Genomic DNA, 57,671 nt, shown 5'->3' with positions numbered 1-57,671 from the left:
GATGTAACGGTAGATTACAGCCTTTCACGAGACGGAAGATATATGCTTCGTGCTTACCGTAAAAATGATTACCAAGTTGCGTTGCAAGGTCAAATTGTAGAAACCGGGGTCGGATTTATCATCACGTTAGATTACAATCAATTCAGAGATATTTTCCGAAAATCGAGAAATAATCGAAACAAGGAAAACAGAGAGAACAAGAAAAAACAAGATAACCAAGTCGTAGAATTTAAGTAATGAAGATCAATTTAAATGCATATTGTAAATATTTTTTGGCATCGGGAATGACGGCGGCTGTGGTTTCCTGCAGCAATACCAAGTTTCTGAAAGATGGACAAATGCTCTATACCGGAGCCGAAGTGAAGATTGAAAATGACACCCTTCCAAAAAAGAAAAAGAACGAACTGAAAGCTGCTCTTGAAGAAAATTTAACACCAAAACCTAATTCATCTTTTCTTGGATTAAGACCAAAACTGTATGCTTACAACGCTACAAAAGAACCGAAGAAAGAAAAAGGTTTAAGATACTGGCTAAAATATAAATTTGGTGAAGAACCAGTTTTGTTGGGAGATGTTGACAGAGAGTTTAACAAAGATATCATCGTCAATTATTCTGAAAACAAAGGCTACTTCAATGCAAAAGCAAAATACGATACGGTTTCAAAAAATAAAAAAGCGCAGGTAATTTATACTTTAAATCCGGGAGCTCAGTATTTGATCAGCAATGTCAATTTTGTAGAAGATTCTACTTTAATTAATCGTGAAATTCAAAGTTTCAAAGACAAAACTTTATTAAAACCGGGAAATCCGTTTGATTTAGATGTCATTAAAGCTGAAAGACAGAGAATTGATGACGGTTTGAAAGATAAAGGTTTTTATTATTTCAATCCTGATAATATTATCGTTCAGGCCGACAGCACAGTCACTAAGAACCACAAAGTAGAGATGATTGTCAAGTTAAAAGACAATACTCCAAAATTGGCTAAGGAACAATTTACAATTGATAAAGTGGTGGTTTTCCCTAATTACAATCTTCGTGATGCAAAAAAAGGATTGTATAATATTCCAATGAATCCTGATTCATTGAAAGGTTATGAGTACAATGATATTTATGTAGTTGATCCTAAAAAGAAATTTAAACCAAGAATGTTCGACCGTGCATTATATTTTGACAAAGGAGACATTTACAATAGAAAAGATCACAATTTATCACTGAACCGATTGATCAGTTTGGGTGTTTTTAAATTCGTGAAAAATGAATTTGTAGTATCAGATTCTTTAAATCATAAGTTTGATACATATTACGTTTTAACTCCGAGAGAACTACAGTCACTACGTCTGGAAGCTTTAGGTAGAACCAATTCTGCCAATTACGCAGGAAGTGAACTGAATTTAAACTGGACACAGAGAAACTTTTTCCGTGGCGCAGAGCAGTTTAAAGCATCTGTTTATGGAGCTTTTGATGTTCAGATTGGTGGTCCTGCAGATGCCGAAAACATTTTCAGAGCAGGAGCAAATGCACAGCTATCCATTCCGAGAATTGTGGCGCCGTTCCGTTTTAATTCTTCGAGTGCATTTGTACCGAGAACCAATATTAAATTGGGTTATGAATTTCAAAACAGAACCACATTATATTCTTTAAATACTTTTAATGCTTCATTTGGCTACCAATGGAAAGAAAATGTAAGGAAGGAACATGAGCTCAATATCATTGATGTTTCTTTGATTCGTCCCGCTGATGTGACTGCAAAGTTTGATTCAATTTCACGAAATAATCCTTATCAGCAAAGAATTACTCAACAACAACTTATTTTCGGACCAACTTATTCTTACACTTACTCGACAACGATGCTTCCTCGAAAAAATACATTCTATTATAAAGGAATGCTTGATTTAGCAGGAAATATTACAGGGCTTGTTACCGGAGCTAATGCGAAAGAAGGAAAAGAAAAAACAATTTTCGGAGTTCCTTTTAGCCAATATGCAAAAATTGAAAATGATGTAAGATTCTATCACAAATTTACAGAGAAAACATCTTTTGCATCAAGATTTATTGCCGGAGTCGCCGTTCCTTATGGAAATTCGGAGCATATACCTTTTTCCAGACAGTTTTTTGTGGGTGGAAGCAACAGTATCAGAGCTTTTCGCGCTAGGACATTAGGACCAGGAAGTTTTGATCCAAGAACCCAGCAACAAAATGGTGGTTTTGCTTTTGATCAGGCAGGTGATGTAAAATTAGAACTGAATGCAGAATACAGAGCAAATCTTTATAAGTTCTTAAATGTTGCCGCATTTGTTGATGCCGGAAATATATGGTTAATTAATGATGAGATCGATAAAAATGGTATTAATACTAGACCTGGGGGAAAATTTTCTAAAGAATTCTTGAGCGAGATTGCAGTAGGTGCTGGTGTCGGTTTAAGACTTGATTTTTCTATTCTTGTACTAAGACTTGATTTGGCAATGCCTTTGCGAGTACCTTACTATGAAAAGGGTGAAAGATGGGCTTTTCACAGAATCAACTTTGGAGATTCAAGCTGGAGAAGAGATAATCTAATTTTGAATATTGCAATTGGTTATCCATTCTAAAAGGCGGATGGAAACTAGCGAATAGCTTTTGGCTTATGCAAGCATGTATAAAATAATACAATAAAATATCAATAGGAACGGGCTTTAGCCCGTTTTTAATTTAATACAATTCATGAGGCTTTAGCCAAAATTTATATGCGGAAGTTCTTTTAAAAAAATCGTAAAAACTTATTTAAAGGAATAGTCTTTGCGTTAATACAAGAAATTATCTTGTATTCTTTTAAGGATAAATATCAACGACCAAATCACATTTATTAATATTGAATTATGCTAAAGGAACTAAAATTTTTCTGGGAAACTGTCAAAGAAACATTTACGGAATGGAACAATTCTTCCGCATCCAATGATTCTGCGAGTTTGGCGTATTATGCCATTTTTTCGATTCCGGGTTTGCTGATTATCATCATTTGGATAGCCGGAAATGTGTTCGGTGAAGAGGCTATTCGAGGACAAATCAGTTCACAGATCAGCGGATTGATGGGACAGGATGTTGCCAAAAGTATTCAGGATATGATTGCCGGAGCTTTAATCGATAAAGAAAATATTTTTATGAAAGTCGTAGGAATCGGATCTTTGGTGTATGGTTCTACTACCCTATTTTTTCAGTTACAGAAGTCTTTGAACAACCTTTGGGATGTAGAAGCTGCGCCTAAAAAAGCTTTGGTTAAATTTCTTTTAGACCGAGCCAATTCATTGGGAATGATTCTGATTTTAGGATTTTTATTAATGATTACAATGGTTTTATCTTCATTAATTGGGTTATTTAATGATTTGATCACCAGATATTTTGGTTTGGAAACATATATCATTGTAGAGCTCATCAATTTCACCATCGGTTTCGGGATTGTGGTTGTACTTTTTGCGTTGATGTTTAAAGTACTTCCGGATGTTGAAATTAGCTGGAAATCGGTTTGGAAAGGCGCATTACTGACGGCAGGGCTATTTACTTTAGGTAAATTTTTATTAAGTCTTTACTTTGGACAATTTAAACCAACCTCAGCATTCGGAACCGCCGGAACAGTGATTTTGATTATGATGTGGATTAATTATTCCTGCATGCTGGTATTCTTTGGAGCCGAATTTACAAAAGTATATACCTTAAGAAAAGGTTACAGAATTGTTCCTTCAAAACATGCCAAATGGAGCAGTGCAAAATTATACAGGGAAAGTCAGATTAAAACCGAAAAGCCTCAAGTTTAAACATAAAAAAAGCCTCTTAGAAATTCTGAGAGGCTTTTGTTTTACATTCTGTTTACCGTTTGTATTCCGAGTAATTGTAATGATTTTTGTATTGTTTTTCCGGTTAAATCAGACAGATTTAAGCGATACTGTTTAATATTTTCATCCTCTTGAATCAAGATCGGATTATTCTGATAAAACGAATTATATGATTTAACCAAATCATATAGGTAATTAGCAACCAATGCCGGACTTAAACTTTCTGCCGCTCTAGCTACAACTGCTTTATAATTGGAAAGCTGCATGATTAATTCCTTTTCAGATTGGCTTAATTCTATAGCTTCTGTTTCCTTCACAGCAAAATTCGCCTTCTTCAACAAAGATTGAATACGGGCGAATGTATATTGAATGAATGGTCCTGTATTTCCATTAAAATCAATACTTTCTTCCGGATTAAAGAGCATTTTTTTCTTAGGATCAACTTTCAGCATAAAATATTTTAAAGCTCCAATCCCGATGCTTTCGTAATTGATATTCTTTTCTTCTTCTGTAAAGTTTTCCAGTTTTCCCAGCTCTTCAGATTTAGATTTAGCAATATCAAACATATCCTGCATCAATTCATCGGCATCAACTACAGTTCCTTCACGGGATTTCATTTTACCGTTCGGAAGTTCAACCATTCCATAAGATAAATGGAATAACTGATCTGCCCATTCGTAACCAAGTTTCTTTAAGACTTTAAATAAAACCTGGAAATGATAATCCTGTTCGTTTCCTACTGTATAGATTAATTTCTGAAGATTATTTTCTTTAAAACGCTGTACAGCCGTTCCCAAATCCTGCGTCATGTACACCGAAGTTCCGTCTGAACGAAGCAACAATTTCTGATCTAAACCTTCATCCGTCAAGTCACACCATACCGAACCATCTTCTTTCTGATACAGAACACCTTTATCTAAACCTTCCTGAATAAGATCTTTTCCTAAAATATAGGTATTGCTTTCGTACTGAACCTGATCGAAATTTACTCCAAGTCTCTTGTAAGTTTCACCGAAACCTTTATAAACCCATGAGTTCATTTCGTTCCAAAGATTTCGTACTCTTTCGTCTCCATTTTCCCAATCGAGAAGCATTTGCTGAGCTTCTTTCATCAAAGGTGCATCTTTTTTTGCCTGATCTTCGGAAACTCCTTTTTCAACTAATTCAGTGATTTCTTTTTTGTATTCCTGATCAAATTTGACATAATAGTTTCCTACAAACTTATCACCTTTCACATGATCAGTTTCCGGAGTTTCTCCTTTCCCAAATTTCTCCCAAGCCAACATGGATTTGCAAATATGAATTCCTCTGTCGTTGATAATCTGACTTTTGATCACATCATAACCAGCTTCCTTTAAAATCTGAGCAACAGAAAAACCTAATAAGTTGTTTCTTACATGTCCTAAGTGAAGTGGTTTATTGGTATTTGGTGAAGAATATTCCACCATTACGGTTTCATTTTTCTTTTCAATATTTGAAAATTGGTCAGCAACTGTTTTAAACTGATCTACAAAAAACTGATTTTTAACTTTTACATTTAAAAATCCTTTAATTACTTTGAAACTTTCAAGCAACTCAGTCTGTTCGGTCAAAGCCTGACCCAATTCTACCCCAATGCTTTCAGGGTTTTTCTTCAACTGCTTCACCAATGGAAAAGTAACAATAGTAAAATCGCCTTCAAACTCAGTTTTATTCTCCTGAATCTCCAGTTTTATATCTTTCAACTGATAGACATTAAGGATAACCTCTGCCAGTTTCTGTTCTATGATATCTTTAATATTCATTATTCTAATTTGAAGTACAAATATACGGAAATAAAAAAACCGCACTAAGGCGGTTTTGATATGAATGTTAAACGTGATTAAGTATTAATTGATGTCCCAAAAAAGTTTGGTTGTCAATTTATCCCCACCTATTGCAGAAGAAGCAACCGACCAATTAGCACCATTAACTGTTTGCTCATTGATTGGATATGTTAATCTGGTAGGAACTTTCCCGTCAGCGGCAGGAATTGCATCTGGTGCAGTTAAAACAGGATAATCTAATCTTCTATAAAAATTCCAAGATTCGAAACCTCTGTTGTACATAGCAATCCATGCTTGTTGACCAATTTTTTGTTTCCAATTGGCATTGGAATATGCTACAGCTGGGTTTGCTAAATAGCTCGCAATAGCAGATGCTGAAACACCCCATTGCTGCATAGATCTTTCAATAGCGTTTTGATAATATTGTTGTGCAGTTGCACCTACGGTGTAACCTCTTGCGGCAGCTTCTGCCAAATAGAAATTAACCTCAGCTGCATCAAACAATAATCCTGATTTATTTGCGGGCAGCAAAGCATCTCCGATGTGTGAATTGGCACTATAAGTATTTGTCTGTCCTACAGTTCCACCAACATATCCTCCTCCAGAAACTTCAGTGAAATAAGATGGTCTTCTAGGATCATTTAAGCCATTCATAACATCTACAATGCCTTGCTCAGCTACAAAATCATTTCTGTTACTTGCAATAACCTCTGCATACAAACGGTTAAAGTTCGGCGATGTAACATCATATTTAAACATTGAATTTTCCGCATTTACAAGCATAACACCACCTGTATAAGCAGATTCTACGGTCTGTTTTGCAAGAGTTGGATTAACATCGGCAAGATTGATTCCAACTTTAAGTTTTAAGCTATTTGCAAAAATAATCCAATCGTTTACGTCTCCATTATAAATGTTATCTCCGGTTTCAAAACTTGGATAGCCAGAATCTAATGTAGAGGTAATAGTATTTAATCTAGCAATCAGATTTTCATAAATTGTTTTAGCATCATCATATTTTGGTAGTACAATCGATTCTGGTTTTGCAGCTTCCGTATATGGAACATTCCCAAAACTATCAACTAAAACCTGATAAGTGTAAATTTCTAATAAATTAACAATCGCTAACTTATTTGCTTGTTGCTTATCCCATGCAATCTGCGATACATTTGCAGGCTTAATCTCTTTAGTAATTACTTTTTTAGATTCATTAAGGTTACCTAATACATCTGTATAGAGTGCTAACCACATATTATCAGGAACCTTTCTTGTCCCTGTAAAATTGAATCGCGCATCATTTCTATATATCGTTGTTGCTAAATAATGTTGGAAAAACCTAAAAACATTTAGATTGACACTTGGTGTTTCCATCTGATCCATAAGCTCTTTTTGAGCATTTGTAAATAATAGTTCAGATGGCACCTCATAGGGCTGGCTTTGATTATTGTTGAATTCTTCATCTCCATTGACGCATCCTGTGAGAACAGCCAGAGAACCTATAGTTAGTATTGAAAATATTTTTTTCATTTTAATTTGATTTAGAAGTCTAATTTAACATTGAATGAATAGATACGAGTTGTAGGCATTACCCCAGATTGAAATCCTTGAATATTCCCGGAAGAAGTTCCTGCTTCAGGATCTGCATCTGGCAGATTTTTATGAATAATCCACAAATTCTGACCTAGCAAACTTAAAGTCATTCCTTTAATAAATGTATTTCGCAATAAATCAGCAGGTAGACTATAAGAAAGTTTAGCTTCTCGTAGCTTTACGTACGAAGCATCATAAACGAATGCTTCTTGTGGTACACCAGCATCAGTTCCGAAAGCACCACCAGCAAAAGATGCGTCTATTCTAATATCATTAGGAGTTCCATCTTGCTTTACTCCGTTTAAAATAACTCCACCACCATCAGCAAGCGTATTTCTGATTGGATTTCCTAAATCATTTAACCCAGCACTGTATTCATAAATTCCTGTAAGGCCTCCGTAAGATTGATCAAGAGAATATACACTTCCTCCTTGTCTAACATCAATTAGGAAACCTAGTGAGATATTTTTATATCTAAATGTATTGTACACCCCACCAATCCAATCTGGTTGTATATTTCCTAAAACCTTGTCTGATGCTACCAAATAAAAACCATTATCATCAACTACCTTATTACCGTTTGAATCATAGACAAAACCTGTTCCTCTAAATGTACCGTAAGGTTGGCCAATTGTGGCATTTAAAGTGGTTTCTTGGAAACTTGCAAGCTGTAAATTTTCCCTTCCCTGGTTTAAAGATTTTACGACGTTTCTGTTTCTTGCCCAGTTAAGATTAATATCCCATTGAAAATCTGTGCTTTTTAATGGCACTAGTCCTAATGATACTTCAATACCCTTATTTTCTGTTTCACCTGCATTAATTAAAGAAAAACCGTATGCAGTTGACGGCGATTGAGGTACACTAAACAGTAAGTCGGATGTATTTGTTTTATAAAGTGATAAATCTAAAGTTACTCTTCTTTTAAACATAGATGTTTCTAGACCTACCTCCCAGCTTTTTTGTCTTTCAGGTTTTAAACTATTATAGTCTACATAAGTAGTACTAATGTCAGCCATAGGAGTTCCGCTTACTGTACCTCTGTTTGAGAAGAAGCCAGGTCTTCCGAATGCCATATCATTACCTACTTCTGCATAACTCAATCTTACTTTTCCAAAATTCAACCAACTGCTTTTAAACAATTCTGAGAAAACAAAACTTGAACCCAAAGAATAATAAGTGTAGTTGTTGTTTGCTTTTGGAAGTGCGCTAGACGTATCGTTACGAATAGTACCCTCTAAAAATAAAAATCGGTCAAAATCAAAAGATGCCTGTGCATAGACTCCTGCTTTTTGTCCTCTGATATTACTTTCTATAGGTGGAAAATATGCTCTTGAGTTACCAATAGTATAAAGATCAGGAATAATTAGCCCGCCTGTAGTCGAATTTTCCATACTTCTTTGACGTTGATCTAAAAATTGTGCTCCTCCTACAAATAAAGCATTGAATTTATCTGAAATATTCAAATTATACCTACCAATCACATCATAAGTCTGTCTCATTACATTATCATCAAAAACCCAATATCCTGAAGTTTCATCAGCTTGTGCCAACCCGAATTCTTCTGCATGGCTGCCAATTGCCTTTCTAATTTCTTGTTTACTATTAGTATAATCTATAGTAGCTCTCCCTAAAATATTAAATTTATCTGTAATATCATAAGATAATTCAGCACCTGCAATTAATCTTGTTTTATCATCAGAAGAATAATTTTTGTATCTATCCCAATAAGGGTTATTCCAAAATGCAGCAGAAAGATCTCCATCCAGGGGAGCGTTCATATTCCATGTATAATTTTGATTGGTTCTGAAAAACTCGTCTCTCAGTTCCAGGACATCCACATTTATTGGCCACCACTGTCTAAAACCAGTCATGATGTTATCACCGTATCCTACAGAATTTCGACCTATAGTTGTTTGATCATTGAATGTCAAAAAGGTACGTGCGCTAAACTTATCATTAAATTTTCTAGTATAATTACCACTCAACATATTTTTATTCAATCTACTATTCGGTAAAATCCCTGTTTCGTAGTTGTTTGTAAAAGTTAAGTTATATGTATTAGACTCATCACCCCCATTCAAATTGAAACTATTTACAAATGATAATGATTTATCAAAGAATTTACTCGGATCATTCTTAGCAGCAGTCCAAGGTGTAGCTTTTCCGAAATTTGGGTTTCCGGGAACAAAAGAATTCCATTGATAAACCATTAGATTTGGATTAAATGCGGCTCCATATGAAGCATCATCACCTGTGGGAGCCAAAATATCAACAATACCATCACCATTTACATCCTCATTAAAAAAACTATCTGCCCCTGAATATCCTGCACCATATAGTTTTTGATATTTAGGAAAAGTAGATCTGTCAATTTCTCCTACTGAAACGGTAGAATTCAATGTAAGACCTAAAGACTTTCCTTTTTTTCCTTTTTTTGTAGTGATTATGACAGCACCATTAGATGCCATACTACCATACAATGCAGTTGCAGCAGCTCCTTTAAGAACATTTATAGACTCTATGTTATTTGGGTCAATATCGGCTGTGGCATTACCAAAGTCGAAACCATCTCTACCTCTGGATGCATCGCTAGAATTCAAATTACCACTAATAATAGGTACCCCATCTAAAACGATTAAAGCTTGGTTGTCACCCGTTATACTTTTGGTACCCCTCAGAACTATATTACTTGAACCGCCGAAATTTCCATTATTTTTAATTTCCATACCGGCAACTTTTCCCGATAAGTTATTAATAAAATTGTTAGTTGGTACAGAATTTACTTTCTCTGCGTCTAGAGTTTGTGATGAGTATCCTAAAGATTTTTTCTCTCTTTTAATACCAAGTGCAGTAACAACCACACCTTCGATTTCTTGTGTTTTTAAAGTATCACTCGGTTTTGTTTGTTGAGCTTGTGCAACGACAAAAGACGAGGACAGTACTACAAGTAGTACACCTGATGTTAATTTCTTCATATTAATACATTAATTTTGCGTTAACAAAGTTGTGAAACTTTTTCTTAAGAAACTGTTAAAAAGAGAAAAAATTATTATGAATAGAATAACAAATCATATTTATTCCTATTTTTAAATATATAAATGTTAAAATTTTATGGAATTATTAAAAAAATGGTCAAATTTTTACATTGAGGCAGGATGTGATGAGGTTGGAAGGGGTTGCCTAAGCGGACCAGTGGTTGCAGCGGCGGTAATTTTGGATGAAAAATTTGAACAAAACTTAGTAAACGATTCAAAAAAATTAAATTTTAAAACCAGAATGGAACTTGACAGTTATATCAAAAATAATGTTAAAAGTTATGCAATTGCAGAACTGCCTCCAGCGTTTATTGATGAACATAATATACTGAATGCCAGCATCCATGCAATGCATCGTGCTTTAGATCAATTGGCAATACGTCCAGAGTTGATTTTGGTAGATGGAAATAAATTCCACCCTTACAACTTCATTCCGCATCAATGTATTATTAAAGGTGATTCAAAGGTTTTATCAATTGCAGCGGCTTCTATTTTAGCAAAAAATTATAGAGATAAATTGATGATTGAGCTCCACGAAGAGCACCCAGAGTATGGATGGAATACCAACTTTGGCTATGCCACAAAAAAGCATCAGGAAGCCCTGATAAAGCATGGTGTAACGAAATATCACCGGGAATCTTTCAGATTAAAATATGACTGATTAAAAATGCCTTGTGAATTATGAGTTAAAAAACATTAACATTTCAAATTTAAAATGATTCCAAATTAAAAAGAGAAGCAATAAATAGCTTCTCTTTTTTGTTATAGTACGCTAGGAATTTTTACCATTATCATTTTTTATAAATATCCTTCTTAACAGGAAATTTTCTAAAAAACACCTTGAAAAAAAAATCAGAATTTTACTATAATTTTTTTTATAATTATAAAAAAATAAGACTACCTAAGGGCAGCCTTATTTTAATAAAACTAGTTTATTGAATTAATTTTGATTCCAGAACGGAGTGTATTGGTTTTTAACAAATACCTGTGCGCTCGAAATATTTGGTACGTTAGCAGAATTTGCAGCATATTCAGAGTTTGGATATACTAATCTGTACGGTTTATTAGGAAATTGAGCTGTTGTAGCCATTGGAGTAAACGGATAACCTGTTCTGTTATATTCAATAAACATTTCAGTAGGGTTAATATTTGTCAATGCAATCCATTTTTGAGTCATGATTGCCTCTATTTTTTGAGTATCAGTTCCAGTCCAACCTAAACCTGGTCTTGTGGCAATTTGAGAAAGATAATTTGTAGTAGCAGCCGTAGGTACACCCAACCAATCACCATTTGCAGTTATAGCATTATTAAAATTCTCTGCAGGATCAAAGGTGAAAATTGTCGGCCATCTAAGAGCAGCTTCAGCCTGTAACAAATTACTTTCAGCTGCAGAAAAGAGAACACCACCTCTATCATTATTTTCAGTAATCACATCAGCCCAAGTACCAATAGAAGCTCCACCTGCAAAATTACCAATTCCTAGTTTCGAAGTATTCACATTATTTACAGGTACTCCTGGCTGACCCGGGACATTACCTTGCCTCACCCCTTTTAAACCTGTGAACGCAACACCATCTGAATCAACAGAAGCTACATTAGTAAACAACCTTGATTTTCTTGGATCTGTAATATTATTAAATTTAGAATAATTAGCATCATTTAAAATTCTATTCCTTTCAAGTGCATTAGCCATGTGCTCAGAAACAACAACTACAGCATAGTTAGAGGCTTGTTGATTAGCTGCATTTCGAGCCCAATTTAAAATATATGGATTCATTTGGTCATCACTAGATGCAGTATAACCTGGATTAACAACTACTTCTTCATTTATAAATGTTTGACCAGCTAAAGTTTGAAGCTTTGCATTTCTGTAAGTCGCCAACTCACCTGTGACTTTAGACATTCTAATTAACATTTTAAGTTTAATGGTATTAGAAAGCGCTTTCCACTTATCCATGTCACCATGAAATACAATATCAGAAACTGGCTTTTCAGCATGCTCATCAGCAGCAGCAATCAATGCATTGGCTTCTTCCAATTTAGTGATTAGACTTTTATAAATATCTGCGTCATTGTCATATTTGGGAGTTGTATTCTGCTGCCCCATAAATGCTTCGCTGTAAGGTACATCTCCATACAAATCTACAATATACTGCATATAATATGCCTTCATGATTTTGGCAATAGCAATATAGTAATCTTGCTTGTGATTTACATTGGAAAATTTTTCCATTTGGTCAAAATTGGCAATTCTTGGGTATAATCCTTCCCAAATTCCTCTATAGAAAGTATTATCAACACTAGATAAACTAAATTCTCTAGAGTATGGACCAGCAATTGTATATGAATTTCCTGCCCAGCTGTTCATCATAAGATTTCCAAATTGCATCATAGTTCCCGCCTGCGTTCTGTAGGCCTGGCTAATAGCACCAGGTAGTATAAGATCTGGTGTGATATTCTCTGCTTGTACCGCATTTGGATTATCGTTTACATCTAAAAATTCATTAGTACAAGATGTTGCACTGAAACTTAAAACGGCAGCTAGAATTGTTACTAAAAATTTATTATTTTTCATTTTGTTTAATTAAAAAGTTACATTAAGGTTAAACCCGAAAGTCCTCATACTTGGATACTGCCCAGTAACCGCAACACCACCAGCATTGCCTACAGTATTAGCCGTTTCAGGATCATTGAAATTTCTATTATCCTTTGCATAGATAAAGAATGGGTTTCTTGCATACACACCTACCGACATAGAGTTTACAAATGTGCTTTTAAGAATAGATTTTGGTAAATCATAGCTTAAAGCAATTTCTCTCACTTTTAAAGCAGTACCATCTACTACAAATTCCTCACCTATAGAAGAATAAGCAGCGGTCGTAAAGTAATTCATTACCCCGAAATAGCTATCATCATTTCCTACCGGTGTAGTATTGGCAACATATTGCCCATTCACGAACTGAACTGAATTAGGAACTACATAACCTTTAGATCTGTCAAACTCAGCGGTTTTTTCTGATGCTCCTGTAGATCCTAAACTTACTTTTGCTAACGATACAAAGCTATTTCCTGTTCTGTAATCTGCTGTCGCACTCAAAGTAATTCCTCTGAACTTGAATGAAGTACTAAATCCTAAAATATAATCCGGATTTACTTGTCCTAACACTTCAAAATTTGATGTTGATAAAGGATTACCGTTTGCATTTACAATAATATTTCCATTTGGATCTCTTTGATATTTTGTTCCTTTAATAACCGGAAAGTTTTCACCTTTGACAGCAAATATACCCACATTCGTAGTAGTAGAATTAAATAAAGCTACTTCATCAGCACCATCTGATAATGATAAAATTTCTGTATCATATGTTGAATAAGACCCTCTTATTTTCCATTCAAAATCTTTTGTTTTGATAGGTGTAAGACCTAAATCTATTTCATATCCTTTATTTCTGCTATTTCCAATATTATCTTGGAAATTGGTAATACCTGAAGCTGAAGAAGTAGAAATTGTAGTAATAAAGTTTTTATTATCATTTCTAAATATTGACCCATCGAAAGTAATTCTGTCTTTGAAGAATCCTAACTGTAATGAAGCCTCTTTTGACAAGTAGAATTCAGGCTCAATATCCTGAGCAAAGATTGTTGTTGTAGGTAAATAAGAGGAAAGTGATCCAAAAGGGTATCCTGTCGGAAAAGCACCAACTCTGTCCAATCCGTATAAACCAATAGTTGAGCTATTTCCTACTCTACTATAATTTAAGCTTACTTTTGCATAATTTAAGATATTTCCTTTAATACTTTCAAACGCCTTTGTAGGAATAAATGAAGCTCCGAAAGAATAATATGGATAACCTTTGTTACTAAATGGTAACTGAACCCCTTGTGGAGTTACAGGATTAACACTTGTAAGAGAACTTTTCTCATATCTGAACGTTGAGTTAAAATATAAGAAATCTTTATAACCTAAATCTAGATTAGCAAACCATGCAAAAGATCTCTGTCTTGTGTTAGTATTATCAAGTTTAGAAAATAAATCTGGTTGCAATACATTATTGATGTGATACCATCCGGGTATCTTAAGATTTTCACCACCTACTTGTGTTGTAGAGCTAGATGCATCTTGTATATTATGACCTATGTTAAATTTTAAATTTAGGTCATCAGTTAGATTATAATCAAAATTAGCCATCAAGTCGCCGTAATATCTAAAACTCGATACAACACTTTTATAATAATTTGAAACAATTGGATCAAGACCATACTCTACGGGTGATGTACCATCAATAGGAGTATCTGTTCCGTCATATACTCTATCAAAAGCAAAAGCATTTACATGGCTTTCTTGAACTGCTGAACCAGAAACCGCAGTTCCTGCATAAGTAAATGAGATATGATCATTTAACTTATATTCCATATTAACCAACCCTGTAAATGTTCGCTGCTTAGTATCTGCTCTATCGTTATCAATTGTCCAATAAGGATTAACAGTATATATACTATAACTAGCATCCGGAAGAGAATTTCTAAACTGTCTTACATCAACATTTGTAGGAGTTTGAAGCAACTGACCGTAAAGATTAGAGTTGGTAGTTGATGTTTTTCTATCTAAATAATTTACGTTTCCGTCAATTCTAAATTTACCTAACTGCTTTCCAGCTTTTAAAATAAAATTATTTCTTTTTAAATTATCTCTATCAACTACGAAATCATTTTCGGCTCTATTCACAGCCAAGAAGACGTAAGAATCTGAACCTCCCGCTGTTACTGATAATCCATTTTGAATTAAAACACCAGTTTTAAAGAAATTTGATATTCCATCTTTTTTATGACTGAAAGTTTCTCGTAACCAAGAATTATCAGCCTGCGGCATCCCTACTAAAAGTGATTGACCACCTAAAGATGATGAATATGCTGGTCCCCAGTTTGTATTTTCATACGGAGTCCAGTTTGCGCCTCCATAATCAGTAGTATCAAATGTATCACCAGGATATCCTTGTCCATATAATTTCTGAGTAAGAGGAAGTTTAAAAACATTTGAAAAATCAATTGAACTTGTTAGATTAAACTGTAGTTTTTCATTTTTTGTTCCTCTCTTTGTTGTTACCACTATCACACCATTACTACCTCTCTCCCCATATAAGGCTGCCCCTTGCATACCTTTGATAATATTCATATTATCAATAATTTCTGGTGGGATATTTTGCAAAATATCTAATGAAGATATAACTCCATCAATAACAACTAATGCTTGATTATCTCCTGAAATTGACCTTGGTCCTCTTAAAACAACTCTGACAGACGAATTAACAGAATTATTGGTTGTATTAATCTGTAAACCAGAAACCTTACCCGTTAATGCTTGAACTGCATTAGGGTTGTTAGCTTGAGTAATTTCAGCATTATTTACTACTTGATTAGTAGATGTTACAGCATCCTGTCTTTTTTTAAGACCTAATGCTCCTGTTACCACTACCTCACGAATATCCTGAGTTCTCAGAGTGTCGCCTTGTGTTTCTTGAGCATTTACAATCGCAAAGGAGGATGTAAGAACCAAAGCTAAAATACTTGCAGTTAATTTATTCATTTATACATTAATTTTGTGTTCGCAAAGTTGTGAAACTTTTTCTTAAGAAACGATTAAAATTTCAAAAAAAATAATATTTTTTAACAATTTAATTTTTCGCAATTATTAAGAATATTTATCGTTATTTTTTATCAAATCAATAAAAAACATTAAAACAAACACATATATAAATAAAAAAAATCCAAAAGAAGTAAACTGCTCTATGAGTTTAATTAATTATAAACTATAAAAATGCTGATAATTTAACATAAAAATACGCCAAAATCATAATTTACATTTAAAGTTAGAAACAATTTCACAGTTGATGGAAAAACAACCTACAATCAATCAATATTTCATGGTAAAATTGAACTTTTTGTGTAAGTAATTATTTAAAATAATACTAATGATTTTAACCAATCACAAAAAAAGAGAAGCAATAAATTGCTTCTCTTTTCTGTGATACTAAGTTATTTCTTTTTATTTCCTTGTTGACCTTGAGTTTTTTGCTGCTCCTGAGCCTTCTCCATCATTTCCCTCATTCGTTTCTGGAACTTGCCTTCTGCTTTTGGCTTTTCTTTGTTGGCTTGAATCTGTGCATGAATTTTCTTTTCATCCAAAATTACATACTTTATAACTAGGATAATCAAGATATTAATCGCATTCGACACAAAATAATACCAAGATAAACCAGATGCTGAAGTATTCAGGAAGAATAAGAATGTGATCGGAAAAATATACATAATCACTTTCATATTCGGCATTCCTTCTTGTTGTGGTTGCTGCATATTTCCAGAAGTCATTACGGTATAGATTAAGATAACAATCGTACAAGCAATTGCAAATACACTTAAATGTTCTCCTAAAAACGGCACGCTGAATGGCAATTTAATTAAATCATCATAAGCCGTAAGATCTTTTGCAAACCAAAAACCTTGTCCTCTCAAGTCTATAAAGTTCGGGAAGAATCGGAATAATGCATAGAAAATAGGAATCTGCACCAATGCCGGAAGACATCCTGCCATTTGATTAACTCCTGCTTTTCTGTAGATTTCCATTGTAGCCTGTTGTTTCTTCATCGGATCTGCATCCTTGAATTTTGCATTGGCTTCGTCAATTTCCGGACGAATCACTTTCATCATCGCACTCAATTTATGTTGCTTGTACATAATTGGAGACAAGATCAATTTCACGATAATCGTCATTAAGAAAATCACCCAACCTGCGGATATCCCCCAGCTTGCAATAATTCCGTATAGCCACATGAAGAAATAACGGTTCATCGCTCCTATGAATGACCAACCTAATGGTAAGATTTCGTCAAAATTTTTGTTTTCATAAGAACTTAAAAGTTTTAAGTCCAATGGCATAAAATACCAGGTAAAATCCTGATTCAGTTCACTTCCTGACATCTGAACCTCACCTTCGTAGTCTAGTTTTTTCAGATACTCACCTTCTTCGATAGACTCCTGGTTACCCTTGCTTTTTGTAAATCCGTTTTTCGCTTCGATTACAGATGCGAAAAACTGTTGCTTTACACCAATCCAGTTTATCGTTTCCTCCGGCTCGTCCATCGTGGTTCTACCGTCGTACTCATACTTCTTATAATTATCAAAAACATAAGAGAATTCTGAGTGAGTCTGCTCCTGTGCTCTACCTTTTTCGAGATTTCTCACACTGTAATTCCAAAGGAAATCTGCTTTCGTAGCTGAAGTTACTTTAGCAAGACCTTGTGTTCTTACTTTAAAATCTACCGTATATTTATCTAATAAAGTATAAACAAACTGAATCACAGCTCCGTTATAATTAGCAGTCAACGTTACAGCATTTCCTGCAACTGTTGGTGAGAAAACCAAATCTTTTGTATTGACCGTTTTCCCGGATTTATCTTTAAACTGAAAACCATAGCTCGAGTTGTTTTTAGTAATCAGATTAAGTGGAAGGTCTGCCTTATCGGTTTTTTGGTCATACGCTTTATATTCTAAAAGCTCAACTTTTGAAACCTGACCTCCTAAACTTGAAAACTCAAGTTTTAATTGCTTGTTTTCCAAATTTGAAACCTGAATTGCATTCGGAGTTACATTAGGATTGATATCTGCTGCCGGAGTTTGCTTTACGGGATTTTTTGCCTGTTCTGTTTTCTGTTGCTCAGCTTTCAGCTTTTCTGCTTCCTGATCATTTCTTTGGAAATAAAACATGAATCCGAAAAGGACCAAACATAAAACCGCAAAACTAATAATCTGACTTTTATCGAGTCCGTTGTTCTGTTGCATTTTATTTTAATTAAAATTTTTAAAATTTAATAAGCACAGCAATGCCATACTTTTTGAGTCGACAAAAATACTGTTTTTTTATCAAAACTCTATACTATAATATGTTACTATATAATAAACTCAGACTGACAAAAATCAACCTGAGTTTATTATATAACGTTTATAATTAAACAATTACTTTATCTCTTTTTCACAAGCCTTGATGAAAGCTCTGAACAAAGGATGCGGTGTTGCTACCGTGCTTTTGTATTCCGGGTGATACTGGACACCTACATAGAAAGGATGATCCTGCATTTCTAATGCTTCTACCAAACCTGTCTCCGGGTTTGTACCTGTTGCCATTAAACCGTTTTTCTCAAACTCTGCAATGTATTCGCTATTGAATTCATAACGGTGACGGTGTCTTTCAGAAATATGTTTGCTTCCATAAATTTCATGTAATTTCGAACCGTTTTTCAAAGAACATTTCCAAGCTCCAAGACGCATTGTACCTCCTTTATCCACTACATTTTTCTGTTCTTCCATCAAAGAAATCACAGGATGTTCTGTAGAAGTATCAAATTCCATTGAGTTGGCTTTTGTGTAACCTAAAACATTTCTGGCAAATTCAACGGTCATAATCTGCATTCCCAAACAAATTCCCAACATCGGAACTTTATTCTCTCTTGCATACTGAGCCGTAAGAATTTTACCTTCAATACCTCTGTCGCCAAAACCTGGAGCAATCAAGATACCACATACTCCATCTAAAGTTTCCTTGATATTTTCTTTGGTTAAATCACCACTGTAAACCCATCTGATTTTCACTTCCGTTTCAATATCTGCCCCGGCATGTTTGAATGCTTCAGCAATTGAAATATAAGAATCCTGAAGTGAAATATATTTTCCAACCAAAGCGATTTCAACGGTTCTTTTAGGATTTTGGAATTTCTTCACGAAAGTTTTCCAGTCTTTAAGATCTGCTTCTTTATCGCTTTTTAAATCTAATCCTTTCAGAACTACATCATCAAAGTTTTGTTTTTGAAGATACATCGGAACTTCGTAAATAGTTTCCAAATCTTTACATTCGATTACATTATCCAAAGAAACGTTACAGAATTGAGCCAGTTTTGCTCTCTGATCTTTCGGAATTTTGTGTTCTGTTCTACAAACTAAAACGTCTGCCATAATTCCGCTTTCCATCAACTGGCGAACAGAATGCTGAGAAGGTTTTGTTTTTAATTCTCCACTTGAAGCCAGATAAGGCAATAAAGTCAGGTGAATCACCATAGAATTTTTCTCTCCCAATTCCCACTTCAACTGACGTACAGTTTCGATGTAAGGTAAAGACTCAATATCCCCTACAGTTCCGCCGATTTCTGTAATAATGATATCGTAGTTCTGTTTAGATAAAATTTTAATTCTACGTTTGATTTCATTCGTAATATGAGGAATTACCTGCACTGTTTTTCCAAGGAAGTCCCCTTTTCTTTCTTTTTCGATTACAGTTTGGTAGATTTTTCCTGTGGTAACGTTGTTGTTTTGAGAAGTCGGCGAGTCAAGATAACGCTCGTAGTGTCCTAAATCCAGATCTGTCTCCGCACCATCTTCGGTTACATAGCATTCTCCGTGTTCATAAGGGTTTAATGTTCCTGGGTCGATATTAATATAAGGATCCAATTTCTGAATAGTTACATTAAAGCCGCGTGATTTTAGCAGAAGTCCCAGAGAAGCAGAAACGATTCCCTTTCCCAAAGATGAAGTTACACCTCCTGTCACAAAGATGTACTTTGTATTCTTTTTACTCATTAGATTAGGTTTGTGCAAAGTTAGGGCAAAAAGAAATGCAAAGCAATTTTGTTGCACTTTTAAATTCTGAAATTCAACTAAATTTATTTGAAAACTGGAAATTAAAAACAAAAAAGGTTTCCCAAAAAACTTTGAGAAACCTCCACCTAAACCAAATTATATATATGAAAATTATTATTGTTTTGCCAGCTCAAAAAACAAACTAACCTCGACATCTTTAGCAACACCAGCTCCTGTTGGGTCATATTTAATATTGTAATCTAAACGGTTAACAGTAAATTTTGTTTGAAGACCCAGTACCTCTTTTCCTTGTTGGTTTTTTGCAATACCACCAAATATTACCGGAATGCTTACTTCTTTTGTTACATCTTTTATGGTTAATTTACCTTTAACTGTATAAGTGTTATCTTTTCCTTTTGAAACTGCTACACCTACAAATTTCATTTCAGGGAATTTTTCTGTATCGAAAAAATCAGCACTTTTCAAATGCTTATCTCTCGGCTCAACGCCTGTATTAATAGATTCTACAGATACTGAAAAATTAAATTCAGCTTTATCTAGACTTGTACTTTCAGCTGATACTGTTCCGTCAAATTTATCAAATCGACCCTGCACGATGCTAATCCCCATGTGCTTGATGTTGAAATTAACAGATGAATGCATGTGATCTACTCTCCAAGTAGTCTGTGCAAATGTGAACATGCTTACCAATACAAACACAAAGCTTAAAAGTATTTTTTTCATTTTTAAAATTTATAAAGCAAATGTACACCAGAAAATTCAAAAAATTCATTGATGTATGATAAGATTAACAATTTTTACGAAAAAATTTAAGCTGGATTTTTCATAATTTTACAGCATGGCAAAACTCAAAACAGCTTATTTCTGTCAAAACTGTGGTTCGCAATATCCACAATGGACAGGGCAATGTAAAAATTGTCTTGAATGGAATACTTTGGTAGAAGAAATAGTAGAAAAAACATCTTCTAAAACCCCTCCTTTTTCAAAATCAAAACAAAACGTCATCAACATTATCGAAGTTGAAGCGGTAGAAGAACCAAGAATAAAAACCCCATCAGATGAACTTAACAGAGTTTTAGGAGGCGGAATTGTTTTAGGCTCTGTCACATTGATTGGCGGTGAACCCGGAATCGGAAAATCTACACTTCTTCTTCAGCTTGCCTTGAAAATGAAAAAGAAAGTTTTCTATGTTTCCGGTGAAGAAAGTGCTTCTCAGATTAAAATGAGAGCCGATCGTTTGGCAGATGTAAAAAATCCCAACTGCTTTCTTTATACAGAAACTTCATTAGAAAAAATACTTCACGAAGCTAAAAAGCTGGAACCCGATTTTGTAATCATTGATTCTATTCAGACTTTACAGTCTCAACTGATTGAAAGTTCGCCAGGAACCGTTTCTCAAATCCGCGAATGTTCTAATGAGATTATTAAATATGCTAAAGAAAACAATGTTCCAGTATTTTTAGTCGGTCACATCACAAAAGACGGACAAATTGCAGGCCCAAAAGTTTTGGAACATATGGTAGATGTTGTTTTAAATTTTGATGGCGACAGAAACCATCTTTTCAGATTATTGAGAGCTAATAAAAACCGTTTTGGATCGACTGCAGAAATAGGAATTTACGAAATGGTTTCTCAAGGTTTAAAGGAAATAAAAAATCCTTCAGAAATTTTAATTACTAAAAAGTTTGAGGAGCTTTCAGGAAATTCTGTTGCCGTAACTTTAGAAGGAAATCGTCCTATGCTTTTGGAAATTCAGGCTTTAGTGAGCACAGCCGTTTATGGAACTCCGCAGAGAAGCTGTACGGGTTTTGATTCTAAAAGACTGAACATGCTTTTGGCAGTTTTAGAAAAACGAGCAGGTTTTCAATTAGGAGCAAAAGATGTTTTTTTAAATATTACAGGGGGTATAAAAACCGACGATCCTGCTTTAGATTTAGCAGTTGTTGCATCAATTCTTTCATCCAATGAAGACATTGCCATTTCTGAACATTTCTGTTTTGCAGGAGAGATTGGTTTGAGCGGAGAAATTCGTCCGGTGGCGCAGGTCGAACAAAGAATTACAGAAGCTGAAAAACTGGGTTATGAGAAAATTTTTGTTTCAAATTTAAATAAAATTCCGAAGAGAAAATTTGGGATTAAGATCGAGGAAGTGAGTAAGGTTGAGGATTTTCACGAAAGACTATTTTAACGTTAAATAAATCTTAAAATTTCATTGGTTTTTATATATATTTGTTATCCAAAAACAATAATAAAGCCAAATATGAAAAACTTAAGTACATGTCTATTGCTATGTTGCGCTACAATTCTTTTTGCTCAGACCAAAATTTTTCAAAATCAAATCAACGAAAGTAATCTGAGTGAGGAACAAAAAGTGAGTAACAATCTTACTTCCACGTATATTTCAACAAAATACTATTCGCAGTCATCTTTTGATCTTACGTCAGATTTGGAGATTAAATTACCGAATGATAAAATAATCAAAGCCAAGCTTTCAAAAACATTTAATTACAGCAACAGAAGCACTTCATATACTTATTCTATTGAAAATGAACCACAAAGCGAATTGGTATTATCAAAATATGATCATATCTTAACAGGAATGTATGCTTCGAGCCATGGGGAAAAAATTATTTTCCACCAAACTGGTCAAAATATATTCGCCGTTTCTTTGGTAAGCGAATCAGAACTTATCAATAGGGATTCTAAAAATGACTTCATTCTCAATGAATCTGCGATTAATCAAAAAGTAAATGCAAATATCTGTTTAGAATCTACCCCCACCTGCCCGGCAACAACAATTGATGTTTTAGTTGTTTTCACGCCAGCAGCAAGAATTGCCTGGGGAGGCGTTGCACAGAGCAATTCTTTTGTGGCAACCGCTATTACAAACTTTAACACATCACTTATCAATTCTGGGATTCCAAATATTACTATTAATTTGGTGTATTCGGGTGAAATTCCATACACTGAATCTGGAGATATTTATGTTGATTTACCAAGATTCAGAGATAATAATGATGGATTTATGGATAGTGTTCATACTTTGAGAACAACCTATGGAGCAGATCTTTGCGGACTCATCACTTCTACCCCTACCAGTATATGCGGTTTGGGATATCTTAACACAAATCCCACAAATTATTCAAACACAGCCGCATTTTCTGTCTCACTATTAAATTGTGCGGTATCTAACTATACCTTATCCCACGAAATGGGACATAATATGGGACTAAGACATGATTGGTATGTAGATACAAGTACAACACCATGCAGTAATCAGCACGGATATGTCAATCAAACCGCAGTAAACTTGGGAACATCCAGTACGTCTTCTCAAAGATGGCGTACCATGATGGCATATAATAACCAATGTTCTAATGTTGGAATCAATTGTCCTAAAGCAAACCGATGGGCCAACCCAGTCGTAAATTACAATTCTGAACCTACCGGAATTGCAATTGGAAATCCTAATCCTTCGAATGAAGCATTTGGTTTTGCGCGTTTCGCTTGTGTAGTCTCACAGTTTATGCCGACTTCAAATTTGGGCACTTTTGAAATTAACAATAAAGGAGTAAAAGACTTTACTATTTACCCGAATCCTGCGAAAGAAGAAATCAATGTATGGATCATGAATGATGAGAAATATACTTTTAAAATCATCAATGTTTTAGGTCAGATTGTTTTAACGACTGATAAAAAGAGCATCAATCTTCAGGGGCTATCTTCCGGAGAATATTTCCTGAGCGTTTATACTGATAAAAATTCTTTGGTAGGAAGCAAGAAATTTATCATTAAATAGTTAACGCTTACTATTCTTAATCTTATTTAAATTTGAAAATACTTTTCCCACATTTAAAATCATTATCGAGTATAATCAAAGAAACTTATCATTTATTTAAATTAAAAATCAAAAAAAATCCCTTTCTAATGTTTTTAGAAAGGGATTTTTTTGTTAAACCATTATTAGAATCCTCCGGAATCACCAAATGTAAATGTTGCTGAAATACCAGCTCTGATGGTTGACAACGGAAACGCCGTTGATATCTTATATTTTGAGGTCATCTGCTCATAGAATAACCTTAAGTTTAAGTTCTCAGAAACGTTGTAATCAGCAGATAATTTAATGTTCATTAACTTCTGTCCACCTGTCACTTGAGAATCATCTAACAAGATATTCATGATGCTTGTGCGGCTGTCTCTAAGCGAGATATCGCCTCTGATGTTAAGGTCACTGCCTTTACCTCTTCCTCCTCTTGTGTTACCCATGTTTCCTAATCTGAAGTTTCTGACGATATACCCTAATCTTACAACATATTCTGTATTTGAATCTTCGGTTAAGGTATGGTTTACCAATCCTAACAATAAAGTTCTCATTCTGTTATACTGCAACCCGAACTGCATATTGTTTCTCATCGTAACATCAATTCCGATAAGCGGTGCAAATGCTTCCACATAGCCAATCTGAGAGAATGTATAAGGATTGATATAATCATCATTCACATCTCTTTGAGAACTGCTTACATCATTTTTGCTGTTGAAATAATCAATACTAGACTGTATTCCTGTTGCAGTATATGTTGCATTATAGCTGTGTAAAATATCAAACTTCGTAAACTGCCCGCTGATTATTGGTATGTTTTTTAAACCTGAATAGACAATTCTCCAGTTTGGTATTGGCATTCCTGCTTTCTTGGCATTGCCAATTCGTTCAGGACTTTTACCTTCCACCGCAGCACGGAATGCCGGGATTAAAACATAAGCATTAGAAATGCTGTGTCCATCTGTGAAACCATCATTTCCTACAACACCGCCCAATTGTTGCGAAATCACTCTCGCATTTTGTCTTATTGACTCGTACACCGCCTGACCTGTTGAGAATGAAGTGCTGGTAAGAATGACTGAGTTTGAGTAGCTCACCATATCACTTGCAAAGGTCAAATTCGGATTAGAGAAACCATCACTGTCGCGGAAGTTGAAACCGGTTTGTGAGAAGTTTCTGTTATACGTTTGCAATACATTAAAATCGATCCTGAAATCATTGACCGGCATCATCTGTAAGTTTGCCCGGAGTTCCCGTGTCGACATTTTCACATAAGGATCAATCATTAGTTCTGAATCACTCACCCATCCGTTTTCAATAACGGTACGTCTGATGTCTGCCTGAGATCCAAAAAGGAAACCAATCGTTGGACCACCAAGAGTCTGTCCGTAACCATATCCATTTGGCGCCGATAATAATCCTGGTAGAACGGTACCGTTATTCTCAGAATAATTAACATCTAACTGCTTGAATGAAGTTAAAACAAACGCCGCATTCTGTAAAATCGATAACTTGTTTTTAAACTTATAGCTTTTAAATTTATATCTCTTTTTATCCCACGCCTGAGTATAAGCATTATTCAATGAATCCATTTCCTGCTTACGTTTTTGAAGCGTAGTCGACATTTTTTTGAAGTAATTAAACTGACCAAAGAACTTCGGAATATCCGCCGTTGCCGTTGCCTGAATAATACTTGTATTTTGACCGATTGATCCTAAACTTCCGTCTGGGCTAGACAATAAAGCCGTCGATCTCGCATTCCAATTGTACTCGAAACCATATTGCAATTCTGCGTCAATGAAATCTAAGTACGGGAGTAGCTGGAATGGCAATTTGTAATTCAACTGAACCCTGTGGTTATACAACACTGGTCTTCCTGATCTGAACATGTTTCCAAAAATGGAAGAATTATCCATTGTGTTGACATCTACATTATCATTAAGCGTTCTTGTACGAGAATTGATTTCCAGTTTTAAAGATTTAGTAAAATTAAATCCTAAACCATACTGCCAGCCGAAATAGAAGTTTCTGTTTTTGATTGCAGCAAAGTCATCGCCCAAGTTTCCACTTAGAATAGCGTCAATGTTTCTAAATTCAAGCTCGTTATAATTTCTGTCTAATTCTGTTCTGAAAGATAATCTTGTAGGAATCGGATTAAAATTAAATTCTTTTACCCATCTCAAATACTTCGTCGACTTAGCGGTGTCGCTGATCATTTTATTGAACGGCTTGATCACCCAAGGTTTGAAAGTATAATTATAATCTAAGAACCCTCTGAAATACTGTCTGTAATTCTTTTTGGTATAAATATCTCTGTAATAATCGTCGTTATAGACCGCAGTAAGAGAAAGGTTTTCTACATCGTAGAATTTCGGCTTGCTGTTTTCTTTTACTCGTTCTTTATGCATATTCACAACACCCAAGCTTCTCTGTTGAGTATATGTTCTTGCAACTTTTTTGAGCTCTTCTTTGTTGGCAGCTTTGCTGAATTCTACATCGGTATCCAAAGGATTGTATTTCGGATCTTCGATGGTTTGAGAATAAGAATAGTTCACAGGAATTTTCACACCTGTTTTCTCTGGCAAGAATTTATCTACATTCACCTGAGTATTAATACTGAAAGCCGATTGTGTAGACTGATTTCTTTCTGCCGGCTTAGAATCTATGTTTCCAAAACCTACTGAGGTATATGATGCACTTGTGTTGACAACCGCAAAATCTCCAAGGTTGAAATTTAAGCTGGCATTTCCTGCATAACCTCCGTCATTTTCAATTTCTGATAGACGAATTTCGTTGACCCAGAGAATTCTATCTATGGATGCAGCATTAGGCTCGCCTCTCTCATATCCATTTCTAACCCCTAACATTATGGTTGTAATATTGCCTAAACTTGGTCGTCCTTTTATATATATTTTTTTGAAAGTATTTCCCCCTCCATATGTAGCATCTAACAATCTTTTTGCAACATCATTAGGATTATTTTTATCTCTTCTGATTTTTGCATCTACAAAATCTTGAATTTCCAAATCAACCTCATTTTCATAAGGCCATATTTCCATTGGTGCCGTCGCCGTCTTTGGTGTAATTTTTAATGATGCTTCATATTCATAATAATTGTCTGTAGCATCACTACCAATACGTATAAAAAACTTTGTGCTTTTATCTATACCTGTAGCTCTGTTACTTGGATCTTGTGCATGTACGAAAAGTTTTAATTTTTTGTATCTCCTCATATCCAAAGTGGTGTTTTTAAACACACCTTTAGCTTCACTCGCAGCAAGATCATCAGCCTTCATATATAAAGAGGCTTCGTTCTGTCTTTGCGCACCAGCATTTCCGCTCAATACCTGTCTGTCAATTCCCGGAGGCAGTACGTAAGGTGGCTGGTTTAATGCATTTTCTTCAATATTTACACTCCCTACTTCAAAATTATTAAGAGTTGTGTCAATAATAGAACCTTCGTCTGTTGCAGGATTTGTTCCTGTTATTGCAATATTTTTAGGATATCTTCTCCAGTCTGATCTTACTAAATCTATAGTTCCGAATCTTAACGTAGAAGTTTGTTCAAATCCTGTCATCAATAATCTCGCGAACCTTACATTATTAAGTACTGAAGCATCTTTATCACCTCCTACTCCAGCTTCTGCATATTTAGAAACAGGAATTCTGAATAAATACCATTTCACATCATCAGTCTGTCCATTCTGGAAAGTGGCATTGACTGTTTTTACATCTACAATATTATTCTGACCTAATGTTAAATTTGCCTGAGCAAGACTAACGACATATTCGTTGTAATTTTCACTTTGATCTAAGTTATAATCTCTGTTGATATCTTCCGCGTCCGGAGTTTGCGAAGCCACTTCTAAAGAGTTGCTTTGCGAGTTACCTTCCGGACCTCTGAAATATTTGTATCGCTGAGCAATTGAAGCCGCCTGACTTCCTGTAAACTTCTCAGACATATAAAATACAAAATCATCAACTGCAGGGTCAGAAAGATTAAGTACAGGATTCACAAACGTACTTGTAGGGAATTTCAAACCTTCCTGATTAGAATTTAACCCATCATATCCGGCATCCTGAATCGTACGATCATCACCTTCACTAGAGAAAGCGTATAAAATCGGCGGCTGCTTTGGCTGTGTTCCCCAATTTGAATTTGATATTGACGAAGTTTGAGCTGGTGTAGGCAATCCGTTTTCGTATTGCATCAATCCGTCTTTCAAAATATCTTCACTTACGTTTCCTAAATGAAGCAAAAGTTTAGGATCTGTACCTAAGTTATTTCCGTCAGCATAAGGGTCCATCATCCAGAATTCTACATATTCGATGTTTGAATTCACAAAGTTGGAAACCTGAATCGGTCTCATAATCCCTGCCCATCTTTGCTGAACCGTTTCCGAATTTGGATTAACGTTATAAGGACCTTTTTCTGAAGGATAATATGAAATATCAAAAGTATTGGTAAATGTCTGCTCACCCGCTACGAAATCCCTATTGTTAAAGATTTCTGAGAACTGCACCCTTCTCGAAGCGTGATTGGAAACTGACTGCGCCGTAATTCCTGCCGGAGCTCTACCTCCAACTCCCCAGAATCTCGGGTCAATATTATACCAAGATAGCAAACCTCTACCGTAACCGTTGGTAACATTATCATTAGCTCCTGCCCCACTGAAAATCGGATAATTTTGATTTTTTTCAGGTTTTGAAGCTAAACTCCATGCTGCAGGTTCTTTTAATGAAATTTTTGAAGTCGTTTGTTCAAAATCGTCAATGTATGACTGATCATTTGTTCCTTTATTGATTCCTGGAAGTAAATATGCTCCTTCCATTTTGAAATTCAAATTGGATGGTGCTTCCGTATTGATTCCAGGAATTTTATCTGTTAATCTTGTCAGGAAAGGAAGCTGATTGTTGTACATCATGTTGATGCCCGCCATCGTATTATTAACGGCTTCCTGACCGTAATTTACTTTTTGGGTAAGCGGAGATTCAGAATAATTAACAACCGTTCCACCGAAGATAAAGTTCTCACTGACTCTTCTTTCTAAATTTACCCCTAAAAATCTTTTTCTCTGAGTATTGAAAGTCAGCTGATTTTCTAATGAAATATTGATTGCCTGACCAGACTGTTTTACGTTTTCATTGATGATGGTTACTGTCCCAAGCATATAATCAACGGTAAAGTCGACACCTTCTGTCAATTGTACCCCGTTTGCAGCAACTTTTACAGAACCCTGAGGTACATTTACTGCACCTAAAGAAATACCCTGTCCCTGAGCACCTTTGTAACGACCTTCCATCGTGTATCGCTGAGCAAGGTTACTTGATGTTGCTACTTGTTTTTGCTGGGTGTATAAATCTGTAAAGACATATTGTGGATTATTCCCCACGAGACCGGCCATATAACTTCCGAAAGGTTCTACCTTGGTGTAAATTAGTTTTCCTAATTCCGGACGGATGGTGATTCCGTTGACAAAGTCAAAAACTCCGTCACCGAGAACTCCGTTACTATTCTGTAAATCGCCGTTGACATTCAGTCGATCCCAGTTTAATAATTTCAATAAATTGGTATCCTGCACAGAAGTGTTTGGGAGATAATTTACCTTGCCTCCGGTTTGTGCATCTCTATAATAAATATTTAAAATGAAACCATCCTGATCAACCTGACCCGCATCCAAAGCATAAATATTCTTCATCATCAATTTCCACATTGGTGATGTTGTTTTTACAGTGGTATTCGGTTTCAAAACTTTAGTTACCAAAACCGGACTTTCCTCAGAGAATTCTCCGACTTTATAAACCTGGTTGGTTCCGTTTACGGTGTAAGAATAAGAAACTGCCAAAAGCTGATTATCATTCAGCCTTTGATTTAATGAAATATACCCTAACTGTGGATGAAAGGTAAATTCTGTACTCGTTAATCTTCTTGCTTTTCTGTTAAATATAAATTGTTCGCCATCTGTGTAAGCTTCCGTTCCACCTGTTGAATTGGGAAGAACCTGTCCGGCGATTGTATTGTACGCAGAATTAGCATCACGCAAACCTGCTCCTAAACCGGTAACAGCAGAATAAATTCCATTTTGAGAGTTATCTGGCAAGCCAGAAGCTCCGTCTCCCAAATCTCGTACACCGACAATACTTTTCTGATAGGCTAAATTGGAATTCCCTTGATCTAAAACCCAGACTTCCATTCTGCTGATGCTGATTCTTGAGTTGATTTGCGGGTAATTCAGTAACGCATTATCATAATTGTTAAGGAAATAATGTCCAATGAAATAATGCTGATTATCTTCGTAATCAATAGCGTTTACTTTAAAAGTATTCATCACACCACCGCCCTGTACGACAATATTTCTGGCCTCACCTTGTTGTTGTGAAAGCACTACCGTTCCGTAAGTTTTTCCTAATTGAAATTCAGTTTTCACCCCGAAAAGTGATTCTGAACCACGAATTAAGCTTGTAGAAAGCGGCATATTTACGTTACCAAATTCAACTCTTTTGATGATTTTGTCTTCACCTCCGGCGCTTGGTTTGTTGACTTCTCCCAAACCTTTTGTCTGAAGATCTTTCCAGCTTCCTTTTGCCTGCCAAACCAAATTCATTCGGTTCTCAAAAGCAAAACCACTTTGTGTATCGTAGTTGGCTTTTAGCTGAAGATTTTCACCTACTTTTCCTATTAAACCCAACTGAATTCTTTGGTCGATATCGAAGGTAAAACTGGTTCTGTTTTGAGGTAAAATTAAAGGGTTATCGATTTTCTGATACAAACCTGCAAAATCAAAAGAGGCATATCCCGAAGGAATAATTTCAATTTTATTACTTCCAAAAATGGCTTCAAAAAGCCTGTTATTGATGGTCAAAGAAGGTATCAAACCTTTTCTCTGAGCCTCGGAAGTATCTTTTCTGAAAAGCAAACTGTATCTTTCAGATTTATCTTTATAATAAGCTCTTGCCTGCTGAGCCTCCATGAATTCTTTGTAATCTTCCGGCGACATTGCAGTGGGCTGACCCGTAATGGTATTTCCGATTTTAGGATATACATAGTACATCCCGGTTTTGATATCGTAGTAGCCTTCGTAATAGGTAGGATCACTTACTTTGTAATCTCTTTTTATCGAAAATGCGTCCGGATTTACCTGCCCAAATAGATTTATTGACAAGAATAAAAATGACAGTAACGAATATATCTTGAGAAACTTATTATTTTCCACCAAAAGTTAAATATTTTTTAAAATTTGTTTTACCAATTCTTCAACAGAAATCTCCGGATGCTGCTTGATGATACGATCAGCAATCTTCTCACTCATCCTCTTAGAAATCCCTAAAACTTCTAATGCAGATAACGCCTCATCCTTACTTTTATTATTTGCCAGAACAGAATTATTTTCTTCTGCACTGCCGAATTTCTGGACTTTATCTTTCAAATCGACGATGATTCTCTCCGCTGTTTTTGTCCCCAAACCTTTCGCTTTCTGAATAACGGCACTATTTTTGGAAAGTATAGCTGTAGCAATCTCAGAAAGGCTTAAGGTTGACAGTAAAATCAATGCTGATACAGCACCGACACCGTTAACACTTATTAAGAGATTAAACATTTCTTTTTCTAAACGAGTCTTAAAACCGAAAAGTAAATGTGCGTCTTCGCGTATAATTTGCTGAATAAAAAGCATGGTCTCCTGATTCAAAGTCAGGGTTTGTGAAGTCATCAGACTGATACCAACATAGTACCCAACGCCATTGACATTGATTACGGTGTAAGTTGGTGTAAGCTCCTGAACAATTCCTTGTAAAGAAAATATCATCATTAATTTTTATAACTTCCAAATATAGTAATTTAAACTAAGTAATAAATTCATTTAACACAAGAATGATATTTAACTTTTTTTGTCATTGCAAATACAATGATTTAACTAAAAAAAAACAAAAAACTCCAAAATAATTTGGAGTTTTTATATTTACAAAAAGTAAGTAATTTATTTTTTACTTTCTCTTCTCTGCGCATCCAGAACCGCAACCGTTGCAAGATTCACAATCTCATCAACACTTGAACGCATTTGTAAAACGTGAACAGGCTGTTTCAGTCCCATCAAAATCGGTCCGATTACCTGCGCAACCTTCATTCCTCTGATGATTTTGTACGATAAATTAGCAGATTCCAAATTCGGGAAGATGAATGTGTTTGCCGGAGTAGTTCCTAATTTCGAGAATGGATAGTCACTTAAATGATCTGCATTCATCGCAAAATCCGGCTGAATTTCTCCATCAACAATCATTTTCGGAAATTTCTCATGAAGAATCGTTACTGCCTTTGCAACCTTCTTCGAAGTTTCAGAAATCGCTGCAAAGTTTTCAAAACCTAACATCGCAATTCTTGGTTCGATCGCAAAAGATTTTACGGTGTGTTCTGCCATTTTAGCAATATTCACCAAATCTTCAGCTGTAGGATTTTGATTAATTGAAGTATCTGCGAAGAAAATTGGTTTCTTTTCAGACAAAATCATCATCATTGCTGCCACTTTCTCTACCCCTTTTTCTTTTTCGATTACTTCTAAAACAGGTCTTAGAGTCGAAACATAATTTTTAGAGAAGCCTACAATCAATCCGTCTGTATCCCCATGTTTCAACATCAAAGGACCAAAATAATCTCTTTGGCGTACGAATTTTTTGGCTTTGTACTCATTCACCCCTTTTCTCTGACGAAGTTTCCAAAGTGTTTCTCTGTATTTTTTTCTGTTTTCTTTCTGGTCGTCATCACTCGGATCGATAATCGGAACATCAATGTTGATTCCGAAACGCTCCATTTGTTCTTTGACGTATTTTTTATCTCCTAAAAGACTTGGGTAAGCAATTCCTTCTTCGTAAAGAATTTGTGCGGCTTTTAAAACATTATATTCTTCAGCGTTGCCCAAAGTAATTCTTTTCGGATTTGCTTTTGCACGGTTCTGCATCATTCTTACCAACTTCTCATCTCTTCCCATTCTGTCGAGAAGCTGAGTTTCGTATTCGTCGAAATCTGCAATAGTTTTTCTAGCGATTCCGCTTTCAATCGCTGCTTTTGCAACTGCACTTGATACTTTGGTAATTAATCTGTTGTCAAATGGTTTCGGAATGAAATATTCTCTTCCGAATTGTAAATTCTGAACGTTATAAGCTAAAATTACCGCTTCAGGAACTGGTTCTTTCGCTAAATTAGCAATTGCGTGAACGGCCGCTAATTTCATTTCTTCATTAATTCCTTTTGCCTGAACATCCAATGCTCCTCGGAAAATATAAGGGAAACCAAGAACGTTGTTCACTTGGTTAGGATAATCACTTCTTCCCGTTGCCATGATCACATCTTTTCTTGTAGCAAGTGCCAGATCATAAGCAATCTCAGGATCAGGATTTGACAATGCGAAAACAATCGGATTTTCTGCCATGCTGCTCAACATCTCCGGCGTCATAACATTTCCTTTAGATAAACCAATGAAAACATCAGCACCTTTACAAGCATCTTCTAAAGTTTCAATATCAGTCTGAGCAATAAAATCTATTTTCTCTGGCGTAAGGTTTTCTCTTTTATGATTGATAACTCCTTTGCTGTCGCACATCAATACATTTTCTCTTTTTAAACCTAAAGAAATATAAAGATTGGTACAGGCAACAGCTGCTGCTCCCGCCCCATTCACAACCATTTTTACTTCTTCGATATTTTTATTGGCAATTTGAAGTGAATTAATCAATGCTGCCGCAGAAATAATCGCTGTTCCATGCTGATCGTCGTGCATCAACGGAATATCCAATTCCTCTTTTAATCTTTGTTCGATATAAAAAGCTTCGGGAGCTTTGATGTCTTCAAGGTTGATTCCTCCAAAAGTTGGGGCAATACCTTTTACAATCTGAATAAATTTATCAGGATCTTTTTCGTCGATTTCAATATCAAAAACATTGATGTCTGCGAAAATTTTAAACAAAAGACCTTTCCCTTCCATTACAGGCTTTGAAGCTTCGGCACCGATGTCTCCCAAACCAAGAACCGCTGTTCCGTTTGAGATTACTGCAACCAAATTTCCTTTTCCTGTGTAATCATAAACCGTTTCAGGATGATGGTGAATTTCCATACAAGGCACGGCAACTCCCGGAGAATATGCCAGTGACAAATCTCTCTGCGAAGAGTGTGGTTTTGAAGGAATGACTTCAATTTTTCCTTTCGGTTCTGCTTTATGATAGTCTAGCGCGGCCTGATTGAAATTTTTTTCGTCGCGGTTAGTTTTATTCGACATAGAATTTTCTGTTTTTTTATAGTATATATTTAATATGGTAGTTGACTAAACTTTCGATAGGTTTTTGTACAACGTGCCCCACATTCAATTGAAGTTCTGAAGCTACAGAACGTAGAATATTTTCGTAATAATAAGCAATGGATCCGATAAAATTAATCTCGGATTCTTTTGATTCCTCGTAAGGAATCACCTGATATTCGAAGAAATTTTTCATCTCTTCGGAAACCATTTGAACAAAATAAGGATGATCTTTTCTCTCTACCACAAATTTATTAAAATCTGCAAGAAAAGCATTGGGTCTTGTGCTGTGATACATGTTTTTCAATGCCTCCTCAATCGTCAAATGATAGGTGTTTTCAAATTCTTCATGAAGATCCTGAGGAAGTTTCTGCATAAAAAATCTGCGCACCAATTGTTTTCCAATCGCACTTCCGCTTCCTTCATCACCAATAAGAATACCGAGTGAAGGAAGTTTTATTTTTAAATTTTCACCGTCAAAATAACAAGAATTGGAGCCAGTTCCCATGATGCAAACAATTGCAGGTTTTCCGTTGTATGCAGCAAATGCAGCCGCTGCCAAATCTTCTCTTACAGAAATTTTAGCATTAGTAAAAACCCTTCCTACTTCATGTTCTATAGTCTCGCAGTTTTGTTTCACACCACACCCTGAGCCATAGAAATAAATTTTGGTAATTGAGTTTTTAACAGAGTTTAAGCTTGTATTCTTTTCAATTTCCGGAACAATAAGTTCTCTGCTGATAAAATTGGGGTTGAAACCAATGGTTTCTGTTTTCAGAAAAACATTTTTGAATTCATCTAAAATTACCCAATCTGATTTTGTAGAACCACTATCAACAATAGCAACCATAATTCTTATTTTAAGAGTGCTAAATTATGAATTTATCTTTAAATAGCCTTTAAAAACAGACAAGGAAACCCTCTTAATGATTAAGCTCAGCTTTTGATTTCGTTTTTATTTTGGTTAAACTGTATAAGCCAGTCTTCTATCTCCTCTTCAAGATAAGAGGTCTGCATGACCATAGCGTTTATAAAGTCGTCGGGAATAGGTTCTCCTTCTTTATTCTCCAGATTCCAAAGTTCATCTGACATATTTTCATACTCTGAATATACTCTTTTGAAACGGGTATTTTCTTTTTCTAAAGCTTCAATATTTTGTTGCTGAAGCTGAAATTTCCTGTATTTGTTTTGAGATTTCATACAAATATTTGATTGTTTTTAATGTGTAAAATTTGAGCAAACTGCCTCAATCGCTTGGTACAAGATAGAAAAACCATCAACAGAATGAGTTGAAAATGAATTTAGTATCAGGTAGATTCTGTTTCTTTCTGAAAATTAAATTTAGAAATTATTTTGAGACGAAAAAAAAATTTAACAACTTTTTTCACTGTTTAACATATAGTTATAAATTTGCACATTACTAAAATATATGAGAGAACTATTACTACGACACAAACAAGTCCTGTTTTTCATTATCGCCGGCGGACTGAGTGCCATTGTAGAAATTGGGAGTTTTAAGATTTTCAGCACTTACCTTCCGCAGATATTCTCTCAGGAACAGAATTTTCATGGGATCCATTTTCCATTCAGTAACATTTTCTCTACGAGTTGCGGAATTCTATCCAATTACTTTCTAAGCATTTGGTTTGTTTTTGAAAGAGGAAAACATTCCAAAAGAAGAGAGTTTGTTTATTTCATGGGTGTATCTTTCGTTTCTACATTATTAAGTTTATTTTTCTTCCAGATATTCTACAGCTTTATATTTAAAGATAATATTGATTTAATTTTTTATACCTTGAGTCCGGAAATGATCAGTAAAATCGCAGCGATTCTATTGGTTTCCATTCTGAACTATTCGGTGAAGAAAAAAGTAATTTTTAACGGTTGATTTGTGGTAAAGATTTTAAATTATCTCTGGAGGTTTTGGTTAGTGGTTTTGGCATTCTTGCTGACAATCTTATTAGGTTTACCTGTTTACTTATTTTCTCTCAACAAGAAAACCTACAAGTACGCTTACATTTTCATCAGAATCTGGTGTTACGGAGTTTTTTACGGAATGGGAATGAGATACGAGCTCATCAATCTTACTGATAAGAAAATCGATAAAAATACCCAGTACGTTGTCATCTCTAATCACACTTCGATTATGGATATCATGCTTCCGTGTATTTTATTTCCCAATCATCCGCTTTGTTATGTTGGAAAAAAAGAATTGGTGAAAATTCCGATTTTTGGAACGATTTATAAACGGATTTGTGTAATGGTTGACCGAAGCAGCCCTAGAAGCCGCGCCGATGTTTACCGAAGATGCGCAGAAAAAATGGAAGAAGGCAACAGCATCGTACTTTTTCCGGAAGGTGGAGTTCCAGATGATACTTCTATTGTTTTAGATCAGTTTAAAGATGGCGCATTCACTTTATCTTCAAAACATCATTCACCAATTGCGGTATTTACTTTTATTGGCTTAAAGGAAATGTTTCCGTTTGACAACTCAAAAGGTTTCCCCGGAAAAGTAAAAGTTTACTTCAACGATATTCTCGCACCAACAGACTCTCCGAAAGACTTAAAATTGTCTTCATTTGAGACAATAAAAAAAACTTTAACAGAACTCGGTTAATCAAAGAAAAAAATTATATTTGTTTAACTTAATTTTAATATATGGATTCAAAACCACAACAGACTAAATGGTCGCAATTTTTATCCTTAATCGTAGTTTTTTTCTTTTGGGGATTTGTTGCAGCAAGTAATGACATTCTTATCCCGGTTTTTAAGAAATGGTTTGTACTGTCACAAGTGCAAAGTCAGCTTGTAGCCTGGGCATTTTATGTTGCTTATTTTATAGGATCTGTCATCTTTTTTATCATTTCTTTAAAAAGTGATATCCTTCAGAAATTCGGCTATAAAAAAACACTTGCGGTTGGTTTAGTCCTGTCTGCATTTGGAGCATTTCTATTTGTTCCGGCTGCTGCTGCAGCCAATTTTTGGTTTTTCTTAGCAGCTTTATTTATTGTAGGACTTGGTTTTTCTGTACAGCAGATTGTTGCTAATCCTCTTGCAATCAAAATGGGAAGTGCCGAAACCGGAGCACACCGTTTAACATTAGCAGGAGGTATCAATTCATTAGGAACCACCATTGGCCCTATCCTTTTGGGTATCGTTCTTTTCGGAATGGGGAACAAAGAAGATTCTAAACCCAAAGACACTCATTTAACTAAAATTGAAATCGTAAAAAAGGAATACCAAACTCATAAAGACGAGCTTTCGAAAAATATTCTGGAATTACGAAATGACAGACAAGATGACCCTGCGAAAGTAAACGAAGTCATCACAACTGTTGAAAAAAATATAGCCGATCTAGATACTCAGCTAGCATCAATTGCACAAAATACTTCTGCAAGTGATTCGCAGGTTGATGTATACACATCTAAACTAGGAGAGATCAAGCAGAGATCTACCAATATATCCTATCCTATAGGATTTGTGAAAGATCATCTGAAAGAGGTTAAAATGCCTTTCATTGTTTTAGGGATCGCTTTTATTTTGGTCGCTATCTTTATGCTCTTTTCAAAAATTGAAGACCCTGCGAAAGAAGAAGAGGCCGACATTGAAGAAGGTTCAGCTAAATTCAGCATCTTTAAATATCCGCAGCTTTATTTAGGAATGCTTGCAATCTTTATTTATGTAGGTGTAGAAGTTTCTATCATCAGTAATCTTCCTGCACTGCTTCATACTAAAGAATTTGGAGGAGTTTTAGAACATAACATTGCTCCATTCGTATCTTTATATTGGGGAAGCTTAATGATCGGAAGATGGAATGGCAGTATCAATGTATTTAATATGTCTAAAACGACCAATATGTTGATGAAACTTATAGTTCCTTTTATAGCATTTGCTATCATCATTTTCGCTAACGAACTGAGTGGCAAAGACGTTTCAAGCTTTTACATTTACGCATTCTGGATTCTTGCTTTTATCATCATGAGTTTTATTGGCGGGAAAGCAGCCGGAAAAACGCTTATGATCTTTGGGATTGCTGGTGTTGTGATGATGATTTTAGGTTTGGTTTATCCAGATAAAGAAATTGCTAAATATTTCTTCATTTCAGGAGGATTATTCTGTTCGATTATGTGGCCGTCAATTTTCGACCTTGCTATTGCAGGACTTGGGAAAAATACCGGAAAAGCATCTTCATTCTTAGTAATGATGATTTTGGGTGGCGGTATCATCCCTCTAATTCAGGGATGGATTTGTGACTTTGATAAAACAAGTCCTGAAGGTGTGATGGGAATCACTTGGACTCATTTTTCTTATGTAATCCCGATTCTTTGCTTTGTATATCTTGCATTCTATGGTTTTGTAACACCAAGAATCCTTAAAAAGCAAGGAATTATTATGGGCGAAACAACATCTGGTGGACATTAATATTATAAAAACATATCATAAAAAAAGATTTTGGACAGCTATTTTAGTTGTCCAAATTCTTTTGTTCTTTATATTTTCAAAGCTGAGATTTATGATTTCCGCCTTTGAAAGCTTTTTTGAAATTCAAAAAAAAATACATCAGCTTTTATTTTCTTGGATTCCGTTTTCAGTTGGAGACGTATTATATATTTTGTTGGGAATTTTTCTTTTCTATTTTATAATTAAATGTTTTAAGAAGAAGAGTCGAAATGAGTCACTTTTGAAAATACTGATTCTCATCAACATCTTTTATTTTACATATCAGATTTTTTGGGGAATGCTTTACTTTCAAAAACCGATTATTGCAAAACTTCCCGAAACAGAAATTACACTAGAAAAAAGAAAAAATTTAGCTCTAAAATACCTTGAAAAATGCAAACAGACAAGATTGCTTGTCAATGAAAATCAACAAGGAGTTTTTAATGTTTTAAATATCAAAAATATTCAGGTTGAAATTCTGAATCAGCAAAATAAACTTCCATCTTTCATTTCTAATAAAAAGACAGATAAAGTTAATTCTATTAAACCAAGTTTATTTAAAAATGTAATGAGTTTTACGGGTATCTTGGGATATTACAATCCTTTCACCGCAGAAGCTCAATATAACGCCGAATTACCGTCTTCTTATCTACTCTTTACTCTGGCTCATGAAAGTTCACATCAGCTCGGATTTGCCCGTGAACAAGAAGCCAATTTTATCGGATATTTAATTGGCATTAATTCATCTAATCCTGAACTTAGATACAGTACCGAATATTTTACTTTAAAAAGTCTTTTGAACTCTATTGTCTATGAAGATGAAAAGTTCGTTAATAATGCGCTTAAAAATTACTCTGCAGGAATGAAAAGAGACAGAGCTTATGAAAGAGAGTTCATCTTACAACATCAAGGATGGCTTAATGATTTTTTCGGGTTTACAAATAATCTATTTTTAAAAAGTAATCAGCAGGAAGGTTCGGTTACTTATTCTTATTTCATTGATTTGTTAGTTCATTACGAAAAGTAAAAACAAAAAAAGAATCGTATCAGGCGATACGATTCTAAAAACACAAATGATGAAAAAAAATTTATTACCTTGACTTGTTCCCTCATTCAAGGCTTTGTAAAAATACAACAATAATTCATATTTCAAAATCAGATCCCCTATTTTAATTAAACTTTAAGAAAACTTTATGATTTCTTAGATTCACCTCTTTTATTAATCTCTTTTCAATGATTTACTTATTAGTTACATTTTGTTCTTATGTTTGAACATTTATTAAAAAAAATAAAAAAAATCATTAATTTATCAATAAGAAACAAGTATTATTATATTAAATTTACTCAATAAAATAATTGTATTTTTTATTGAAATTTTAAAAAAAAATCAATTTTTGAACTAATTTTTAGGAAACATTGAGCCTATTGCGACAAAAAAGCCTGCAAAAGAGTAAAATTTTCACTTAAAATATTAGCTCATTGCTTCAAAATGAAAATTTAATGAAATTTTACAAGATTTTTCCTTTAGAATCTTTAATTAAAAGTGTGCAATCGTTTACTTAAATCAATAAATTTTTAAAACAAAAATTAAGTTGCAAGTATTATTATCTAATCTTAAAGAAATAACGACCTTTTTAGTATAAAAAAATCGGAACAGAATATATAAACGACAAAAACCCCTATTACTAGGGGTTTTACTGTAGCGAAGACGGGAATTGAACCCGTGACCTCAGGGTTATGAATCCTGCGCTCTAACCGACTGAGCTACCTCGCCTTTTTGGTGGTGCAAATATATAAAATATTTAACATTTACCAAAATTATTTTAGATTTAAATATGTTAAAACATCACCTACATGGTCTGGTTTACTGATAATCTTATTGTTAGCATCCAAAATAAAATAGCTTGGTGTTGCATGTACATTATAAGTTTCTGCATAAGAACTATTCCACCCTCTTAATTCTGAATCATTGATCCATGGGAATGCTACAATTTTCTTAGCGTAAGAATCTTTATCAGAATCTAAAGAAAGACCAATGATTTGAATATTTTTAGCTTTCATATCATTATACTTTTCCAAAAGTTTCGGAAGTTCGCTTTCGCAGTGAGAGCATGTAGAAGACCAAAAAACAATCACTTTTTTATCCGCCTTTACATCAGCAATCGATTTTGCAGTCGTATTAACCGCAGATTGAAATTTGTAATTAGGAAATACCGCTCCAATTTCTACATTTGCATTAGACTTTATAGTTGATGCCAATCTATCTGTAATAGTACATTTCAGGTTTTTCGCAAGTGTCAAATATTTATTTTTGAACTCTGCCATCTCATAGATATCAAAAATATCAATCAATTCTGATAAAATGGTTTGTCCACGTGGTGTTTCTACCTTTAGCTTGTCTAATAATTTATCTACAGACTGCCCAACATTGGTATTTCCACCAGTGTTTAGAAAAGATACTAAAATAGGCCTTACTAATGATGATGACTCAAGCATGTCATTTGACTTATCAAAGAAATCTATTACTTCATCTTGGCTAACTTTCTTGGTAGGATCGTTTGATAAAAATTTTGCATAATTGGTATTGTAATAAGAGATAAAAGGATGTTTAGAAAAGTCCGCAGTACTTGTTCCGGAAAGTCTTCCGATCTCTGATGTAAGTGCTTTACCAAAATCTGTATTGTCTTTATAATATTCTTTTATTTGAGCCAGAGCTGGAAGTATCATTTCCTTCTTTTGAGATGATTCCTGAATACTGTTCATCAATTCATTGGCTTCATCCTGATAAATAACGTTTTTAACTTTGTTATTAAGAGTTTCAAGCTTGATACTTACATTCTTATTTTCAGAAATAAAGCTGACGCTGTTATTGGTATTCGGAAAAAAAACTTTCATCATCCCGGAATAGTTTTTTGGATATTTAAAAGTCCATGAATTATTCTTGTTGAGCTCTTTTGTAACGATGATGTCTTTAGAACCATTGAGCGTATATAAAATTGCTTCTTGCTCTTTAAAGTCTGCGGGTGCCTGAATGTTTACAGAAAACTGTGCCTGCAATGAGAATGCACACAACATTCCTGATACTACGAATATCTTTTTCATATATAGATATTAAATCTTTTTTTAAGGATTGTATAAAATTGTATATTCTTCATAGGTGCCTGTATTTTGCATCACCACAATTTTATTATGTAAAAATAAAAAAACTCTCTGACTAATCAGAGAGTTTAAAATATTTTAATAAAATTTTTATATTTTTTGCGCCTTGTATTTTTTAGCAAAATATGCAATCATCAAAATGGCTGCGATTACTAAAACATAGACGTACATATCAATTGGTGCAGCTGGTCTTTCACAAGGCTCACCTGGAAAACATGGAGTACCTGGTGTGTTTTGTGCACTACTTAGACCATAGACTACCAAAAAGAGAAGAGGTAATATTTTTTTTACAAGAAATTTCATGTCTTAGTTTATTTTATTAATATTTTGCTATTTACTATAGTTCCGTCGTTACCTACTACTTTTACAACATAGAAAGCCTTAAGACTTGAATCTAATTTTATAACGTAGTCTGAATCTGTTTTCACAGATTTTTCAGAAATAACCAACTTGCCGCTTGCATCGAATACCTCAATAGATGCAGATTTCCAATCTGAATCAAAACGAACTATGTAATGATCAATATTAGGATTATAAGTAACTAATGTTCTTGACTTTTTATTTAAATCACTTGTATTTAGAGAACCTTGTGGCACTGGAGCTCCATAATAAAGTCCGAAGTTTGAGCTATTTACAGGAATAGTAGCTCCTTGATAAACTTGAGCCGCCTGACCGTTACCTACACTATAGTAGAATCCGGTACCGCTAGATAAAGTATGAGTATTATTAGGAATTAAAACAGTATCATCTCTAACTTCAAACTTAAGTGAAGCTACATTCTGACCAAATATGCTTAAATCAATTCTTTTACCTTTATAATTATTCTCATTAGCCTCATTAATATACAATCTATATGCAGAAGAATAATTAGAATCTACTCCTCCATTCACATTTTCTTCAAATGTTTGAATCATTGCAGATGTAGTAGAAGTCATTGCTTGTACCGAACCAACACTAGGGTCAGTTATATTACCCGTAGTAAAGTGAGGTGCTACAACATAGAAAGTTTCACCAATCTGATTTCCTGCAGCATCAAGTGCCAATACACCTAACTGTTTTATACTACCTGAGTTTGTATTCTTGGACGCCGTTACTGAATAAGGATTAGCAGCATCTTCCGTTCTTGCTGTAAATGCAAACCTTCTTAAGTTATCGAAATCTAATGTATGAGCTGTAGCAGTTCTCAGTTTTATTTTAAAAGTATTCAAAGGCTTGATAACCAAACTAGGCAAATTACCAGTAGGTTTTCCAGATACATCAAAAGTAACCTTTTGAGTTTCTGCATACGTTGCAGTTCCACCTGTATTTGAATTCCAAGTAACATTTTGAGGATCAACAATTACACCCCAAATGTTTGATATATTATTATTATCTGTAGATGCACCTGCCTCAACAAATCCAATCATAGATAAATCTATATTGGTAAGAAAAGGATTGGCATACTGATACAAATATTTTCCAAATGTTGGTGCCGTCCATGCCGGAATAGGGTCAAATGCATCACCGATGTATGTATTATACTTCTCTTGATATACATTTCTATTGTTACCACCTGTTCCAAAAGATGCCGGAATAGTAGAAGGAGTTAAATTTACAGTATTGGTTCCAACAGCAACACTACCCAAACCATCGCCGTCTGCGAATGGTCTACCTTTCACAGTACTTAATGTAGTAGGAACATAAGTACTAGTTCCTACAGCATAATATGCAGTTCTATCTGCTAAAGCTGTTGTGGTATTTAAACCAATTGTAATGCCTGGAACACTTGCGTTAGGAATTGGAGTGCTTGGAGGATTAGAACCATCAAATCTTAAGTTCGTATTGCTCCATTTTAGAATTTCTCTACCATTCCATCTAATTTCATCAAATCCTCCACCTAACTCTGAGCTCAGAGAAGCAAAGGTTTTATTGAAAAACGGAACACCAAGTTGTTGATATGCACCATGTTTTGTAGCTGCATACTCTTTATCAACCGATCCTGTTATGTTATTCTGTGGGATCCCTTTAATAAAAAGCTGTCCATACGTAGAAGTAACCGGGGTACCTGGTGTATTTATTCTAAGAATAACATTGGTAGGGTTTGGGGTAACTGACGTACCACCTGATCCTGTAGTAGGTATTGTTTTAATACCATCAGCAGTAGTACCTACAACCATCATGTTACCATGAAGATCAATAACTCCACTACCTCGAGATTGCAAGCCTCCACCGTTATAAACGAGAGTTCCTGCACTTACATACATTTTAGCCGTGTCATCTACATGTAGTAGAACATTCTGCGCCTGAACAGAACTAACAATCGCCAAAAGTCCTATAGCTAATAAATTTTTTTTCATTGTATATTATTTTTGTGTGTTAATACAATTTTCACCGACAAAGATATAACATTTTTTCAAAAAAAATGTTAATTTCACTTATTAATCAAAATATTATCTTCTGTCAATGTGATTTCTTCATCTTCTCCTATTGAAAACATATAGTCTTCCAAAACTTTTTCAGTAGTTCCTCTAAGACCTCTTGCACCAAGACCTTTTTCCATAGTCTCTTCTACAATTTTATCGATTGAGCTTTCTGTAAAGATCAGTTTAGTACCATCCATCTTAAAAAGTTCAACGAATTGATTGGTAATAGAATTTTTAGGTTCAGTCATGATTCTTATCATCGTTTCTTTAGTCAACTTCTCTAAATAAGTGATGATTGGAAATCTCCCCAAAAGCTCAGGAATTAATCCAAAAGAGCGAAGATCAATAGCATTAAGATTTGTTAATATATAATCATCCTCTCCTACTTTGTTAATTTTTTCTGAACTAAAACCAATTGCCTGCTTGTTCATTCTTCTTTCGATAATTTCTTTGATACCATCAAAAGCTCCACCCGCAATGAAAAGAATATTTTGAGTATTTACCTGAATGTATTTTTGATCCGGATGTTTTCTTCCTCCTTGTGGCGGAACGTTTACAATACTTCCTTCAAGTAACTTCAACAAACCTTGCTGTACACCTTCTCCTGATACATCTCTCGTGATGCTTGGGTTATCAGATTTTCTTGCAATTTTATCAATTTCGTCTATGAAAACAATTCCTTTCTCCGCCTTTTCTACATCGTAGTCAGCGACCATCAGAAGTCTTGACAGAATACTTTCTACGTCTTCACCCACATACCCTGCTTCAGTTAAAATCGTTGCATCAACGATACAGAAAGGAACATTCAGTTCTTTAGCAATGGTTTTTGCCAATAAAGTTTTACCCGTTCCTGTCTCACCGATCATGATGATGTTAGACTTCTCAAGCTCAACCTCCCTGTTTTCTTCTTTTGCGTGAAGCAATCTTTTATAATGATTGTAAACAGCAATTGACAATTGTTTTTTTGCCTGATCCTGCCCGATTACATACTGATCAAGAAATTCTTTTATCTGCTTTGGTTTTTTTAATTCATCAATTGTTTCTGCAGGAGAATATCCTGTAGGAGAAACACTTTCTTTTACGATAGAATGTGCCTGCTCGATGCAGTTTTCGCAAATAAATCCGTTTTGTCCTGAGACCAACATTTGCACTTCATTTCTTTTCTTGCCACAGAAAGAACATTGGTTTGCATTCATTTTAATTTAAATATAAGAAAGAAAATCGCAAAAAATTACTTTTTCACGACCTCTTGTTTTGTTAAGAATTAATTATTGAATTTTGAATTTCTGTATATTCTTCTACAGATAACTTCAGCCGTTCGTTTTTAAAATTCATATCTTCTACTTTCTGCAAAGGTATCAGATGAATATGAGCATGAGGAACTTCAAGCCCTACTACAGCTACTCCAACTCTTATGCATGGAATTCCATTTTTTACTTTTTTCGCAACTTCCTGAGCAAATCCCCAAAGGTTTTTGTACTTATCACCTTCAAGGTCAAAAATCAAATCGACTTCCTTTTTGGGAATGATCAACGTATGACCTTTCACCAAAGGCATTGCATCTAAAAAAGCAATAAAATCCTCATTCTCTGCAATTTTGTAAGCAGGAATTTCGCCGTTGATGATTTTTGTGAATATTGAACTCATTGTAAAAGTTATAAGTTAAGAGTTAATAATTTGAATTTTCCTAAAGCGTAATTTCTAATACCTCGAAAGACAATTTGTTTCCGTTTGGTAAAATAATCTCGGCAGTTTCGCCAATTACTTTTCCTAATAAACCTTTTGCAATAGGTGTATTGACAGAGATTTTACCAGACTTCAAATCACTCTCGTTATCCGGAACCAATTTAAAAACCTGCTCTTTTTTTGTATCATTATTCATCAACCTCACCGTTGTTAAGATTGAAACTTTGGAAGTATCAAGCTGAGTTTCGTCAATTACTTTAGAAGTCGTTACAATATCTTTTAGTTTAGAAATTCTCATTTCCAACATTCCTTGTGCTTCTTTGGCTGCATCATATTCTGCATTTTCAGACAAATCTCCTTTATCTCTTGCTTCTGCAATCTGTTGAGTAATTTTTGGTCTCTCTATTTTTTCCAATTGCTCAAGCTCGGCTTTCATTTTCTCTAGTCCTTCCTTAGTTACATAGCTCGCCATAATTTTTAAAATTTAGTTTTAGTATAAAAAAATAATCCGACATTTGCCGGACAATGTTTTTGCGTGTTAATCGTTATTGTTTTACAAATATATAAAAATTTATATTCTAATGAAAAAAACTTTCTCAATCATATCATTTTTCATCTTATTGACTTTCAGTTTATTAAATATAAACTCATGCGGTAGCCGTGAAGATACGGTAAGCTGTTTCCCCAACTCTCCCATTAATGTAAATTTGAACTTAAATCTCGCTACATATAACAACCTCAACTTCGTAGGACAACCGATTTACATTGATGAGCAGCAATCCGGAACACGCGGGCTTATTGTTGTAAGAACTGCAGATTCTCCTGCATCATTTAAAGTTTATGACCGAAATGCTCCACACATCTGCCCCGACAACAATACCACTTTAGAAATTAAAGACAACATCAGCATTATTTGCCCAAAAGACAATGCAACGTGGATACTAATTTCAGGCCAGCCAACCGCTATCTCTTCAGTTCCTCCAAAGACTTATTTCTGGAATTATGATGCCGGAACTAAAAATTTAAATATTTATAATTAAATGAAAGCTGTCATCCAAAGAGTTTCTGAAGCGAGCGTAAAAGTAGATGGTAAAATTGTTGGAGAAATCGGGAAAGGTTTCATGCTCCTTATCGGCATCGACGAACAAGACGAAAAAACCGACGCCGATTGGTTGATTCAAAAAATCTTAAATCTCAGAATTTTCGGAGATGAAAATGAAAAACTCAATCTTTCTGTAAAAGACATTTCAGGAGAAATTCTCTGCATCAGCCAATTTACATTGATTGCTGATTACAAAAAAGGCAACCGCCCCTCCTTTATCAAAGCTGCTAAGCCTGATAAAGCCATTCCTCTATTCGATTATTTCAAAGAAGAAATCGCAAAATCCGGGCTGAAAACCGAAAGCGGAATCTTTGGTGCAGATATGAAAGTTTCATTAATAAATGATGGCCCAGTCACCATCGTAATGGATTCTATTTCTAAAAACTAACTCTACACAAACTTTTCAGGTTAAAATTACCATAATAATTCACTGATTAGAATTATTATGTACCACATTTATATCCCACAAAATTGAATAGTAACAAAAAGTAACATTTAGAATTAATTAACATAAACGTTATTATGTAAAATTTTAATCAAAAAATTAAAGTAATTTTTGTTTTATACATATTTTTTTAATTAAATTTAACAAACCAAAACTAATACGAAAAATATGAAAAAACATTATTTACTGCCCTTTCTATTGATAATGGGATATGGAATCAGTGCACAAGTGGGAATCAATACATCAGATCCCAAAGCAACGCTAGATGTTCACAAGCGAACAGAATTGACATTTGCAGATGGAATAATACCTCCTAGAATTTCTGGTGATTCATTACGACTTAAAGATGCCTCTTATGGTCTACCACAAAACGGTGCAATTGTTTTTGTAACCAGCCCCGTTACTACAGGATCAATAAAAACACAGGGTGTATCTACCACAGGTTTTTTTGTTTATGATGCCAGCTACACACATCCTGGGAATCAACTAGGTATATGGAACAAAATAACTACCACCGATACTAGTTTAGCCAGCAGTACGTATGCCGCAAGAGCTAGCGGAACTCTATCATTATTAAGTTTAGGAATAAATCTTTTAGGTAGTGCAGTAAGAACAATCCCATTATTAGCTACATCTAGCGGAGGTTACAATGTCGAAATACCTTCAGTTCATGTAAGTAATAATGTATATACGGTTCCGTCCGACGGTATTTATCATATCAATTACAGTTTCAGAACAGGACAAGGAATCAGAGCAGAATTATTGGGTAATAACCGACCAGGAGTAATTATAACCAAAACCGCAGTGGGAACAACCACCCCAACAGCACTTGATTACCGTTTGTTTGGAGGGCTGCAACTTTTAGACTTGGGTGTTTTAGGATTAATCAATATATCATTAACACAAGGACAAATCAGTCATATTTACAATTTAAAAGCTGGAGATGTTCTTCGCTTCGGAATTGTAGAAGGAGGCTTGAGTTTAGGAGTATTGACAGATGCTTCCGCAGAATTAGCAATTTATAAAATAAGATAAAAACATTTATTTAAAATAACTACGGCTTTCTAATCTGAGAAAGCCGTAGTTATTTATTATGTTATTAAAATTATCTCACAGGTACACTACTAAAATTCAATGCCACTTTCAGATTCATATCAGAAGATGTTTGATTTTTTAGTTCGTAGACAGTTCTTACCGTAACACCTGTACTTTTTACAACCTCATCCAAAAATCCTGCCTCGTTGTTTAAGTCTAAATTTAAACTTGATGAATTTGAAGATATATCTGATCTTGAAGCCACTAATCTTTCATTAGTCCCGGTAGATGAAATGTAAACCTTTACTGATTTTAAAGCACTCAGATTACCACCCGTTGGAGAAACCACTGATATTTTAGCATCAGAAATTCTAACATCTTTGATCTGTGCATTATTGTTTCCGCCAAACCAAGTCTGAACATTAGTTGCCGTTGCTGTTGACGAGACTTCTTTGTTTGCAGGAACTCCCGTAGATACTAAAACATTTGCCGTGTAAGGAAATGTATTCTGAATAACCGACTGCACGGTTCCGCAACTTACCAAAGCTGTTGAAGCAATGATTGCTGCTGAAAATATGTTTTTCATAAATAGATATTTATTTTAAGGTCTCATGTTGCCATCATTTGTATAAATACAATTTTGAAGCTGATGACTTCATAAAAATTAAATTTTAGAAGTTTTGATTTGCAGAAATTATACCAAATCTATTCTACATTCACAGAGAAACTGCCGGTAGTTTTACCGTCTGCCATATTATTTTTCCCGATAATCAACCACAACTCGCCAGATGTAGGAACATTATAGGTTATTTCTCTCATAAATGGCCCATCCATTTTGCCGTCAGGAAGTTTGATTTGATTAAATCTAATATTAAAATCCTGCTGTTTTGTGGTAATCTTTGCTGTAATTTTAGACTTATTGAAATTAACAATTTTCAAAATCAGCTTATCATGTTTGTCGGTAAATTCTTCATCGATTTTAAAAGAACTGCTTCCGTCTTTCGTTATGATGATTACTTTATCTTTTTCCTCTCTTATCAATTCTTTATTGACAGAATCTTTTTTGATTAAAGAATCACTTTTAGGCATATTCGCAGAATCTAATCTCGACTGAGGAGTTGGTAACTCATTGACAACCAAAGAATCTTTTTGTGCCATATCCGATACCGCCGCTTCCTTTTTGCATGATAAAATCATTAAAGGAATAATTAATAAGATTGATTTTTTCATTTGAAGATTTTTTTATGAAGAAACAATCCATTTCAATCACCTTATTCACGAATGGTTTCATAGTAAAGGATTTTTGAAAGAAATGTCTCTGATTTTTCAGTTTTAACTTTTTCTAAAATCTCTTTTTTCAACGGTGTGTTTTGTTTTTCTTCAGCATATTTCAACAAATATTTTTCACTGAAATTGATGGATTGCAAATGATAATTAATGGCAAAATCATCTCTTTTCATGTTTTGAGAAGTAATCAATCCGCCCCAATTGATGTAACTACAAGCTAAAATTGTTCCATAAAAATACCAGACCATGGCATTGAAAAGAAAGACATTCTTTTTTCTCATCTGAATTTTGACAAAGGTCATTACGAGCCCAATTAATGACAAAATAAGAAAAGCATAAACGCCCAAACGTTTGTAAGTAAAACCGTAATTGATGATGTATTCTGTATTTTTAAGCATTGCAGAAATAACTAAAACAGCATTCAAAACAATCCAAATTTTGACTAAAATTTTCATTAAACCCGCCTTAGAATCAAAGTTGAAATTTGATTTAAAATAAAACATAATCACCAAAATTGCCATTACAATAGACATGATTACTGCACCTACTCTCTCATGTGTTTCTTCAGACAATTGATTAGGCGTTTTTACAGCTTCATAAAATTGCTCGTAGTTGAAAGTAATAATAAAAAAGACCAACAAAATATTTAAACAAAAAAATGAGATCACACCGCTCATTCTTTCAGAATTTAAATCTAAAAAAGAATATGTTGCTTTTTGAATTTTATCTTTAGCTTCAAATTCGTTTGCCAGAATATGGTTTTGTTTGTAAATCAATTTTTCCACAGAATAATTCCAATAATTGAAAGCTATAAAAAAACCTAAAATGGAAATACATAGCAATTGCCAAAGATCTATATCTAATTCATAATCTGTAAAAACGCTTGCAAAATGATCGCTTCCCGCAGAGTAAATTCCAAAGAAAATCGAAATAAAAATAAGCGGAATTAAAACAAATGCTAAAATTTTCTGCCAAAGACCAGAAGCATTCCGTTTCGGAAGCCATTTATCTAAATTGAAAATTCTACAGATAAAAGTAAAGCAATTGACTACAAAAACCGGGATCAATAAAAGAATTTTCATCCTCTTGTTTTGTGAACGGTAAGAAAGCAGCAAAAGTGAACTTACCACCGCCAAAAATGAAGCAAAATCTCCGTACCATGCAAAAGCAATACCCGAAAAAATACTGGTTACCAAAAGAATCATAAAGGTTCTCGTCCTATTTTTCTCAGGAGTTTTAAAAACAGTGAGTACAGAATATACAATCGCTAAAATCCCGAGGTTGAGACCGATATTTTCGTTGTAAAAAAGCGTTACAAAGATGGCGGTTGTAAGAAATATATAATGATGTGTTTTCATGAGGAAATTTTTTAAGATTAAAGTTGTGGCTAATATAAAACAGGCGTTTCTTTTTGGCGGATGAAGTCTTTTACATTTTCAAAATTCTGCCACAACAATTCTTCAAAATTTATATGATGAAATGGCCGCATTGATTTTCCTTTGTGGTAAGCTTTGCTGTAAATTTTATAATATTCCGGAAGAATAATGCTTCCCAAAACAATTGCCGCCAAAAGATGGGCATTGAGTTTTCCGTTCCCAAAAAGGAGAAACTGCATGGCAATCTCATCTTCGAAGTTGGTTCCGCAATCGGTAATCAGATGATGTACATCGTGATTTTCCATTTTCGGAATCATCGTGAAACCATGTTTTTTATAAAATTCTCCGAGTTTTCGGCCTAAAGAATCTTTATCGAATTCTAACAGCTGCTTTTCATTGAACTGCCATTGCCTTTTTTTCTTTTTAAAATATTTTCTGTATAGTTTTTGCGTTTTGTCGTAAACGAAAAGCAAGAATTTTACACGTAGTTTTTTCATAGTTTGCGTATTTTTAGATTTATATTTAATTCAGATTCAATCCGATCACTGCATATAGTATGGCTATTGGAATATTTATAGATATATAGCCAATTGCACTTAAGCAATATTTAAACTGTTCTTTTTCAAACAGACCGTAGACAAAAAGAATAATGACAATTAGAAGATTGATGAGTGTACCATAAATCAACAGTAAAAATCCAAAAATGGCAAAACTGTCAAACTTCGTCAACACATACCCGAACAAACTGATGTTTCCCAATATTAAAAATAGAGCAAACACACATTTTCCAAAATAAATAAAAGATTGATTTTTCATTATAAAATTTTTTAAGCTTGTATTAAAGTAAAAACCGTAATCTCCGGCCTAACCATAAACCTTACCTGAAAAGAATGACCGATTGCACGGTTGATATAAAGCATCCTACCATCTTTCAAATCAATTTCTCCAGAAACATATTTTCTATTTTCTACGGGAAGAATCGGCGTAATCACACCAGGAATTCTGCATTGTCCTCCATGCGTATGACCACTCAAAATCCAGCCTTGGTAACCGTTCCAGACATCTTTATCACAAACATCAGGATTATGACAAAGCACAAGATTCGCTTTTTCAGGATTGTAATTTTTCATCACTTTCATCGGATCAAAATTGGGTGACCATAAATCGTCGAAGCCGATAATGTTTAAACCGTGAGATTCTATTTGTTCGTTATTCAACATGGTAACGCCATTGTTTTGAAGAATACGGCAAATCTCTTTTGAAGAACCGAGATTTTTCCAAGTTTTTCCGTAATCGTGATTACCAAGAATCCCGAAAGTTCCCAACTTACCATAAACTGCATTTGACATTACCTTTTTCAGGCTTTCATGATCTTCGGAAGTTCCGTGATTGACGTAATCTCCGGTGTAGACAACAAAATCAGGACTGTAATTTTGGGCTTTTTGAAAAGATTCAATCAAAAAATTCCAATCGAAACGGTCTCCGACATGTAGATCTGAAATCTGCATTAATATTTTCCCTTCAAGATGTTCAGGTAAATTTTTGATGGGAAGTTTTCTTTCAACAAATTCTACCCAAAATGGTTCGATCTGCCATGAATAAAGAAAAGGCAAAGCTCCGACTGCAGAAAGCTGCATGAGTCTTTTTAGAAAATGTTTTCTGGTCATGATGTAAGGTTAATGTGATTATTTTTGATTTAAACTTTCGCAGATCAATGGATTGTACAGATTTCAATCGGATAAAAAATCTGCGGAACAGCTCAATCTGCGAGAAAATTTTCATCTTTGATTGCTTGGAAAAGCACATTAGCTTCCTGCGAACGGAGTTCCGAAAAGACCGACTGCCAATTCCATCCAAACCAAAATAAGAATCACAACAATTAAGAGACTGATAAAGATTTTGTAATTGCTGTTTTTAACGATTGCTCTCACCAAGCTGATTAAACCAGCCGTTCCGAAAAGTAGAATTGCCGCCAAGATAAAATCAAATCTTGACCAGTACCAGCCTTCTACAAAAAGATTTCCTAAAAATGCTGCCACCATTAAGAGTGCTGGTACAGCAAAAATTGCCAGAGTTGTTTGTTTTTTTGTTATCATTTTAACTAATTTAAATCTATAAAGCACTTTGTTTTTCAAAGTTAATTTTCAAAAAAATATAGAATTTATCTTCCTATTAATTTTTCTAAGGCATCTAAATGCTCGGTAAAAGCAATTCTACCGTTTTGAGTTACACGGTACGACGTTTTTGGCTTTTTACCGACAAATTCTTTTTTAACTTCAATGTAATTGGCTTTTTCTAACGCATTGCTGTGACTTGCCATATTTCCGTCTGTGATTTCCAGCAAACTTTTCATTTCAGAAAAATCAACCCAATCGTTGACCATAAGAACAGACATGATGCCCAATCTTACACGGCTTTCGAATTCTTTGTTGAGTTTTGAAATGTTAATCATAATTCTCTAATCTTTAATTCTTCGGTGTTCAACTTTCATGGTTTCATAACCTGCATCATAATAAATATCTAAGTAATGATCAACAAAACCGAAACCTCCACCCGTCCCCGCTTCATAAGTCCATTTATAATTTTCTTTATCTCTCCAATCAGGTTCTCCTAAGATTTGCCTTACATGTAAACTATCTTTTTTGATCAAAAATTTGCTATCAATCAAATCATCAATCATTTCAAATCTGCTTAATCTTTTATTAATATCTTCACCAACAAGAATCCATCTTTCTCTTTCAAATTCTCTATACTTTTCTTTCGTTAATGCGTAAATAAAAGCACCTACCAATAATGTATATAAAATGATTCCAATAAAACATGACAAGATAATACTTACCATTATTCTATAATTTTTATTCTTTATTCGTTTCTTTAAATAATTGTAAAATATTGCATAAATAATTATGGATAAAATTAAAATAATTATAAAAGCATCCATAACAATTACTTATACTTTCTATGCATAATCAGTCCATAAACTATATGCAGCAACCCAAAACCAATCGTCCATGCAACCAATCCCCAACCTAAAAACAGGAAGGAAAGCAATCCTAAAACAATCTGGCAATATCCTAAATACTTAATATCTGTCAAAGTATATCTTTCTGCGCTTACCAACGCCAATCCATAAAAAATCAAAGTTGCCGGAGCGACCAAGACAAATAAGTGATGATACAGAAGCACCAGACAAAATAATCCACCTGTAACTAAAGGAACGGCAAATGTCACCAACAGCCTTCTCGTGGTGGCATCCCATATTTTTAATCCTTTCTTTTTGCTTTTATTGGCGGTGAGAATATATCCGCACGAAATGGCCACAACCAGAATGACTGCACCAATTACAACAAGCTCCTTGACCAATTCCTTCCCAAAAATATTTCTATCGCCGTCAAAGTAATCAATTCCTTCTCTCTGGAAAACAAAATAAACATAAGCCGCCCCAATAATCGCTGCCAAACCGGCAACTACTCCAGATAGACCGCTTAGCGAAATAAAACGTGACGACCGCTCCATCATAGAACGGATATGTGATAAGTCTTCGTGATAGTTTTTTGATTCCATATAAAAGAACTTTGAATTGCAAAGTTATATTTAATTTTTAAACAGCAAAACTTTTTTCAAATTATTTGTTTAATTTTTTTACTTTAGAAAAAACATATTGTATGGATAAAGAAATTCTGCGCTCAGAAATTTTCAGACATTTGGATGGCGTTGTTACTGCGCCTGTAGTTGCTTCACTCATAAAAAAGGAAATTATTAATTTCATTATTGATCGTGAAAAAATAACTTTGAGCGAACTTTCAGATGAGTTTAAAGCCAATGAAGGCTATCTGAATGTAGCAATTCGGGCATTGGCGTCGCAAGGTTTCCTGAATTATGATGTCGATAATGAGAAAGAAATTATTACAATTTCTGCAAACAACAAAACTCAGTTTCTTCAAAAATATAGCTTGCTTTATCTAAAAGTGATTCCGTTTTTGAAACATTCTACCAATATTAAAAATCAAATCAACGAAAATTCATTTATTGAAGAATTTACACAGCTGAGTGATTCTATAAAAAATCATTTCGGGATTCAGCTTTCTGATGATGCGGAAGAAAAACATATTCAGGAGCAAATTTTAAAACATATCGAAGGATGCATCATCGGTCCGGTCATCGTCTATCTCGGAATGACAGGTATGTTTCATAAGTATTTTATGGAAACTTCTTTTCAGGCGGCAGAATTTCATAAAAACTCTGATAATTTTGAGGTCATTTTAGATTTTCTGACATTTTTAGGTTGGTTTAAAAAGACCGGCGACAATTATAAATTTACTGAAACCGGAATTTACTTTGCCAAAAGAGCCGCATCATATGGCGTTACAGTTTCCTATCTTCCTTTGTTGAATAAAATGGACGATCTTCTGTTTGGAGACGCATCCAAAATAAGAGAAATCTCTGAAGGTGAAGATGAAATTCATGTAGACCGAGCAATGAATGTTTGGGGAAGCGGCGGCTCACACTCCAATTATTTTAAAGTGGCGAATGATTTTATTATTCAGATTTTCAATCAGCCCATTCATTTGCAACCGAAGGGTGTTCTGGATATGGGTTGTGGAAACGGTGCCTTCATTCAACATATTTTTGAAACAATTGAAAGATATACGCTTCGCGGCAAAATGCTGGAAGAACATCCTTTATTTTTAGTGGGTGCAGATTACAACCAAGCCGCTTTGAAAGTGACCCGAGCTAACCTCATCAACAACGATATTTGGGCAAAAGTAATCTGGGGCGACATCGGAAATCCGAAACAATTGGCTGATGATTTAAAAGAAAATTACGAAATTGATCTCTCAGATTTGTTGAATATTAGAACTTTTCTAGACCACAACAGAGTTTGGAAAGCTCCTGACAACAGTCAGCCAGAAAGAATCAGTACTTCAACCGGAGCATTTGCATATCGTGGAAAGAGATTACCGAATAATTTAGTTGAAGAAAGTCTGAAAGAACATCTTGAACTTTGGATTCCATACATCCGTAAAAACGGACTTTTAATCATCGAACTTCACGCTTTAGATTCAAAAATGACGGCTGAAAATTTAGGAAAAACTCCGGCAACCGCTTACGAGGCGACGCATGGCTTTTCTGACCAATATATTTTGGAAGTGGAAGTTTTTAAGAAAATTTGCATGGAAACGGGGCTGCAGATTGATAAAGAATTATTCAGGAAGTTTCCGAACTCTGACTTGGCAACGGTTTCTATTAATTTGTTGAAAAATTAGAAATTCTTTTTAACACATCAGTCACATTAAGATTAACATATTAAATTTAGATAATGACATATAATGATGTAGCAAAATAATTAGACAACTGTTAGATTTAAAAATTTTTGTTTGATTTTAATTAAGTAGATATTAGAAATAAATTCAATTTCATACAAAAATTTAAAGTTTATCTCCTTTGTTTGATTTATATTTTTATATTTGTAACCTAATTAAAAAATATTTTTATGAAAAATTTCAAAAAACTTTCTAGAAATGAATTGAAAACTGTTAATGGTGGAAAAGGTTCATCTTGTAAACTTACTATTTCAATTAATGGTACAACCGAGGTTCATAATCAGTATTTTCCGGGAAGTAACTCACAGGCATCTTCTGGTGCAAATGCTGCATGTGTAGATATTATGAATGGAGGTAGTGGTGCAACAAGATGTAAATATGATTGTGCATACGATGGATATGGTAATTAAGCTTTTAAATATCAATTCAAGCAGGTTTTTATACCTGCTTTTTTTATGTAGTATATTTAATTGTAGCAATACATCTGAAAAACAGATTATCAAAAATAATGCAATACATAAAGATACATTATCAACTAAAATTGTTAAGAATGATTCTTTGCAAATAACAGTAAAAAATATAGCACCAGAAACTACAGTTAGCTTTATATATAATGACGTTGATTTTAATAGTAAATATGTCAATTTTGAGAATAAATCAGACACTAATAGTACTATTACAAAGAAAGTTTTAAAAACAACAAATTTTGATTATACATTTCTTTATAGAACTTTCACCATGATAGATAATAAGTTGCAAACTTATTACCATGATTATTTTATTAATAAATCTGTTCAGCAAATAGAATTTCTCTTTGATAATAAAAATGGGAATGTTGAACTGCAAAATCATGATGGAATTGTAATTAAATATGACAATATTACAAATGGGTATCAACAAATAACCAAGAAAACGAATAAGTTTACCCCTTCACAGAAAATACAGAAAATAGAAAATTTACATATTGCATATCAGAAGAAATTTACAGATACTGAACAATTGTCAATAAATGATCTTGTGTTTTATAAGCAATTATCATTACTATCCCCAAAAGATAAAAGGATAGAAGATTATTTAATTAAGATAAAAGAACCTATTTGGAGTACAGATTTATTAGGTATAGTATATCAATATATTCAAGCTGAAAAGGAGAATATTTATTCACTAAATCTTAATAAAAACAAAAATGAGCTTTTCAATAATTTAATAGAAATAGGTATCAGTAATCATTTACAACAATATAAAGATAAAAAATATGCAAATTATGATAAAAATGTAGATTGGTTTAAAAATACAGATTATTACAAAAGTAATAAAATAGAGTTAGAAAAATTATTAGTTACAGACGAAAAATCCAATTCTATTAAAAATGAACTTTTATCATTTGATTTATATAGTGATAATAAAGTTGTAAAATTAGAAAATATACTT

45 protein-coding genes and 1 tRNA gene (2 of these 46 cut by a window edge) are annotated in these 57,671 nt (G+C 34.2%); 16 read left to right on the top strand and 30 right to left on the bottom strand.

Annotated features, from left to right (window positions below):
• The 3 genes from MQX03_RS11035 to MQX03_RS11025 form a co-directional block, all read left to right on the top strand.
• Positions 1 to 237, top strand: the final stretch of a protein-coding gene (locus MQX03_RS11035) for a translocation/assembly module TamB domain-containing protein (protein ID WP_242803197.1). Its footprint begins 4,797 nt before the window's first position; the window shows 237 of its 5,034 coding nt (coding positions 4,798-5,034); its start codon lies beyond the left edge, outside the window; the stop codon is at positions 235 to 237.
• A complete protein-coding gene (gene tamL, locus MQX03_RS11030) occupies positions 237 to 2,588 on the top strand; it encodes a translocation and assembly module lipoprotein TamL (RefSeq protein WP_242803195.1) in 2,352 nt (783 codons plus the stop codon). Before MQX03_RS11035 ends, tamL begins: the two co-directional genes overlap by 1 nt.
• A 267-nt stretch (positions 2,589 to 2,855) precedes the next feature.
• The gene (locus tag MQX03_RS11025) at positions 2,856 to 3,788 is read left to right on the top strand and encodes a YihY/virulence factor BrkB family protein (RefSeq protein WP_242803193.1); all 933 of its coding nucleotides are present in this window, start codon (positions 2,856 to 2,858) and stop codon (positions 3,786 to 3,788) included.
• 41 nt (positions 3,789 to 3,829) lie between these two features.
• On the opposite strand, the gene argS is transcribed toward MQX03_RS11025, so the two are convergent.
• From argS to MQX03_RS11010, 3 genes are all read right to left on the bottom strand, one after another.
• Positions 3,830 to 5,590 carry an arginine--tRNA ligase gene (gene argS / locus MQX03_RS11020; RefSeq protein ID WP_242803191.1) on the bottom strand — a complete coding sequence of 587 codons (1,761 nt, stop codon included), beginning with the start codon at positions 5,588 to 5,590 and terminating at the stop codon, positions 3,830 to 3,832.
• A gap of 84 nt (positions 5,591 to 5,674) precedes the next feature.
• A complete protein-coding gene (locus tag MQX03_RS11015; RefSeq protein WP_242803189.1) occupies positions 5,675 to 7,138 on the bottom strand; it encodes a SusD/RagB family nutrient-binding outer membrane lipoprotein in 1,464 nt (487 codons plus the stop codon).
• 11 nt (positions 7,139 to 7,149) lie between these two features.
• Positions 7,150 to 10,176: a SusC/RagA family TonB-linked outer membrane protein gene (locus MQX03_RS11010; RefSeq protein WP_242803187.1), complete on the bottom strand. Its 3,027-nt coding sequence runs from the start codon at positions 10,174 to 10,176 to the stop codon at positions 7,150 to 7,152.
• Between the two features lie 136 nt (positions 10,177 to 10,312).
• On the opposite strand from MQX03_RS11010, the gene MQX03_RS11005 reads away from it, so the two are divergent.
• Positions 10,313 to 10,897 (top strand): ribonuclease HII, encoded by a 585-nt coding sequence (locus tag MQX03_RS11005; RefSeq protein ID WP_242803185.1) that lies wholly within the window; start codon positions 10,313 to 10,315, stop codon positions 10,895 to 10,897.
• Between the two features lie 279 nt (positions 10,898 to 11,176).
• Here the strand turns inward: MQX03_RS11005 and MQX03_RS11000 are convergent, their stop codons facing one another.
• From MQX03_RS11000 to MQX03_RS10980, 5 genes are all read right to left on the bottom strand, one after another.
• Positions 11,177 to 12,811, bottom strand: a complete 1,635-nt coding sequence (locus tag MQX03_RS11000) for a SusD/RagB family nutrient-binding outer membrane lipoprotein (protein WP_242803183.1) — start codon at positions 12,809 to 12,811, stop codon at positions 11,177 to 11,179.
• 9 nt (positions 12,812 to 12,820) lie between these two features.
• On the bottom strand, positions 12,821 to 15,820 hold the full coding sequence (locus tag MQX03_RS10995) for a SusC/RagA family TonB-linked outer membrane protein (RefSeq protein WP_242803181.1): 3,000 nt from the start codon (positions 15,818 to 15,820) through the stop codon (positions 12,821 to 12,823).
• A 449-nt stretch (positions 15,821 to 16,269) separates the two neighbouring features.
• Positions 16,270 to 18,072 (bottom strand): membrane protein insertase YidC, encoded by a 1,803-nt coding sequence (gene yidC, locus MQX03_RS10990; protein WP_242803179.1) that lies wholly within the window; start codon positions 18,070 to 18,072, stop codon positions 16,270 to 16,272.
• A 174-nt stretch (positions 18,073 to 18,246) separates the two neighbouring features.
• Entirely contained in the window at positions 18,247 to 19,860 is a 1,614-nt protein-coding gene (locus tag MQX03_RS10985; protein ID WP_242803177.1) for a CTP synthase, read from the bottom strand.
• 174 nt (positions 19,861 to 20,034) lie between these two features.
• Positions 20,035 to 20,604 carry a YceI family protein gene (locus MQX03_RS10980; protein ID WP_242803176.1) on the bottom strand — a complete coding sequence of 190 codons (570 nt, stop codon included), beginning with the start codon at positions 20,602 to 20,604 and terminating at the stop codon, positions 20,035 to 20,037.
• Between the two features lie 115 nt (positions 20,605 to 20,719).
• Between MQX03_RS10980 and radA the strand changes: the two genes are divergently transcribed.
• A complete protein-coding gene (gene radA / locus MQX03_RS10975) occupies positions 20,720 to 22,069 on the top strand; it encodes a DNA repair protein RadA (protein ID WP_242803174.1) in 1,350 nt (449 codons plus the stop codon).
• 72 nt (positions 22,070 to 22,141) lie between these two features.
• Entirely contained in the window at positions 22,142 to 23,680 is a 1,539-nt protein-coding gene (locus tag MQX03_RS10970) for a zinc-dependent metalloprotease (RefSeq protein ID WP_242803172.1), read from the top strand.
• Positions 23,681 to 23,844: 164 nt separating this feature from the next.
• On the opposite strand, the gene sov is transcribed toward MQX03_RS10970, so the two are convergent.
• The 5 genes from sov to MQX03_RS10945 form a co-directional block, all read right to left on the bottom strand.
• Positions 23,845 to 30,915 (bottom strand): T9SS outer membrane translocon Sov/SprA, encoded by a 7,071-nt coding sequence (gene sov / locus MQX03_RS10965; protein WP_449508582.1) that lies wholly within the window; start codon positions 30,913 to 30,915, stop codon positions 23,845 to 23,847.
• Between the two features lie 6 nt (positions 30,916 to 30,921).
• Entirely contained in the window at positions 30,922 to 31,506 is a 585-nt protein-coding gene (gene ruvA, locus MQX03_RS10960; RefSeq protein WP_242803212.1) for a Holliday junction branch migration protein RuvA, read from the bottom strand.
• A 171-nt stretch (positions 31,507 to 31,677) separates the two neighbouring features.
• Positions 31,678 to 33,966 (bottom strand): NADP-dependent malic enzyme, encoded by a 2,289-nt coding sequence (locus tag MQX03_RS10955; protein ID WP_242803168.1) that lies wholly within the window; start codon positions 33,964 to 33,966, stop codon positions 31,678 to 31,680.
• A 16-nt stretch (positions 33,967 to 33,982) separates the two neighbouring features.
• Positions 33,983 to 34,834 (bottom strand): BadF/BadG/BcrA/BcrD ATPase family protein, encoded by an 852-nt coding sequence (locus MQX03_RS10950; protein WP_129534970.1) that lies wholly within the window; start codon positions 34,832 to 34,834, stop codon positions 33,983 to 33,985.
• A gap of 86 nt (positions 34,835 to 34,920) precedes the next feature.
• Positions 34,921 to 35,184, bottom strand: a complete 264-nt coding sequence (locus MQX03_RS10945; RefSeq protein WP_242803166.1) for a hypothetical protein — start codon at positions 35,182 to 35,184, stop codon at positions 34,921 to 34,923.
• A 229-nt stretch (positions 35,185 to 35,413) separates the two neighbouring features.
• Here MQX03_RS10945 and MQX03_RS10940 point away from each other — a divergent pair, with 229 nt between their 5' ends.
• The 4 genes from MQX03_RS10940 (at position 35,414) to MQX03_RS10925 (ending at position 39,451) form a co-directional block, all read left to right on the top strand.
• Positions 35,414 to 35,872: a GtrA family protein gene (locus MQX03_RS10940; protein WP_129534972.1), complete on the top strand. Its 459-nt coding sequence runs from the start codon at positions 35,414 to 35,416 to the stop codon at positions 35,870 to 35,872.
• A gap of 3 nt (positions 35,873 to 35,875) precedes the next feature.
• Complete coding sequence (locus MQX03_RS10935; RefSeq protein ID WP_242803164.1) at positions 35,876 to 36,601, top strand: lysophospholipid acyltransferase family protein; 726 nt, start codon at positions 35,876 to 35,878, stop codon at positions 36,599 to 36,601.
• Positions 36,602 to 36,642: 41 nt separating this feature from the next.
• Positions 36,643 to 38,406: an MFS transporter gene (locus tag MQX03_RS10930; protein ID WP_242803162.1), complete on the top strand. Its 1,764-nt coding sequence runs from the start codon at positions 36,643 to 36,645 to the stop codon at positions 38,404 to 38,406.
• Positions 38,407 to 38,497: 91 nt separating this feature from the next.
• Complete coding sequence (locus tag MQX03_RS10925; RefSeq protein WP_242803160.1) at positions 38,498 to 39,451, top strand: DUF3810 domain-containing protein; 954 nt, start codon at positions 38,498 to 38,500, stop codon at positions 39,449 to 39,451.
• A 673-nt stretch (positions 39,452 to 40,124) separates the two neighbouring features.
• Here the strand turns inward: MQX03_RS10925 and MQX03_RS10920 are convergent.
• From MQX03_RS10920 to greA, 7 genes are all read right to left on the bottom strand, one after another.
• A tRNA-Met gene (locus MQX03_RS10920) sits at positions 40,125 to 40,198 on the bottom strand.
• 44 nt (positions 40,199 to 40,242) lie between these two features.
• Positions 40,243 to 41,526 (bottom strand): TlpA family protein disulfide reductase, encoded by a 1,284-nt coding sequence (locus tag MQX03_RS10915; protein ID WP_242803158.1) that lies wholly within the window; start codon positions 41,524 to 41,526, stop codon positions 40,243 to 40,245.
• Positions 41,527 to 41,673: 147 nt separating this feature from the next.
• The gene (locus MQX03_RS10910; RefSeq protein ID WP_242803156.1) at positions 41,674 to 41,886 is read right to left on the bottom strand and encodes a signal peptidase; all 213 of its coding nucleotides are present in this window, start codon (positions 41,884 to 41,886) and stop codon (positions 41,674 to 41,676) included.
• Positions 41,887 to 41,894: 8 nt separating this feature from the next.
• Entirely contained in the window at positions 41,895 to 43,919 is a 2,025-nt protein-coding gene (locus MQX03_RS10905; protein WP_242803154.1) for a T9SS type A sorting domain-containing protein, read from the bottom strand.
• Between the two features lie 74 nt (positions 43,920 to 43,993).
• Positions 43,994 to 45,181, bottom strand: coding sequence for an ATP-dependent Clp protease ATP-binding subunit ClpX (gene clpX / locus MQX03_RS10900; protein ID WP_129534976.1), 1,188 nt, complete (start codon positions 45,179 to 45,181; stop codon positions 43,994 to 43,996).
• A 61-nt stretch (positions 45,182 to 45,242) separates the two neighbouring features.
• Positions 45,243 to 45,632 carry an HIT family protein gene (locus MQX03_RS10895; protein ID WP_242803153.1) on the bottom strand — a complete coding sequence of 130 codons (390 nt, stop codon included), beginning with the start codon at positions 45,630 to 45,632 and terminating at the stop codon, positions 45,243 to 45,245.
• Between the two features lie 40 nt (positions 45,633 to 45,672).
• Positions 45,673 to 46,143: a transcription elongation factor GreA gene (gene greA, locus MQX03_RS10890; protein WP_242803151.1), complete on the bottom strand. Its 471-nt coding sequence runs from the start codon at positions 46,141 to 46,143 to the stop codon at positions 45,673 to 45,675.
• 109 nt (positions 46,144 to 46,252) lie between these two features.
• Here greA and MQX03_RS10885 point away from each other — a divergent pair, with 109 nt between their 5' ends.
• The 3 genes from MQX03_RS10885 (at position 46,253) to MQX03_RS10875 (ending at position 48,253) form a co-directional block, all read left to right on the top strand.
• Positions 46,253 to 46,711, top strand: coding sequence for a hypothetical protein (locus MQX03_RS10885; RefSeq protein ID WP_242803149.1), 459 nt, complete (start codon positions 46,253 to 46,255; stop codon positions 46,709 to 46,711).
• A complete protein-coding gene (gene dtd, locus MQX03_RS10880; protein WP_242803147.1) occupies positions 46,712 to 47,161 on the top strand; it encodes a D-aminoacyl-tRNA deacylase in 450 nt (149 codons plus the stop codon).
• A 225-nt stretch (positions 47,162 to 47,386) separates the two neighbouring features.
• Positions 47,387 to 48,253 (top strand): hypothetical protein, encoded by an 867-nt coding sequence (locus tag MQX03_RS10875; RefSeq protein ID WP_242803145.1) that lies wholly within the window; start codon positions 47,387 to 47,389, stop codon positions 48,251 to 48,253.
• A gap of 70 nt (positions 48,254 to 48,323) precedes the next feature.
• On the opposite strand, the gene MQX03_RS10870 is transcribed toward MQX03_RS10875, so the two are convergent.
• The 10 genes from MQX03_RS10870 to MQX03_RS10825 form a co-directional block, all read right to left on the bottom strand.
• The gene (locus tag MQX03_RS10870) at positions 48,324 to 48,839 is read right to left on the bottom strand and encodes a hypothetical protein (protein ID WP_242803143.1); all 516 of its coding nucleotides are present in this window, start codon (positions 48,837 to 48,839) and stop codon (positions 48,324 to 48,326) included.
• Between the two features lie 119 nt (positions 48,840 to 48,958).
• A complete protein-coding gene (locus tag MQX03_RS10865; RefSeq protein ID WP_242803141.1) occupies positions 48,959 to 49,483 on the bottom strand; it encodes a hypothetical protein in 525 nt (174 codons plus the stop codon).
• Between the two features lie 41 nt (positions 49,484 to 49,524).
• Positions 49,525 to 50,898 carry a DUF4153 domain-containing protein gene (locus tag MQX03_RS10860; protein ID WP_242803139.1) on the bottom strand — a complete coding sequence of 458 codons (1,374 nt, stop codon included), beginning with the start codon at positions 50,896 to 50,898 and terminating at the stop codon, positions 49,525 to 49,527.
• A 29-nt stretch (positions 50,899 to 50,927) separates the two neighbouring features.
• Positions 50,928 to 51,413 carry a ubiquinone biosynthesis protein COQ4 gene (locus tag MQX03_RS10855; RefSeq protein WP_242803137.1) on the bottom strand — a complete coding sequence of 162 codons (486 nt, stop codon included), beginning with the start codon at positions 51,411 to 51,413 and terminating at the stop codon, positions 50,928 to 50,930.
• Between the two features lie 25 nt (positions 51,414 to 51,438).
• The gene (locus MQX03_RS10850; RefSeq protein WP_242803135.1) at positions 51,439 to 51,732 is read right to left on the bottom strand and encodes a hypothetical protein; all 294 of its coding nucleotides are present in this window, start codon (positions 51,730 to 51,732) and stop codon (positions 51,439 to 51,441) included.
• A gap of 11 nt (positions 51,733 to 51,743) precedes the next feature.
• On the bottom strand, positions 51,744 to 52,583 hold the full coding sequence (locus MQX03_RS10845; RefSeq protein WP_242803133.1) for a metallophosphoesterase: 840 nt from the start codon (positions 52,581 to 52,583) through the stop codon (positions 51,744 to 51,746).
• Positions 52,584 to 52,721: 138 nt separating this feature from the next.
• Positions 52,722 to 53,012: a hypothetical protein gene (locus MQX03_RS10840; RefSeq protein ID WP_242803131.1), complete on the bottom strand. Its 291-nt coding sequence runs from the start codon at positions 53,010 to 53,012 to the stop codon at positions 52,722 to 52,724.
• Positions 53,013 to 53,077: 65 nt separating this feature from the next.
• Positions 53,078 to 53,368: a winged helix-turn-helix domain-containing protein gene (locus MQX03_RS10835; protein WP_229983593.1), complete on the bottom strand. Its 291-nt coding sequence runs from the start codon at positions 53,366 to 53,368 to the stop codon at positions 53,078 to 53,080.
• Between the two features lie 6 nt (positions 53,369 to 53,374).
• Positions 53,375 to 53,758 carry a hypothetical protein gene (locus MQX03_RS10830; protein ID WP_242803130.1) on the bottom strand — a complete coding sequence of 128 codons (384 nt, stop codon included), beginning with the start codon at positions 53,756 to 53,758 and terminating at the stop codon, positions 53,375 to 53,377.
• Between the two features lie 104 nt (positions 53,759 to 53,862).
• Positions 53,863 to 54,480 carry a hypothetical protein gene (locus MQX03_RS10825; RefSeq protein WP_242803128.1) on the bottom strand — a complete coding sequence of 206 codons (618 nt, stop codon included), beginning with the start codon at positions 54,478 to 54,480 and terminating at the stop codon, positions 53,863 to 53,865.
• Between the two features lie 101 nt (positions 54,481 to 54,581).
• On the opposite strand from MQX03_RS10825, the gene MQX03_RS10820 reads away from it, so the two are divergent.
• From MQX03_RS10820 to MQX03_RS10810, 3 genes are all read left to right on the top strand, one after another.
• Entirely contained in the window at positions 54,582 to 56,183 is a 1,602-nt protein-coding gene (locus MQX03_RS10820; RefSeq protein ID WP_242803126.1) for a class I SAM-dependent methyltransferase, read from the top strand.
• 227 nt (positions 56,184 to 56,410) lie between these two features.
• Complete coding sequence (locus MQX03_RS10815) at positions 56,411 to 56,650, top strand: bacteriocin-like protein (protein ID WP_449508581.1); 240 nt, start codon at positions 56,411 to 56,413, stop codon at positions 56,648 to 56,650.
• On the top strand, positions 56,619 to 57,671 hold the 5' portion of the coding sequence (locus tag MQX03_RS10810) for a TlpA family protein disulfide reductase (RefSeq protein WP_242803122.1). It continues 363 nt past the right edge of the window; 1,053 of the gene's 1,416 nt are visible here — the first part of the coding sequence; its start codon is at positions 56,619 to 56,621; its stop codon lies off the right edge, out of view. Before MQX03_RS10815 ends, MQX03_RS10810 begins: the two co-directional genes overlap by 32 nt.

This window comes from Chryseobacterium aahli (assembly GCF_022699665.1).
Lineage (GTDB): Bacteria > Bacteroidota > Bacteroidia > Flavobacteriales > Weeksellaceae > Chryseobacterium > Chryseobacterium aahli.
The sequence above is the reverse complement of the archived record's forward strand: the minus strand, read 5'-3'. Positions and strand labels throughout refer to the sequence as shown.

What these genes read in the sequence shown, in the direction of transcription:
- tamL (WP_242803195.1), top strand. Translation starts at nt 237, where the DNA reads ATGAAGATCAATTTAAATGCATATTGTAAATATTTTTTGGCATCGGGA.
- MQX03_RS11025 (WP_242803193.1), top strand. Translation starts at nt 2,856, where the DNA reads ATGCTAAAGGAACTAAAATTTTTCTGGGAAACTGTCAAAGAAACATTT.
- argS (WP_242803191.1), bottom strand. Translation starts at nt 5,590, where the DNA reads ATGAATATTAAAGATATCATAGAACAGAAACTGGCAGAGGTTATCCTT.
- MQX03_RS11015 (WP_242803189.1), bottom strand. Translation starts at nt 7,138, where the DNA reads ATGAAAAAAATATTTTCAATACTAACTATAGGTTCTCTGGCTGTTCTC.
- MQX03_RS11010 (WP_242803187.1), bottom strand. Translation starts at nt 10,176, where the DNA reads ATGAAGAAATTAACATCAGGTGTACTACTTGTAGTACTGTCCTCGTCT.
- MQX03_RS11005 (WP_242803185.1), top strand. Translation starts at nt 10,313, where the DNA reads ATGGAATTATTAAAAAAATGGTCAAATTTTTACATTGAGGCAGGATGT.
- MQX03_RS11000 (WP_242803183.1), bottom strand. Translation starts at nt 12,811, where the DNA reads ATGAAAAATAATAAATTTTTAGTAACAATTCTAGCTGCCGTTTTAAGT.
- MQX03_RS10995 (WP_242803181.1), bottom strand. Translation starts at nt 15,820, where the DNA reads ATGAATAAATTAACTGCAAGTATTTTAGCTTTGGTTCTTACATCCTCC.
- yidC (WP_242803179.1), bottom strand. Translation starts at nt 18,072, where the DNA reads ATGCAACAGAACAACGGACTCGATAAAAGTCAGATTATTAGTTTTGCG.
- MQX03_RS10985 (WP_242803177.1), bottom strand. Translation starts at nt 19,860, where the DNA reads ATGAGTAAAAAGAATACAAAGTACATCTTTGTGACAGGAGGTGTAACT.
- MQX03_RS10980 (WP_242803176.1), bottom strand. Translation starts at nt 20,604, where the DNA reads ATGAAAAAAATACTTTTAAGCTTTGTGTTTGTATTGGTAAGCATGTTC.
- radA (WP_242803174.1), top strand. Translation starts at nt 20,720, where the DNA reads ATGGCAAAACTCAAAACAGCTTATTTCTGTCAAAACTGTGGTTCGCAA.
- MQX03_RS10970 (WP_242803172.1), top strand. Translation starts at nt 22,142, where the DNA reads ATGAAAAACTTAAGTACATGTCTATTGCTATGTTGCGCTACAATTCTT.
- ruvA (WP_242803212.1), bottom strand. Translation starts at nt 31,506, where the DNA reads ATGATATTTTCTTTACAAGGAATTGTTCAGGAGCTTACACCAACTTAC.
- MQX03_RS10955 (WP_242803168.1), bottom strand. Translation starts at nt 33,966, where the DNA reads ATGTCGAATAAAACTAACCGCGACGAAAAAAATTTCAATCAGGCCGCG.
- MQX03_RS10950 (WP_129534970.1), bottom strand. Translation starts at nt 34,834, where the DNA reads ATGGTTGCTATTGTTGATAGTGGTTCTACAAAATCAGATTGGGTAATT.
- MQX03_RS10945 (WP_242803166.1), bottom strand. Translation starts at nt 35,184, where the DNA reads ATGAAATCTCAAAACAAATACAGGAAATTTCAGCTTCAGCAACAAAAT.
- MQX03_RS10940 (WP_129534972.1), top strand. Translation starts at nt 35,414, where the DNA reads ATGAGAGAACTATTACTACGACACAAACAAGTCCTGTTTTTCATTATC.
- MQX03_RS10930 (WP_242803162.1), top strand. Translation starts at nt 36,643, where the DNA reads ATGGATTCAAAACCACAACAGACTAAATGGTCGCAATTTTTATCCTTA.
- MQX03_RS10925 (WP_242803160.1), top strand. Translation starts at nt 38,498, where the DNA reads ATGATTTCCGCCTTTGAAAGCTTTTTTGAAATTCAAAAAAAAATACAT.
- MQX03_RS10915 (WP_242803158.1), bottom strand. Translation starts at nt 41,526, where the DNA reads ATGAAAAAGATATTCGTAGTATCAGGAATGTTGTGTGCATTCTCATTG.
- MQX03_RS10910 (WP_242803156.1), bottom strand. Translation starts at nt 41,886, where the DNA reads ATGAAATTTCTTGTAAAAAAAATATTACCTCTTCTCTTTTTGGTAGTC.
- MQX03_RS10905 (WP_242803154.1), bottom strand. Translation starts at nt 43,919, where the DNA reads ATGAAAAAAAATTTATTAGCTATAGGACTTTTGGCGATTGTTAGTTCT.
- clpX (WP_129534976.1), bottom strand. Translation starts at nt 45,181, where the DNA reads ATGAATGCAAACCAATGTTCTTTCTGTGGCAAGAAAAGAAATGAAGTG.
- MQX03_RS10895 (WP_242803153.1), bottom strand. Translation starts at nt 45,632, where the DNA reads ATGAGTTCAATATTCACAAAAATCATCAACGGCGAAATTCCTGCTTAC.
- greA (WP_242803151.1), bottom strand. Translation starts at nt 46,143, where the DNA reads ATGGCGAGCTATGTAACTAAGGAAGGACTAGAGAAAATGAAAGCCGAG.
- MQX03_RS10885 (WP_242803149.1), top strand. Translation starts at nt 46,253, where the DNA reads ATGAAAAAAACTTTCTCAATCATATCATTTTTCATCTTATTGACTTTC.
- dtd (WP_242803147.1), top strand. Translation starts at nt 46,712, where the DNA reads ATGAAAGCTGTCATCCAAAGAGTTTCTGAAGCGAGCGTAAAAGTAGAT.
- MQX03_RS10875 (WP_242803145.1), top strand. Translation starts at nt 47,387, where the DNA reads ATGAAAAAACATTATTTACTGCCCTTTCTATTGATAATGGGATATGGA.
- MQX03_RS10870 (WP_242803143.1), bottom strand. Translation starts at nt 48,839, where the DNA reads ATGAAAAACATATTTTCAGCAGCAATCATTGCTTCAACAGCTTTGGTA.
- MQX03_RS10865 (WP_242803141.1), bottom strand. Translation starts at nt 49,483, where the DNA reads ATGAAAAAATCAATCTTATTAATTATTCCTTTAATGATTTTATCATGC.
- MQX03_RS10860 (WP_242803139.1), bottom strand. Translation starts at nt 50,898, where the DNA reads ATGAAAACACATCATTATATATTTCTTACAACCGCCATCTTTGTAACG.
- MQX03_RS10855 (WP_242803137.1), bottom strand. Translation starts at nt 51,413, where the DNA reads ATGAAAAAACTACGTGTAAAATTCTTGCTTTTCGTTTACGACAAAACG.
- MQX03_RS10850 (WP_242803135.1), bottom strand. Translation starts at nt 51,732, where the DNA reads ATGAAAAATCAATCTTTTATTTATTTTGGAAAATGTGTGTTTGCTCTA.
- MQX03_RS10845 (WP_242803133.1), bottom strand. Translation starts at nt 52,583, where the DNA reads ATGACCAGAAAACATTTTCTAAAAAGACTCATGCAGCTTTCTGCAGTC.
- MQX03_RS10840 (WP_242803131.1), bottom strand. Translation starts at nt 53,012, where the DNA reads ATGATAACAAAAAAACAAACAACTCTGGCAATTTTTGCTGTACCAGCA.
- MQX03_RS10835 (WP_229983593.1), bottom strand. Translation starts at nt 53,368, where the DNA reads ATGATTAACATTTCAAAACTCAACAAAGAATTCGAAAGCCGTGTAAGA.
- MQX03_RS10830 (WP_242803130.1), bottom strand. Translation starts at nt 53,758, where the DNA reads ATGGTAAGTATTATCTTGTCATGTTTTATTGGAATCATTTTATATACA.
- MQX03_RS10825 (WP_242803128.1), bottom strand. Translation starts at nt 54,480, where the DNA reads ATGGAATCAAAAAACTATCACGAAGACTTATCACATATCCGTTCTATG.
- MQX03_RS10820 (WP_242803126.1), top strand. Translation starts at nt 54,582, where the DNA reads ATGGATAAAGAAATTCTGCGCTCAGAAATTTTCAGACATTTGGATGGC.
- MQX03_RS10815 (WP_449508581.1), top strand. Translation starts at nt 56,411, where the DNA reads ATGAAAAATTTCAAAAAACTTTCTAGAAATGAATTGAAAACTGTTAAT.